The sequence below is a fragment of the Anaerococcus ihuae genome, assembly GCF_928368155.1.
Taxonomy (GTDB): domain Bacteria; phylum Bacillota; class Clostridia; order Tissierellales; family Peptoniphilaceae; genus Anaerococcus; species Anaerococcus ihuae.
Window position 1 is genome coordinate 173,015 of record NZ_CAKMRU010000003.1, and the last position, 57,671, is coordinate 230,685.

Below are 57,671 nucleotides of genomic sequence, written 5' to 3' on the forward strand. Positions count from 1 at the left end.
CTTTTAAAGGTAGGACTCCCAAGCCCGGACAAACATGACTTTCTGACACACCATCACTGTCAACTATGTGCATATGTACCATCTTGTTGCCTAACTTATCCAAATAATTCATTATATTTTCACCTTGAATATAAGGAACTATTATATCATTCATCCCAAACAAATTAGGATCATCAATTTCATTTATTAATTCAGCCATTTCATTGGCAGTATTTGTTACATTTGATTCGAAAGTTGTGAGAGCTTCATAAATTATTTTATGGTCTATTTTTTTCGCATACGCTAATATTTTTTCAAGACTATCTTTTAATCTTTCTTTAATTTCTTTATCTGTTGCATTATATCCAGAATGTCCAGCTGATATCAGAGTATATTCAGCTCCAATAGCTTTGGCAAAATCCATAGCTTTATATAATAACTCAATCGAATCTTGCCTCATTTTTTCGTTTTCCCACATTATGTTGTAAGGATAAGCATTAATTTCTGGAGTATAAACTTTTACTGGCATATCATATTTTTTTATTAATCTATTAATCTCATCAACACAAATATCAAAATCTAATGGGTAAGCATGTGGTCTTGCTCCCCATAGCTCTATATAATCATAAGAAAATTTTTTCGCGTCAATAAACGCCTTCTCTAAATCAAATCTTTGATATCCTGATGTAAACAAACCAAATTTCATATTACTCTCCTTTTAATAGATAATTTTAAAAACTTCTTCATTCAAAATTGGTCCAAATTGTCTTACAATTTTACTGGCTAATTTTGAGCCTTCGTCTAGACACTCTTTTATATCTTTATCTAAAAGATATGATGATAAAAATCCAGCTATAAATGAATCTCCTGCTCCTACAGTATTATTTAAATCTTCAACCTTATAAGCTTTTTGTTCATAAAATTCTTTTCCATCATATGCCAAAGAACCCTTTTCGCCAAAAGTCGTAACTCCTATCTTCATTCCTTTTGAGATGCGATTTTTCAAAAATTTTTTTGCCTCATTCAATGAATCTGACCAAGAGAAAAATCCAATATCTACTATTCCATCAAGTCTATCAACTTTCGAATCATTCACCCTATCTGCATAATCAAAAGAAATAATTTTTTTATCATTAATTTTTTTTATTTCAATCAGAATTTCTTCTGCTTTACCCCAAAATGCGCTAAAAATTAAATCGTAATTTAGTGCATATTCTATATCACTTTTGGAAAATTTCATATTTTCAAGGACTCCTTCAAAATAATCTCCATGTATTCTCTCTCCATCTTCCAAAGTCATAATAGTATAAGCAGTTTTCCCATCAATCACTTTAATTCTTTCACAATCGACACCATATTTTTTATACATTTTTAGCATTTCATCGCCATAAGTATCTTTAGCTATATTTGTAATTATTCCTACTTGACTGCCTAATATAGCCATATTTATTCCAGTATCAACTACATTACCTGTAAGATATCCACACCCTAAATTTTTGTAGATATCTATACAATTATCTCCAATCATTAAAGCTTTCTTTTTCATGATTTATTCCTTTATTAATAATCCAAAGCCCTATAATATCTTCTAATATCCATTGGATGGCAATTAAGTTTTTCAATATAAACATCTATTCTAGAGCAAATTTGCCTCATAACTAGGTGTGAAATATATTTTCTATACTCATCTTTAATACCAGTTAGTTTGTAATCTTTAGTGTCAATAATAGTATAATTTGCACAAACTTTAGGAATAAATTTTGCAACTCTTTCACTTAAAGGTCTTTGGCTATCTTCTCCCACAAATACTGTTATATTAGTATCTCTATCAACTATTTCAAACATGCCATGGAAAAACTCTTCCGATCTAATTGATTTTGTTCTAATCCAATGTTGTTCTTCCCAATAACACATAGCATAAGAATAAGTTGCGCCGTATTGGTTTCCAGATCCAACAAAATAATGAAGGTAATCATAATGATGTTTTTGAGCAAATTCTTTTCCAAATTCATCCGCTTCAAATGTTGCTTCGATTAGTGCATTAGAAAGATTTTTGTCAAAATTATCATACATGTCATCATATTCATCAAATTCGCCCTTATTAAACATAAACCTATCAGCTACCATGAAAAATTTTAACTGTTCATTAAGTGGATAAGAAATTGACCAGTCAACCATCTCGGACAGTGGAGATTCTTTTTTATCGATAAAGCCTAATACTCTTGCTCCATGTTTTTTCGCTATTTTTAATGCTTCAATCATTTCTGAAGTTGTTCCTGAAACTGAAGATATAATAATTATAGTTCCTTCACAAATTTTTTTATTTCCAGTAACAATATACTCAGCAGCATTTTCAACAAAAAAATCAATTTCAGATTTTTCTTTCATATGGACTTCAACCTGTAAAGCTGACGCCCAGGTTCCACCTATACCCAACCAACAAATATCCTTGTAACCTTCATCGCAAATTTTATCAACAATTTTATTAATTTGCCCTCTTAACTTCAAAGCTCCATTTAAATTATCTGAAAATTTTTTTTCATCAAAGTTGTACATGCGTTTCTCCTTTTAATTTTCTATGACTAATCTAAAATTATAATTTATTTTCAAAAATTTTATGAAAAGGTATTGCAAATTTTTTTTGATTAGTCTATAATCAATTTAACAGTGGTATGAAATTTTCTTATCTTGTTATTAATATAATACAGCTATTTATTAAAAATGTCTAATTAATTTTTTTAGGAGGTGAATATGATTGAAAATTACATAGTTGTATCTAAAAATATTTTTTCTGAAGGAAAATTTTTTGATGGTTATTTTATGGTAAAAGATGGAGTGATTCAAAAAGTTTATAAAAAACCTTATGTAAAATCTGATGATTCCTACAAAATTTTTGACTTCGGAGAAAACATTATCATGCCTGCCATGATAGATTGTCACTCTTTTTTTACAGGTTACTATGTTAGAAAATTTGGTGAAGATATTAGTTCTTGTAATTCTAGAGAAGATTTAATCAAAAAAATTAAAGGTAAAGATATTGATGGAGTCATAATCGCGAAAGGTCTACAGAAAAATTTAAAACTTGATGAAAGTGCATTTTCAAAAGATTTTCCAGACCATATATCTATACTTTTATTCAACTGGGATGAAGAATTTGCTTTTGTAAATAAAAAAGCAAAAGAAAAATTTCTTTTTGATGGTAAAGATTTTTCATCTGAAGGAATGTGGAAAGTTTTAAAATTTGTTTTAGAGCAAAAAAATATCTGTAAAGAAATCTTCATTGATTATCAAAAATTATTATTAAGTAAGGGCGTTAGTTTTTGTAAAGATATGGTTTTTGATGATTCTTATGGACTTGTTAAAATTTTAAAAGAAATCGAAAATAATAATGAATTAATTTTAAAAATGTATTTTATGTCTCAACCTGTAGGATATGATTTTTCTATTAAAAACTCTAAAAAAATAGAAAATATCTTATCTAATTCAAAAAAATTAAAATTTGATGGTTATAATCAAATGGTCGATGGATCAGTAAGTGTTAAAGAGGCCGATATAGTAGATGGATATGAAGATGGAGATTTCTGCAAAATAGAAATCGATTATAAAAAATTAGAAAATGATACAATCATAGCGGATTCTAACGGTTACAGATTTTCTTTACATGGTCAAGGAGATCGTGCTGTAAGCAAAATAATAGATATTTTTAATAAATGCAAGAAAAAAGAAGATGGAAAATTAATTAATCGTCATGCAATAACGGATTTAGAATTTGCTAATCCAAATTCTTATAAAAAAATGTCTGATTTAGGAATATTCGCTGAAATATACCCTCAAATTCTTTCAATTTACGATGATTCAAATGAAAAAATTAATTTAACTTATGAAAGGGTTGGTGATCGTTACAAAAATTATTGGAACAGAAGAAAAATGATAGATGAAGGCGTTATTGTTTCCAACGCTACTGATTTACCACTTGTTATTGATGATTTGGGTGAATCCATTTATAGTGGTTGTTATCATAAATTTAATGATGGAGTTAGTTTTGTAAGTGAAAATGCAATAAGTTTGGAAGAGATGTTAACTTGTTGGACAATAAACGGTGCTAAAAATTTAGGTATTGATAAATATTATGGAAAAATTGAAGATAATTATTTTGCAGATTTTTTAGTTTTAAATATGAGCCCTAGTTCTATCAAAGAAAATACAGCGAAAAATTTAAAGGTTGATAAAACCTTTATCGATGGTAATCTTATAAATTAATAAGGAGAAATTCATGGAAAATAAAGAACTTAAAAGAAAATTAGGTTTATGGGCGGCAGTTGCTATATCAATGGGTACCACCATTGGTTCTGGTATTTTTTCATCTATTGGTGACGTTGCTGGTGCTTCTGGATCAGCCATTATAGTTATTTTGGCTTTCTTCATAGGTGGTTTAATTAATATTCCAGCAAACTTAGTTTACGCAGAATTGGCCACAGCTTATCCAGAAAATGGAGGTCAATATGTTTACTTTAGAGAAGCCGGCTCAAAACCATTAGCATTTTGGTGTGGTTGGATTAGTTTTTGGGCTACTGATCCTCCTTCTATTTCAATAATGGCCCTTGCAATAGTAAATTATATGGCTTATTTCGTTCCAATGGGCGATTTAGCACTAAGAATCTTAGCAGTAGTTCTAGTAATTATATTCATGTTTATACACATGAGAAGTGTTGAAGGTGGAGGAAAATTCCAAACATTTATAACAATTTTCAAGGTTTTACCTTTTGTTTTATTAATTGGTTTAGGTATTTTTTACTTAAAACCTGAGCTTTATTCTGCACCTCCATTAGCTGAATCAAAAACTGGATTAGTTGCATTATTTGCTGGTATTTCTGCTACCACATGGTCATTTGACGGTATGGGAGCTGTTTGTTACATGACAGGAGAAATAAAAGATCCTAAAAAAACAATGCCAAAAGCTTTACTAATATCTGTACTTGGTGTTACAGCACTTTACGTACTACTTTCTACAGTAGTAACTGGATTATTGCCAATGGATGATATAATTAATCACTCAGCTCCTATAGCTGAAGCAGCTTCTCGTATTCCATTTATAGGAAAAATGGGTGGAAATATTGTTTCTATAATGGCAATAATAGTAATAATTGGATCCTTGTCAAGTTGTATAATGTTCCAACCTAGAATTGAATACGCTATGGCAAAAGATGGTTTATGGTTCCCTAAATTTGCAGAAGTTCATAAAGAATGGGAAACTCCAGCATTTTCAATTTTAGTTCAATGTATCGTTGCTATAATATTAATATTCGCAACAAATCTTACAGAATTATTAGGATATTTTACTCTAGTTGCTCTTATGAAAAACCTATTAACTTTTGGTACAATATTTGTATTAAGAAAAAAACCAGGCTACAATCCTCTTTGGAAAATGCCTGCAGGTTATTTTATGACAAGTGTAGCTATGTTAGTTACTTGTATTCTAATTTGGTCAACATTTACTTGGGCTCCAACTCAAGGTCTAGTAGCTGGTGTTTTATCAGTTGTAACAGCAATTCCTGCTTATATATTCTTTAAAAAGAAATATATGGATAAAATGGTTAAATAGAAAACACAAAAAGGAGCATTATTCGCTCCTTTTTTATAGGAGTTTATATGTCAGAAATTATATGGAATTTTTATTCCAAGTCTTTAGGAAGAGAAACTACTCTTAGAATTTATCCTCCAGATTCTGTTGAGGAATCTACGCCTTTAGATTGTTTAGATGATTACGAGATAGTCATAGCGCTTCACGGGCTAGGAGGTAGCAGCAGGCAAATCTCTTCTTATACCAATATAGAATATCTAGCAAGTAAATTTAAATGTCGGGTAATTCTACCAGAAGCTAATAGATCTTTTTTTCTCAATGCAAAAGAAAATTTTAAGGATTATATTATTAATGAAATCCCTAAAAAAATAAATTCTTATTTTAATTTAAAAAGCATCTCTGATAAAAAATGGAATATTATTGGCATAAGTATGGGTGGATTTGGAGCATTAAATTTAGCAAATCAAAGTAATATTTTTTCCAAATCATGTGGTATCTCCTCAGCTTTAGATTACACTTTATTAAGAAATGGTATTGATGGTGAAAATTTTATTCTTGAAAATGAACAATCTATTATATGGCCTTGGGATGAAAATCATGAAATCTTTACAAGGAAAATAAATAAAGATGTTGAATTTTGTTTACTTTGTGGAAATCAAGATCCCTTCTTAAGTAGTAATAAATATTTTTTAGATATTTTAAAAGAAAACAAAGTCACCTACAAATATTTTTTTGAAGATGGGGATCATTCTTGGATTTATTGGAACAAAGCTGTTATTAGAGCTTTTAAATTCATTAGAGGATTAGATATAGAAAATATTAGTATTGATTAAATAAAAAAACTAGACTAAATCAAATTTTCGGATTAGTCTAGATTTTTTATTTTTTTACCATACAGATTTTTCTTTTAAGAAAAATTTGTAGATAAAGTATCCTATTGCTGCCAATATTGCTAGAGGAATCATTAAAAATAGGATTGGTATTATAATTAGGCTTCCTCCTATAAATATTGGAACAAGTAGGGCAAATATTAATGATATTGTAAATTTTAAAATTTTAAATCCTAATATTACGCCAAAAATAGCTAGGATTATTTTTAGTATTTTATTTTTATCTCTCATTTTCTCACATTATCTAAATATATCTTCTTTTTTTATCAAAACTTTGTATAGGAAATATATAACAAATAATGGTATTACAATTGCCCAAATTATTTTTATTGCTAGACCCAAAAGTTTTAAAACTATGGTTGCTATAAGTGCTAGTAAAAAAACTCTCAGAACTTTTTTTGCTTCTTCGTTCATAATTTCCTCCTATCTTAATTTTATTATACCTCATTTTAAGATAGTTCAAGTTTTGTTTTAATATATTTAATATTATAGGTTTTTATTTTTCTTTTATTGATATTTTGATTTTCCCTCTGAAATTTTTTCCTTTTTCTAGGATATAGGGATTATTTATTTTTTTTGTAAAACTTGGCCCATTTAAACATGGTTCTAGGCACAAATATTCTCCCTTGTAATCTGTCCATATGGCAAATTCTTCAAAATTTTCATTTTCAATAATAATATTAAAATATTTGCTTTCAAGATAGGCTTTTTTCTCTTTTAGAAAATATGTGTTTTCTAAATCGATTTTTTCAAGGTCTAAGCCTTTTATCTTGAAATCTTTGTCTACATAAAAATATGGGTGAAAGCCTGGTCCTATTGGCAAATCTTTGTCGGATTTATTTTCAATTTTAAAATCGATTTTTAAGGATGAATCTTCGATCTTATATTTTATATAATATAGGGTATTTTCGTATTCGTCCTTGCCTTCTAATTTGAGTTTTATAGAATTTTCATTTTTTTGTTCTATATCCCAAAAGGAAATCCTCCCAAATCCGTGTTGGGCAAGATCTTTTATTTCGCTTTTGCCAAAATTTGGAAGACATGGATGCATACCTCCTCTTGTCTTGAGTTCGTCTTTTATTTTTATTAGAAGTTTTGGGAAAAATATTGGTTTTTTATCTTTAGTAAATTTTTCTATGTAGGCTCCATAGGAATTTACTGTCATTTCTAGATTTTTTTCTTTTAATTTTATTTTCATAAGATTATTTTTAGGTAAGAAAAAAGACCAAGCAAAACTTGGCCTTTAATTTTTATCCTCTGTGTGCAAGTTGGCCATCAAGAATGTAAAGGCCACCGTAATTTCCGTTAATTCTTTCAAGTCTTGTGATAAGTTTGCCAAAAGTATCTTCTTCTTCAACTTGTTCATCTACAAACCATTGGATAAATGAAATTACTCTTTCGTCTCCCTCTTCTCTTGCAGCTTTTGCTATTTCATGGATTCTTCTTGTAACTTCTTTTTCATGGTCTAAAGCTTTTTTTGTTACGTCTAAAAGATCTGTAAATTCTGTATTTGGAGCTTCCATTGCTTTATATACTGGTTTAAATCCTACTTCTTGTAAGAATTTAGTCATTTTTTCAGCATGTTCAATTTCTTCCATAACTTGGTGTCCAAACCAATGTGCAAATCCTTCAAATTCTTCATCATCAGCATAAATTTGCATAGCCTTATATTCATATGCTGATTGTAATTCAAAGTTCATTTGTTCATTAATCATTTCTAGTAATTTTTCACTCATTATATTTTCCTCCTAAATATTCGTCATACAATATATATACCCCATATATCATAAAATCATTTTTTATTAATTCTTTTATCACTTCCGTAATATTTGAAGAGATAAGCTCTAGGGTAATAGAAGATTTTTTTATTCCCAATCTGTTATTTTCAACTAATTTCTTTTCTTTTAACAAATCAAAAATCTCTACAAACTTTTCTTTATCGCTTACATTCGTGTCAAAAGTAACAGGTACAAGACATTTACTATTTAATTGGTCTTTATTTAAATTTTTTATTAGTAATACGTCATCCATGATTATCTCTCCCTATATAAAATTACCCAAAGAAAGATAAAAATAACATTTATTTTAAAGACTCTTGACAAAATATTCAAACCCTCACGCTAAGAATATCATACGGAAAAAATTGATTTGATTTCAAATTTAAAAATTCGTTAAAAATCGCACTGTTCGAGCGAACGCGAGTTTGCGATTTTAGAATTTTGAAATTTAGAAATCAACAATTTTTGGAGTCAGATATTCGTGCTTGAGGGTTTGGACACATTTCGAAAAATAACATTTATTTTAATTTTTTCTTCTCTTCCATCTCCCTAAATGAAAAAATACAACCACAATAATCTTGCCTGTATAAATCATATTTTTTTGACAAATCAATTGAATCTTTGTATCCGTTTTTCTTTTTAAAATCTGAGTACAAATATTTTATTCCAAATTCATCTTCCAAGTTTTTTCCAATTTCATTTAGCCAAGTTGAATTTTTGTAGGGAGAAATTGAAAGAGTTGTTGTAAAATAATCATAAGAATTTTCTTTTGCGTATTGGCAGGCTTTTTTAAGTCTTAATTCATAACACTTATAACAAGATTCTCCCCCTTCATGGTCCTCACTTCTTTTATCCACATAAGAATAAAAATCTTTTGGATCATTTTCAGGAAAAATAACTTTAGAATCAAGATTCATATCATTAACCAAACTTTTTACAGTCTCAACCCTTTTATTAAGCTCGCTTATTGGATAAATATTTGGATTGTAATAGTAAATATCTATATCAAAATATTCTCTCAATCGTGTCAAAACGCTCGAAGAACAAGGAGCGCAACAAACTTGAAGCAAAAGCCTAGGTCTTTTTTTCTCCTTTTGAATATTTTTTATTATCTCTTCCATTTTCAAATTATAATTAATTTTTTCCATAACACCTCACAAAATCAAATGCACAAACATATAAATAAAACCTGATATTATCATCAAAAAAATCGGGTCAATTTTTGTTTTCCTAATTGCTACAAGAATAAAAATAAATAAAAGAACCATGCTTATATCAAGATTTTCAAAAGACATTTTTTTCACATCAAAAAAAGCAGTTTTCAAAATATCAATTCCTGCAGCCAAAATCATAGAAACAACAGCAGGTCTCAAAAATCCCAAAATACTTTGCATGGTATCAAGCTTTTTGTATTTGTTATAAAAATAAGAAATTGTTCCAACAATAATAAAAGAAGGCATTACGCAACCAAGGCTTGCTACAATTGCCCCGCTTAATCCATAAACCCTAGTACCAACAAAGGATGCAGAATTTATAGCTATTGGACCTGGAGTCATTTGGCTAATTGTAATAAGATTATTAAATTCAGAAATTCCAAGCCAGGCGTTTTTATTTACAACTTCTTCTTGGATAAGAGGAAGAGCAGCATAGCCTCCACCAAAGGAAAATAAACCCACCTTAAAAAAACTTATAAATAAATTAAGAAGCATGATTTCCTCCAAAAAAAGAATAAACAATTCCAAAAATAATTAGACCAAGGATTATATAAATAATATTTACATGGAAAAAAACATTAAGGATAAAAGATATGAAAAAAATTCCATAAATCAAAAATCCCTTGCCAAGAATAACTTCATGTGTCATATCTATTACAACATTTATAATCAAAGCACCAACTCCAGCCTGCATTCCCTTTAAAACTAAAGCAATATATTTATTAGATATAAAAGCATCATAAAAATAAGAAATTACAGAAATAATTACAAGAGGAGGAATTACAGTTCCCAAAGTTGCAACCAAGGCACCGACAAATCCAAATAATTTATAGCCAACAGAAATAGAAGCATTAATTGCAACAGCCCCTGGAGAAGATTGAGCAATCGCCGTCATATCAAGCATCTCTTCCTTATTAATCCATCCCAATTTTTTTACAAAAGTAGATTCCATCAAAGATAAAATCACATAACCCCCACCAAAAGTAAAGGCTGAAAGGGTTAGGGTATTTATAAAAAGTTTAAATAATTTTTGTGATTTTGACATAGCGCATCCTTTCTTCTTACATTTTACTATAGATTTTTTTGAGTGAAAATTTTAAAAATAAATCTATAATTTCTTTTCCAATAAAAAATAATTTTTCCCACAAAAAAACAAGGAATAAAAATTCCTTGTTTGTAAAATACTTCTTATCTTTTTGAGAATTGTGAAGATTTTCTTGCTTTCTTTTGACCGTATTTGTATCTTTCTTTTTTTCTTGGGTCTCTTGTAAGAAAACCTGCTCTTTTTAGAGCTTGTCTATAATCAGGATTTACTTCAAGTAAAGCTCTTGCTATAGCGTGTCTTATAGCTCCAGCTTGTCCGTTAAATCCTCCACCTTTTACATTAACTTTGATATCATAAGTTGATTCGTTTTCTGTTAATTTTAATGGTGATTTTGCTATAATTTTTAATGTATCATATGAAAAATAATCATCAAGATCTCTTCCATTAACTTTTATTTCTCCGCTACCTGGTCTCATTGTAACTCTTGCTACTGAAGTTTTTCTTCTACCTGTAGCTTGATATATAATATCTGCCATCTAAGTCCTCCTTACTTTAAGTCCAAAACTTCTGGGTTTTGAGCTTCATGATTGTGATTTTCACCTACATAAACCCTAAGTTTTTTGGCCATTTGTCTACCTAATTTGTTGTGTGGAAGCATACCTATTACAGCGTGTTCTACAATTCTTTCTGGATGTTTGTCCATCATATCTTTGTAAGTTGTAGTTTTTAATCCACCTGCATATCCAGAATATCTTTTGTATTCTTTTTGGTATTCTTTGTTTCCAGTAAGAACGACTTTTTCAGCATTTACTACTATTACATAGTCACCTGTATCCATGTTTGGAGTAAATGTTGGTTTGTGTTTTCCTCTAATAATTGCTGCAACTTGGCTTGCTAGTCTACCTAAAACCATGTCTGTTGCATCAACTACATACCATTTTGGTTCAATTGTTGACTTTGTTGGTACATATGTTTTTTGATTTTTCATCAAGTTCCTCCTTAAATATTTTGCCTATCTATTTTGAAACCGCTCGGATAGGTGGCGGCTTTACTCGTCCTGACACTTTTTAATCGCCCTCAGGATTTGCGATTATGTCAAAAGTATTGGGAACTTTTTTCATACTAATTAATGATACACTGAAAATGTGCTTTTGTCAACTATTTTTCAAGTTTTTCTACAAAAATTTCAGCAATTTCATCATACAAAATCAATGATTTTTTTAATATATTCATTTCTATCTTGTTTTTTTCAAAAACTTTCCTATAAGAATTTTCTTTTTCTCCTTCAATATCTTTAGAAACATGGTTTCCTGCTATGATTAAAAAAGGAATCACTTTTATTTTTCCTATATTTTTTTCTTTAAGTTCATCAATTAAATCATCAAAATTCCTATCTTCAAAACTTGAAAAATATAAGTTTTTGTCAGAGTTTTTTATTTTTTCTTCAAATTTTTCAAATTCTTCTAGGTTTTTTTTAGGACTTCCATGAAAAATTACAAGGCTTGGGTCATTTTCTCCAAGCTCTTCTAGAAAATTTAAAATTTCATCATTATTTTTTTCTTCAAGAAGGGCCTTGGTAAAGGTAAAATTAAAAAATCCATCTTCGTTTAATTGACCCGCTTTTTTCATCACTTTTTCATATTCTATCCCCCTTAGGACATAGGCCATCAAAAATCTAACGTCTTTTATATTTTTCTTCCTAAACTCACTTAAAATTTCTTCCAAATCTTGGCAAAGGTCTTTATTTTCTACTTTTTTTCTAATCTTATCGCTTGCCATGTAAGATTTTACAAGTGAGCCCTTATATCTTTCCTCTACTTTTTTTCTTAAAAATCCAATAGCTTCCTTCTGATTTTCTACCCTACTTGTTCCGTGATTTACTATTATTGTTGCAAATGTCATTTCAATCTCCTAATTTTTTATATTTATCTTTTATATCAAAGGCATGATTCATTGGACCTGATCCCTTTCCTAAATCTAGCATATCCAAAAGGGCCTTTGATAGAAAATCTTTTGCCATTTTTATTGATTTTTCCATATCATATCCTTTGGCAAGATTTGCTGCTATGGCTGATGAAAGGGTACAACCTGTGCCGTGAGTGTTTGGGTTTTCTATTCTTTCTCCCTTAAACCAAATCCCTTTTCCATTTTCAAATAAATAATCATTTGCATCGTTTAGGGCACGAGTCTGTCAAAGATTAATATATTATTTCTGGGTTATTTCAATTTATTTATGGAAGACAAGATATTATAGCAAAACCATAATTCATTAATGCATTCAGAGCTGTAAGATTTTTCAAAATATTTCTTGTAGCTACTCCTAGATTAGCTATACATTTTATCTCACTATTTTTCAATTTTCTTTTGTATTTATCTCTATTTTCAGGGAAATATTGCTTGAAACCTGCAGCACAAAGATCTCTAAGAGTTCCTCTGTCTCCTACAGCCGTTGGTGGTACTGCATCAGATATTTCCAAACCTGAATTATCGTTATAATTTTCATCTACATCTATTGCATAAGCTCTAGAAAAGTTAGCCATAATAAATATTATTGCACATATAAAAGCAAAAGTTTTTCTCATTTTTATTTCTCCTTGTTTTCTTTGTTTTTGATTAACCAATCTTTAAATAATTCGCCTTTATCAATATTTTTTTTGTCAAAAGTTTCAAAACTACCATCTTTTTTTACAAATACCATATAAGGCACTTGATCTATTTGGTATTTTTCTAATATTTCATCATAATATTTTGAATTCCTATATTTATCTGTATCAAAATATTTTATCTTTATTTCTTTTTCATAAGTAATTTCATTGATGACTTTCACAAACAATCGACATGATGATGAGGCTTTTCTTCCTATAAATACAAAACCTTCTAAAGTTTTATCATTATTTAGGAATTGTAAGTCTGTTATCTCTTCATATTTTGAAACACTAGACTCATAATTTTTTATTTCTTTTTCTTTTTCAGCTTTCTCTTTGGCCTTTTGACTAAAAATCCCTATAAGTATAAATACTATTAAAGATAAAATTATAAGCAAATTCCTTTTTTTCATTTTTTTCTCCTTTGGATTTGATTAACTTAATTATATTATCTATAATAAAATCAAAACAACGGCATATATGGTACATTTGGAGGAAATTTTGGAAAAGGATAAGTTAATACTATTGGCTAAAAAAATAAAAGAAGTTAGAAAAAACAGAAAAATTAGTCAATTAGATTTATCTGTTGAAGCTGGTATAGATAGGAAAACTATAAGTCGTATAGAAAATGGCGTTAATGAGCCTTCTTTTTCTACCCTTTATAAAATATCATATATCTTAAATCACGATTTTATAAAAGATTATTTGCACTCTAGCCTAAAAGATTACTTGATTTTTAATGAAACTTTTGAAAAAATAATTGACAAAGTAGAAAATAAATTGCCTATTGATGATGAAGAAAAAATAATTGTTTATATTAAAGACTTTACTGATATTGAGTATATCAAAACTTCATGCAATCAAGTTATTTTATTTCTTAAATCTTTAAATGATGATTTGAATGAAACAGAGGAAAGAGAATTTCTTATAAAAGCATTAAATTCTTTTACTAATAAATATGATAATTTCAAAATACAATCTTTTTCTATATTTGAATTAAGAATTTTAATGGATATAGGCATGACTTATGCAAATATTGATAACAAAAAATATCTTGATTTACTTAATTTTGTATATGATAATACCAACAAAGACTCATCATTATATCCTATTATCAGTATAAATTTAGCCAACGCTTATATTATTGTAGAAGATTATGAAAAATGTCCAGAAATAATAAATGATGCTATTTCTTATTTTTTAATTAGAAATAAAATTCCTAATCCTATTTTATATTTCACTAGAGCTTTGTACAAAAGACTTAAAAATATGGATTATAAAGAAGACTATGATAAGGCAATCTTAATAGCAAGCCTTGCTGAAAATTATAATTTAATAAATAAATTTGAACAAGCCAAGAGTTATTATGAAAAATATAATACTTGATAAAAAATAAGTTTTACCTTTTTTATTCTTTAATTTTAATTTGCCAATAAAAAAGGTAAAACTTTTTAACAAAAATACAAAATCAAATCCACTTTCACTTTTCACATAATTTTTTGTAAGAATCTTTTATATCAAAGGCATGATTCATTGGACCTGATCCCTTTCCTAAATCTAGCATATCCAAAAGGGCCTTTGATAGAAAATCTTTTGCCATTTTTATTGATTTTTCCATATCATATCCTTTGGCAAGATTTGCTGCTATGGCTGATGAAAGGGTACAACCTGTGCCGTGGGTGTTTGGATTTTCTATTCTTTCTCCCTTAAACCAAATCCCGTTTCCATTTTCAAATAAATAATCATTGGCATCATTTAGAGCATGACCTCCTTTTAAAAGAGTTGCACATTTAAATTTATTTGAAATTATTTCTGCTGCTTTTTTCATGTCATCAACTGATTTTATTTTCATTTCTGCTAAAATTTCAGCTTCTGGAATATTTGGAGTAAGGAGGTCTGCTAGGGGCAAAAGTTCTTTTTTTAAAGTTTCTATTGCATCATCTTTTAAAAGTTTTGCTCCGCTTGTTGCAACCATAACCGGATCTACTACTATATTTTTTGCCTTTCTTTCTTTTAGTTCATTTGCAATCACCAAAATTAAATCGGAATTTGAAACCATTCCAATTTTTACTGCGTCTGGATAAATATCATCAAAAATCATGTCAAGTTGGTCTTTTAAAAATTCCTTACTTGACTCCATTACTGATTTTACTCCTCTTGTATTTTGTGCTGTAAGAGCTGTAATAGCACTCTCTGCATATACTCCGTTTAAAGTCATTGTTTTTATATCTGCTTGAATTCCTGCGCCCCCTGATGAGTCGCTTCCTGCAATTGTTAATCCTACTCTCATAATTTTTCCTTTCTTTAAAATATTTTAAAAATTTTTTTGCTATAAAACTTTATAAAATAAATTTAATACTTTTCCTATTTTCTATCTTTTTATAATAACTTTTAGATAATTTTTCTTATATTTCTATTTTTTATAATAGGATAAAGGGATTATATTGTCAATATTCTTTATCCCTTTTATGGCATTTTTGCAAAACTTTAAGTGCTTTGATATAATTTAACAAAATAATGTTAAAGAAGGTTTTTATGGTTGGTGTTTTTGTAAATGCTATTTCAGTTTTAATTTTAGGTTTTTTGGGATCAAAAGTTGGAAAATGTTTTTCTGATAGGCTTAAAAATGACGTGATGAAATTTCTTGCCCTATTAATATTAGTTGCTGGCGTAAAATCTGCTAGCAAGGGCCAAAGTTTGGTTGTAATTGTTTCTATTGTTTTGGGAGTTATTGTTGGATATCATTTGGATTTGGATGGAAAATTTAATAGCTTTGCTTATTTTTTGGGTGATATTTTCACCAAAAACAAAAGATCTAATTTCCCAAAAGCTTTTATCAATGCTACTTTGATTATTTGTGTTGGAAGCATGGGGATTATAGGTTCTATTGAAGCAGGTATTAATTCAAACAATGAAATTTTACTTTTAAAATCCATGATTGATGGTTTAACTGTTTTTTTTATGGCACAAAGTTTGGGAATTGGGGTTGCCTTTGCAGCAATTCCTATAATTGTTTACCAAGGCTTGATTGTAATTATCTCAGGCCTTATCTCTCCGGTTCTTACCAAGGAAGTTTTGGATAATATTTCTGGAGTAGGTGGGCTAAGTATAATGGCAATTGGTTTTTCTATGCTTGATTTGACGGATATAAAAATAGTAAATTCAGTACCTTCTATTTTATTTCCAATTATTTATGGACTTATTTTAAGTTTCTTATAGGAGGATTTATGTTAGCAGTTCTTGTTAATTTTATTTTGGTTGGTGTTTTGGGTTCTCTTGGATCAAAAATTGGAGATAAATTTTCCAAAAATCTTAGAGATTCGATTATGAATTTTTTGGCAGCCGCCATTATAGTAATTGGTATTAGATCTTCAATGAAGGGTGATATTTTAGTTATAATAATATCTGTTGTTATTGGCTTGATAATAGGTGAATTTTTGGGACTTGATAAAAAATTAGACAAATTATCATCAAATATTGAAAAAAAATACATAAAAGATAAAAATTCAAACTTTTCAGAAAGTTTTTTAAATGCCAGTATTCTCTTTTGCTTTGGAGCTATGGGAATAATTGGCTGCATTGAAGCAGGAGTTACAGGTGATGACCAAGTTTTGATGGGTAAGGCTCTAATTGATGGAGTTGTAGCATTTTTTATGGCACAAAGCATGGGAATTGGTGTTTCTTTCTCATCATTTTCAATATTAATTTTCCAAGCAATTTTGGTCTTACTTGCAGGATTTTTAAGCCCACTTTTGGGAGAAGAAGTAATAAATAATATATCAGGAACGGGAGGACTTACAATTATAGTAATTGGACTTTCCCAACTAAAATTAGTAGACTCAAAAATCGCAAACATCCTACCAGCCCTTGCAATCCCAGTAATATATGGCTTAATTTCAGGATTATTTTAAAATAAAAAATGACCTTTTGCAAAAGATAAATAATCATTTTGCAAAAGGTTTATTTTTTACTCATAGTATTTCCCAATTCCATACAAGGGTAAAAACAAACTTGAAAAAAATAAAATCGTTGACCAAATAAGCCTTGTAGAATTTTCGAAATTAAAAATAATTGGAAAAATAACCATACTTCCTATAATCCAAAATCTTAAAAACTTTAGTATGGGCTTCCAATTTTTGTTTGAAAAATTTATCCCAACTACATTAATCCTAAAAAATCCCTTGCTAACAAAAGAAATCTTGTTTTCATCGTAATAATTTGGCAGTCTTTCATCTATAAGCAAAAACAAATATATAGAAAAAATCACTCCCAATATTCCTACCGTAAGAAAGCTATTAATATCATAGTTAAATTTCCTATAAAGAAAATAATATTCTATCCCAATAAAGATAAATGCAAGAGCCAAAAACACCGCCCTTTTAAATTTTTCTTTTCCCTTATTTATTTCATCTTCTTTATTAATTTCTACAATTTTTTCCAATAAATTTTCAACCTTTTCGCTATCTTCCGCCTTTTCATCCCTTGCTTCAAGCAAATTAACAAGATTTACATCCAATAATTTTGCCAAGGGCATCAAAAGAGAAATATCTGGCAAAGATTGCCCCCTTTCCCACTTACTTACAGCTTGAATACTTACATATAATTTTTCAGCTATATCCTTTTGGGTCATGTTTTTTTCTTTTCTTTTTCTACTAACAAATTCACCAAAATCTTTTTTATTAATTTGTTTCATAGCTTCCTCCTTTAGAGAAATTTTAGCCTAGATAAATTTATAGTCAAGAAACTATTAGTTTAAAATGGTTCAACTATTGGTTTAATTGCTCATATCTCAATATCCTTACAAAAAAAGACTGTTACAAAAATATAAATAATCATCGTTTTGCAACAGTCCTAATAAATTTATTTGTTTCTCAAATTTCTATAAGTAGAAGGATATAAAAGTAAAAGCATAGGAAATATTTCTAGTCTTCCCAAAAGCATGGCAATGGTTAGGACAAATTTTGAAATCTTTGACATTTCAGCAAAAGTTGTAATTGGACCAAAAGCACCAAGACCAGGTCCTACATTGTTAAAAGTTGTAGTAACTGCCGCAAAAGCCGTTTCAAAATCATTCATATCAATTGATACAATCATAAATAGAATAATAAAAATCATTATATAAATTACCAAATATTTTAAAACTGATCTTTCTGTTTCACTATCAACTTTTTTTCTATCAAGTCTATTTATGGTGATTTTTTTTGGATTCATTGACTCTTTTATTTGATTAATTCCACCTTTTACCAAAATTACAAACCTTGAAACCTTGAGTCCTCCTGCAGTTGATCCTGCACATCCACCTATAAACATAAGCATAATGATCACAGATTTAGAAAATAAGGGCCAAGTTCCAAAATCTGCTGATACATATCCAGTAGTTGTAATTATTGAAGATACTGTAAAAATAGAATTTACCAATGAATAAAATACATCCTTATAAATTGTCACAATATTTGCAAAAATAAGTCCCGCTGCAATAATAATTACAGCCAAATACCATTTTAGTTCTTCACTTTTTACAGCTTCCCTGACATTTTTAGTAACTGCATAAAAATAAATATTAAAATTCACACCAAAAACAGCCATCATTATTGCAAGAACAATTTCAATGTACCTAGAATCATAAGCACCAATTGAAATCCCCTTATTAGAAAATCCACCAGTTCCCGCAGCACCAAAGGCGTGAATTACAGATTCAAATAAATTCATTCCCCCAAAAAGAAGAAGAATTACAGTAATAATAGTCAAAACAATATACATTCCATATAAATTCCTTGCTGTATCAGATAATTTTGGGGTGATTTTTCCAAAAGTAGGGCCAGGGACCTCGCTTTGCATCAAAAGAGAAGATTCCTTGTTAGAATTTGGCAATATAGCAAGAGTAAAAACCAAAATTCCCATTCCACCGACAAAGTGGGACAAGGACCTCCAAAAAATTATAGAATGAGGCAAAAGCTCAACATCAAGTGCAACAGATGCACCCGATGTAGTAAAACCAGACACCATTTCAAAAAACGCATCAATATAGCCGTTATAATTTGATTTAGTCAAAAACAAAGGAATAGCCCCAATCAAGGAAAATAAAACCCAAGTAAAGGCAGTAATAAACATGGCCTCTTTTGTATAAAGATGAGATGAATTATCCCCCCTTTTAACCAGAATAAATCCCAAAACAAAAGCAATAATAATTGGAATTATAAAATTAATTTTATCAGAAGAACTTTCCCCATAAACAAAAGAAATAGCCAAAGGCAAGGTCAAAAGACCAGCTAGAACTATTAAAAGTTTTCCAAGAGAAAATTTTACAATTTTTAAATTCATGTCTACTCCAATATATCGTCGATTTCTTTAAAATCTTTATGTTTAGTAATAACCATAACCCTATCGCCAAGCTCAATGGTACTATCACCATTTGCAACCTCAATTTTACCTCCTAAGCTTTCTCTTGAAATACCAACAATCAAAGTATTACTTTTAAGCTTTAAATCTTTAAGTTTTTTTCCAGTAAGCTTGGAATTTTCAATTACAGTAAAATCAATCGCCTCAACCCTATCATCAGATAATCTATATAAGTTTGAAATAGATTCACCCCTAGAATTTTCCTTAGACCTCAAAAGTCTAGAAACAAAAAAAGAAGCGGATTTTTTTGGAGTTATAGTAGTATCGACATCCAAAATTCCAGTAATTTTTAAAAGTTGAGTCCTATTAACCTTGGCAATTATCTTATCAATTCCCCTCTTTTTAGCAAGAAGAGAAATTAAAATATTTTCCTCATCAATTCCAGTAAGAGCTACAACAGCATCATAATTTTCAATCCTAACCTCATCGAGAATTTCAGGATCAGTACCATCAGCGTTGATAACATCACATTCAGGCAGACTTTCAGAAAAATCAACAGCTCTTTGTTTATTATTCTCAACAACAGTAACATTGAAATTTCTTTTAATCAAAAGCTCAGAAAGATAAAGAGCAATAGACCCACCACCAATAATCAAAACATCTTTGATATTTTTTTTATCATCAACCTGTCTTTTATAAAACTTATCAATATCCTCCTTAGGACCTGCAACATAAATTTTCTCACCAGGCTCAAGAATGTGGTTACCATTAGGAATAACAACCTGACCGTCCTTTTCACCAATAACGATAATAGTATTACCCAAAAATCCCTCAGCATTTAATTCCATCAAGGACTTATGTGCAAGCTTAGAATTTTCATCAATTTCAAGCTCAATCAAAATAACCTTAGAATCCAAAAAATTTTCAACATTAACCGCATAAGTATATTTTAAAGTTCTTTGAATTTCCTTTGCCGCAAAATATTCAGGATTAACAAGTCTATCGACTCCCATAGTCTTTCTCATAAACTCATCATCTTTTATGTATCTAGGATCACGAAGCCTTACAATAGTAGATTTCGCCCCCATTTTCTTGGCAATCATAGATGAAATCAAATTAACATCATCGTTAAAAGTCATGGCAATAAAAGCGTCACATTCATTAACATTCGCCTCATCCAAAACCTCGATATCACGACCATCACCCAAAATACCCATAACATCATTAGAAGCCAGTAATCTTTCCAAAACTTCCTTGTTTTTCTCTATAACTAAAATATTGTAGCCTTCATCAGAAAGCTTACTAGTAAGATAAGAACCAACCTTACCAGCACCTACAATAATAATATTCATAAATCCTCCTAAAGGTAGAAATATCTAATAACATTGTATAATAAACACAAGAAAAAAACAAAATACATTTGTACAATTAGACATGCATAATTGAGTAGGGAAGCGTCATTATTAGCACACTTGTGTGAATCTTAAAAAATTATATCAATTACATAGTAATATTATGAAAAATTTATTTTAAATTAAAATAAGAAATTAAAAATCTAGAAAATTTAAGTAAAAATTTATTAAAATAAGCTTTATAGCTTACGAAAAAAAATACATTTAAAATAGAATCTAATTTTTTGTAAAAGAAAAACACCAATAAAAATTGGTGTTAAATCTGGTGGGCCTCCAGGGACTCGAACCCTGGACCTACCGGTTATGAGCCGGGCGCTCTAACCGACTGAGCTAGAGGCCCAAACAAAACCCTATAATTTTTAATAAAAAAATTTTATGAAATAAATTCATAATTAGGTTTGTTTTTGGTGGACCTGAGTAGACTCGAACTACCGACCTCACGCTTATCAGGCGTGCGCTCTAACCTGCTGAGCTACAGGTCCATATATAAAATTTAAATGGCAGGGGTTACAGGACTTGAACCCGTGACATCCGGTTTTGGAGACCGACGTTCTACCAACTGAACTAAACCCCTACTCAAATCTCAAACAAATTAAGAAAGAGATTTATTGGTGCCCAGAGGCGGAATCGAACCACCGACACGGGGATTTTCAGTCCCCTGCTCTACCGACTGAGCTATCTGGGCATATGGCGGAGAAGGAGGGATTTGAACCCTCGCATCCCTTTTGAAAGGATCTACTCCCTTAGCAGGGGAGCCTCTTCAGCCACTTGAGTACTTCTCCAAAAAGTCAATAGATATTGACTCTTTTTTATTTGGCGGAGAGGAAGGGATTCGAACCCTTGTGAGCCGTAAGACTCTAACGGTTTTCAAGACCGCCCCGTTATGACCGCTTCGGTACCTCTCCATATTGTGGTGACCCATCGGAGATTCGAACTCCGGACACCTTGATTAAAAGTCAAGTGCTCTACCGACTGAGCTAATGGATCAATCTAGAAATACAGTGGCTAAAAATGCCTTTCTTGCCTATTTAGCTTGCCAGTATAACCACTAAATAAATTGTTGAAATATTAATGGTGACCCATCGGAGATTCGAACTCCGGACACCTTGATTAAAAGTCAAGTGCTCTACCGACTGAGCTAATGGATCAAATTTGGCTGGGATAGCAGGACTCGAACCTACGCATACCAGAGTCAAAGTCTGGTGCCTTACCGACTTGGCTATATCCCAATATGGCGCGCCTGAGAGGAGTCGAACCTCTGACACACGGATTAGAAGTCCGTTGCTCTATCCAGCTGAGCTACAGGCGCTTAATGGAGCGGGTGAAGGGAATCGGACCCTCGCAACCAGCTTGGAAGGCTGGGGCTCTACCACTGAGCTACACCCGCAAATTGGTGGGGAAGAGCGGATTCGAACCACTGAAAGCTAAGCTAACGGATTTACAGTCCGTCCCATTTGGCCAACTCTGGAACTTCCCCAAATTTGTATTTCACAAGTATATATTATAGCATAAACTATAATTTTATTCAATTTTATTTCACAATAAAATTGGAGCTGATGATAGGACTTGAACCTACAACCTATTGATTACAAATCAATTGCTCTACCAATTGAGCTACATCAGCACATTGGATCTCTACTGAAATCCAAATGGCGACTTAGATGGGATTCGAACCCACGACCTCCGCCGTGACAGGGCGGCATTCTAACCAGCTGAACTACTAAGCCATAAAAGGTTAAAATAACAAAAATGTATTGGTGGAAGTAACAGGGCTCGAACCTGTGACCCCCTGCTTGTAAGGCAGATGCTCTCCCGACTGAGCTATACTTCCATATGGTGACCCTACCGGGATTTGAACCCTGTCCCCTGTGGGGTTTAAAATCTGAAAGATTTTAAATCTTCGAGATGAGTCCTTGGGCGAATCCGAAGAACAATACCGCCGTGACACGGTGGTTTCCCTCTAAAACGAAGGATAAAACTTTTTTTGTATAAAGTTTAAAAATGGTGACCCTACCGGGATTTGAACCCGGGATACCGCCGTGAAAGGGCGATGTCTTAACCGCTTGACCATAGGGCCTTATATGATTTTATTAATTAAAAAGTATGGTTGCGGGAGTAGGATTTGAACCTACGACCTCCGGGTTATGAGCCCGACGAGCCACCAAACTGCTCCATCCCGCGATAATGGTGCCGAGAATCGGAATCGAACCGATACGGTGTTTGACCACCGCAGGATTTTAAGTCCTGTGCGTCTGCCAGTTCCGCCACCCCGGCATATGGCGCTCAGGGTGGGGCTCGAACCCACAACCTACCGGTTAACAGCCGGGTGCTCCACCATTGAGCTACCTAAGCACATGCAATATGTATAATTATAAAATATAAAATTTATATTGTCAAAATTTCTTACAAATTTTTGTGAAGAAATAATCTTCACAAAAAAGTAAGTTTGGCAACTTCCTAGTCTCCCGGGAGGTCTCCCTCCGAGTACCATCGGCGTTAGAAGGCTTAACTTCTGTGTTCGGTATGGAAACAGGTGTATCCCTTCTGCCATCGTCACCATATTTTAAATATACTGTTTTAACCTAATTATTCTATTCTCGCTTCGCTGCGAGTGCTCCGCACGGGTCCTCTCTGAGCCGGACGGGCTGTCCTCTAAGAGCCGGACGGGCTAATTAATAGCTATAAATATTTCCAGTCAAGATTTAAAGTTTAGTATCCATTAGCTTAATACATTACTGCACTTACACCTTGGACCTATCTAAGGTATTTTCTTTACCTACTCTAAGAAATCTTATCTTGAGGCCTGCTTCGTACTTAGATGCTTTCAGTACTTATCAATTCCGCACTTAGCTACCGAGCCATGCTAGTGGCCTAACAACTCGTACACCATTGGTGCGTCCATCCCGGTCCTCTCGTACTAAGGACAGCTCCTCTCAAATTTCTTACGCCCACGCTGGATAGGGACCGAACTGTCTCACGACGTTCTGAACCCAGCTCGCGTGCCTCTTTAATGGGCGAACAGCCCAACCCTTGGGACCTACTCCAGCCCCAGGATGAGACGAGCCGACATCGAGGTGCCAAACCTCCCCGTCGATGTGGACTCTTGGGGGAGATAAGCCTGTTATCCCCGGGGTAGCTTTTATCCGTTGAGCGATGGCCCTTCCATGCGGTACCACCGGATCACTAAGTCCGTCTTTCGACTCTGCTTGAGTTGTAGCTCTCGCAGTTAAGCTCGCTTGTGCCTTTATACTCTACGAATGGTTTCCGTCCATTCTGAGCGAACCTTTGAACGCCTCCGTTACTTTTTAGGAGGCGACCGCCCCAGTCAAACTGCCCAACTGACAATGTCCCATGCCCTGATTCAAGGGCTATGGTTAGAACTTTGATATTAAAAGGTTGGTATCCCACCAGTGACTCCTCCTAGATTGGCATCCAGATATCTCAGTCTCCCAACTATCCTGTACATTTAATCTCAAAATCCAATATCAGCCTACAGTAAAGCTCCACGGGGTCTTTCCGTCCTAGCGTGGGTAAGTCGCATCTTCACGACTACTACAATTTCACCGGATCCTTTGTTGAGACAGTGCCCAAATCGTTACACCTTTCGTGCGGGTCGGAACTTACCCGACAAGGAATTTCGCTACCTTAGGACCGTTATAGTTACGGCCGCCGTTTACTGGGGCTTAAGTTCTAGCCTTCGATTGCTCTAAGCCTTCCCCTTAACCTTCCAGCACCGGGCAGGTGTCAGCTCCTATACTTCATCTTGCGATTTTGCAGAAACTTGTGTTTTTGGTAAACAGTCGCTTGGGCCTGGTTTCTGTGGCCAAATCTCTTTGGCTCCCCTTCTCCCGAAGTTACGGGGACATTTTGCCGAGTTCCTTAACAAAGGTTCTTCCGCGCGTCTTGGTATTCTCTACCTCCCTACCTGTGTCGGTTTTGGTACGGGCGCTTTGGTCTGGATAGTGACTTTTCTTGGCAACATGGAGTCATCAACTTCTCTACTTATGTTTTCGATACCTATCGGCTTTCAGAATTTGTGAAAAGCGGATTTGCCTACTTTTCTTCCTACGGCTTTAGACCATCATCCATCGGATGGCTTTGATTATCCTTTTGCGTCATCACGTCTCTCTTAACGACTTCAAGCGGTACAGGAATATAAACCTGTTATCCATCGCCTACGCCTTTCGGCCTTGGCTTAGGTCCCGACTTTCCCTGAGGGGACGAGCCTTGCTCAGGAGTCCTTAGGGTTTCGACGGGAGTGATTCTCACACTCCTTCTCGCTACTCATGCCAGCATTCTCTCTTGTATTAGATCCACTTTTGCTTTCGCCTTGGCTTCGTCTCTAATACAATGCTCCTCTACCACTAATAGAGGTATTAAGTTTAGCTATGAGTCCTAGTTTTTAACTCTTAACCAGTGATTGTTAGTTCATAATTTCTTATGTTACTCACTTTGACTTTAGACTTGTGTTTTTTTGAATATTTTTCTTTAATATCCTATCTTTATGTCTGCGTCTGAAATTTGTATTTTCTTAATCTCTTCTGTTTTTGTTAAATATTTCCTAGTCTCATTTGTAAACTTAATCCCTCTATTAATCCGAAGCTTCGGTATTGAATTTAGCCCCGTTCATTTTCGGCGCAAACCCACTTGACCAGTGAGCTATTACGCATTCTTTAAATGCATGGCTGCTTCTAAGCCAACGTCCTGGTTGTCTTAGTAGATTCACATCCTTTTCCACTTAATTCAAATTTTGGGACCTTAGCTGTCGGTCTGGGCTGTTTCCCTTTCGACTTAGAAGCTTATCCCCCTAAGTCTGACTCCCTGACTTGATTTTTTGGCATTCGGAGTTTGATAGGTTTTGGTACGGATCTCCGCCCTAGACCATTCAGTGCTCTACCTCCTAAAATCTTAGGTCAGAGGCTAGCCCTAAAGCTATTTCGAGGAGAACCAGCTATCTCCGGGTTCGTTTGGTTTTTCGCCCCTATCCACAGTTCATCCGATGCGTTTTAAACCGCACCCGGTTCGAGCCTCCATTGAATTTTACTTCAACTTCACTCTGACCATGGATAGATCACCCGGTTTCGGGTCTATTCTAACTTACTTTGGCCCTATTAAGACTCGCTTTCGCTACGGCTTCTGATCTTAAATCATTAACCTTGCAATTTAGAATAACTCGCTGGCCCATTCTACAAAAGGTACGACATCACGTTCTCTCACGCTCTGTCTGCTTGTAGGCACTAGGTTTCAGGTTCTATTTCACTCCCCTTGCGGGGTTCTTTTCACCTTTCCCTCACGGTACTTGTTCACTATCGGTCACATGTTAGTATTTAGCCTTAGGGGATGGGCCCCCTATCTTCACACCGGGTTACTCGTGCCCGGTGATACTTTCCCTCTTACTTTCTTAAATCTTTCGTTTACAAGACTTTCACTTTCTTTGGTTTAGCTTTTCAGATAATTCTACTAGATTTAAAATCGTTTAATGAGTTAGGCTCTTTTCCGTTCGCTCGCCGCTACTTAGAAAATCGATGTTTCTTTCTTTTCCTCCTGCTACTTAGATGTTTCAGTTCGCAGGGTATCGCCTTACTAAGCTATGTATTCACTTAGTAATGATTGTGTCTTCCACAACCGGGTTGCCCCATTCGGAGACCTAGGGGTCAATGCTTTTTGTGAGCTTACCCTAGTTTTCGTTCACTTACGTCCTTTTTCGCCTTCATGTGCCAAGGCATCCACCTTGTGCCCTTGCTTTCTTGACTGGAAATATTTATAGCTATTTAATTTTATTAGGTTCTAATGGAATTGTCACAGCAAATTTATGAGTTGATGAAATTCCTTATGCAGGGATTTTTGGTTTTCCAAAAATCATCGCATTATTGCCCTGTTCGAGTTTTGTCTGGTTATTTACTGTAATCTAACGTTATTTTTCTTATTTGCTTCGCAAATGTCGAAAAATAATGAAAGATTTCTTTGAAATCTTTCACCCCTCGATTATGGGCTTGGTGGAGATGAAGAGATTCGAACTCTTGACCCCCTGCGTGCAAGGCAGGTGCTCTCCCAACTGAGCTACACCCCCATGTAACCTTTAATTTTACTACAAAGTTTACTTCGTTCCAAACAAAGTTTTTTTTAAATTTTCTTTGGTAAAAGTCAGCGTACCGACTTTTTACTCTTAGAAAGGAGGTGATCCAGCCGCACCTTCCGATACGGCTACCTTGTTACGACTTCACCCCAGTTACTGACCCTACCTTCGACTGCTGCGTCCAAAAGGTTCGCTCACAGGCTTCGGGTATTGCCAACTCCCATGGTGTGACGGGCGGTGTGTACAAGACCCGGGAACGCATTCACCGCGACATTCTGATTCGCGATTACTAGCAACTCCAACTTCATGTACTCGAGTTGCAGAGTACAATCCGAACTGGGACAGGTTTTGTGAGTTTCGCTTCAGATCGCTCTTTCGCTGCCCTGTGTACCTGCCATTGTAGCACGTGTGTAGCCCAAGTCATAAAGGGCATGATGATTTGACGTCGTCCCCACCTTCCTCCGGTTTATCACCGGCAGTATCGCTAGAGTCCCCAACTTAATGATGGTAACTAACGATAGGGGTTGCGCTCGTTATGGGACTTAACCCAACATCTCACGACACGAGCTGACGACAACCATGCACCACCTGTATTACAGTTGACCGAAGTCATAGAAAATTATCTCTAATTTTCGCCGTAATATGTCAAGACTTGGTAAGGTTCTTCGCGTTGCGTCGAATTAAACCACATGCTCCGCTGCTTGTGCGGGTCCCCGTCAATTCCTTTGAGTTTCACACTTGCGTGCGTACTCCCCAGGCGGAGTGTTTAATGCGTTAGCTGCGGCTCCCAGATTATTCCAAGAACCTAACACTCATCGTTTACAGCGTGGACTACCAGGGTATCTAATCCTGTTTGCTACCCACGCTTTCGTACCTCAGCGTCAGATGATGACCAGAAAGTCGCCTTCGCCACCGGTATTCTTCCTAATATCTGCGCATTTCACCGCTACACTAGGAATTCCACTTTCCCTTCCATCTCTCAAGCCTTGCAGTTTTAAAAGCTTTATATAGTTGAGCTATATTATTTCACTTCTAACTTACTAGGCCGCCTACGTACCCTTTACGCCCAATGATTCCGGACAACGCTCGGTCCATACGTATTACCGCGGCTGCTGGCACGTATTTAGCCGGACCTTATTCTTATGGTACTGTCATTTTCATCCCATAAAAAAGATTTTTACAACCCGAAGGCCTTCTAAATCACGCGGCGTCGCTGCATCAGGGTTTCCCCCATTGTGCAAAATTCCCCACTGCTGCCTCCCGTAGGAGTTTGGGCCGTGTCTCAGTCCCAATGTGGCCGTACACTCTCTCAAGCCGGCTACTGATCGTCGCCTTGGTGGGCTTTTATCTCACCAACTAGCTAATCAGACGCAAGTCCATCTTACACCGATAAATCTTTGGTCACTATATCATGCGATATTTTGACGTTATAGGGTATTATTCTTCGTTTCCAAAGGCTATCCCCTTGTGTAAGGCAGGTTACTCACGTGTTACTCACCCGTTCGCCACTAATTCACTTAAAATCATTCCGAAGAAATCAACTAAGCTTCATCGTTCGACTTGCATGTGTTATGCACGCCGCCAGCGTTTATCCTGAGCCAGGATCAAACTCTCAATTATAGTTTGATCTTGACTTTTGTCATTTTTCGTTTGGTCTCAAAGTAATTAACTTTGTAGTAGTATTTATTTGTTTAAAGGTTCATCGTCAGTTGTTACTGACTATTTAAGTCTACCACCTTTTTTATTACTTGTCAAGTTTTTTTGTAAATATTTTTCTTTTTATTTACTTTTCTCGACTGCTTTTCTGGTGTCGACTTTTTTATTATATCTCGTTTATTTTTATTGTCAAGCTTTTTTTGAAAGTTTTTTAAATCTTTTTCTCAATCTTCTTTAAACTTTGACTTAAACGAGTTAAAAAAAATATAGCTGTATCAAACAGCTATATTAGTATAGTATTATTTTTTTGTTTTGTCAAATATTTTTTTATTTTTTATTTTTCTTTTATTTTTAGGGAACTTACTACGTAATATTCTCTTGCTGAGCTTATTAGGGCTTTGTTTCCTATCCTCATATATGGGGCTATAAATTTTTTATTGTAGGCAAATAGTCCTGTAACGTATGAGAAATTTTCTAATTTCGCTTCTTTTTCTTCCATTTTTATAAATTTTAATGGTTTTACTGTGTAGTATTCTTGATATATATAGTCTTTGTTTTTTATTTCTTCTAGTATTTTTGTAAATTCTTCTTTTGTATGCTCTTTTCCTACGTATATTCCGTGTGAAGCATAACCTTGAATTGGTTTTAGGATATATTTGTCCTTGTTTTCTATTAATTTTTCTTTATCTTTTTGGTAATTTAATTTTTCTGTGTATGGTATGTGATCTTTTATAAATTCATTTTCTTTTTCTGATAGAATTTTTTGGCTTTCTTCGAGTCTTAGGATTCTAAATATGTCTTTTGTGTAAAAAAGTGTTGACCTAAATGAGCCTATGCTTATTATTTCATCGTTTAGATAGGCATCTATCAGATTTTTGCCTATATCTTTATTTTCTATTAGATCACTTGTAACTAGTCTTCTATATACAAGGTCGACTTTCATGTCTTCTATATATAGGCCATTATTTTTTCTTTCTAAATCTTTTAGGTTTGCAATTTTGCAATTGTGACCTCTTTTTTGGAATAGTTTTTTTATGGTTTGAAATTCTATATTGTCAAATTCTATTATGTCGACTATGGCTATGTTTATTTTTTCTTTTTTGCCCTTTATTGAAAAATATAATTCTTCTATTGAATCTACCAATGTTTCTAGTAAGTTAATGTGGTCTATTTGGTATTTTTCTTCTAGTTTTTTTATTGCTTTTGAATCTCTCATCAAATCTGCCAAGGACTTATCTTCTAGCATTGCAGATGATCCGTCTGTGTTTAGTTCGCAAAATTTGTAGTCTTTTTTACCGTCATACATTACGTCAAATCTTGCTATTGGTGTTGAAATGTCATAGCCTGGATCTTTTAGGATTAATTTTTCTGTCAAGGGATCTAGGGCAAATAATTTTCTGTAATTTTCGTTTTTTACATATTCTTTTGTGACTTTTTCTACTATAGACATAAAGATATTTATCATTTCATCGTAGAGTTTGAAATCTTTTTTGTCATAAAAATATGCATCATATAATGTAGGAAGTTCTTCTTCTTTGTAAGTCGCCCCGTATTCTTTTCTTTTTTCGAGTAAATTTTTAAAATCTTTTCTATATTCTTGGTAATTTTCATTTATTATTTTTTCATAATCGTTTTTTATTTTGTCGTTTATCATTAATTCCTTTTTTCTCCTCTAGTCTTCTGGGTTATAGTTTATTATCGATACAAATTTCCCGTTTTTATCTTGTATTTTTCTAACCCTCTTATCAAAGTCCGTTCTTTTTAACCAAACTAATTTGTCACACCCTAAGCATCTTAGCTTCATATCTGCTCCCATTCTTTCAATCTTCCATTTGTTTTCTCCGCATGGATGGGGCTTTTTTAGACTTACTATGTCGTTTAATTTATATTTTTTCATAAATTTCCTCTTCTAATAAACTGCTTTTTATATTTCTTTTTTCCATTTCAATTTTTATTAGCTCTCTTACTTTTCTTGAAATCTCCCACTGAGTTCCTATTTTTACCAAGGATGTTACCCTTACCTTGTAGGAGAAGTCTTTGAATTCTGTTATTTCAAAAAAACTTAAGTCTTCTATGAAGGCTTTTTTATATTTTGGCATACTTTTTATTTTTTGGGATACTGCCTCAATCATTTCTTTTACATCTTCTAGTTTTGTATCGTTTGATACGCAAAAATATGCCTCGCTTTTTTGGGCTCCCCTGTTATAGTTTTGAACATTTGTTATGTTTGAGTTTGGAATTATGTGAAGAGATCCGTTGTAATCTCTAATTTTTGTAATTCTAAGATTTACTTCTTCTACAGTTCCTTCAACTCCCGAACAGGCAACCCATTCTCCAACTCTTAGTTTATCGTCAAAAATTATCAAAACTCCTTTTACAAAATCTGCTATCACGGTTTGGGCTCCAAGAGCAATGGCGATACCACCTATTCCAGCTGTTGCAATTAGGCTTGATGTGTTTATTCCAAATATATCCAAAATCATAGTTATAGCAATAAAGATTATTATTATCCTTATTACAGAATAAAAAATTCTTGATAGGGTTTCTAATTTCGCTGGATTTCTCTTTAATTTGTTTTTGTTGGTGTTAAAGAATTTCCTTATTATTTTGTGAACTAATTTAAGGGCAACAAAACATATGACCAAGACAATAAAAACAGAAATTATATTTATAGTAAGTTTATTTCGCATAAAATCAGGTAAAAATGAGCTTTTCGCGACCATTTTATCAATTTTTTCTATATCTTCTAACTCGTTCATCTAATCATCCTTTATAATTTTTATAATTTCATCGGCAAGCTTTTTGTGAAAAATTTTACCCATATGAAGACCATCAAGATAGTAGGGTTTTATCTTTCTAGCATCCACTATCAAATAATCTAGTTTTAAAATTTTTTGGGCAAAATCATTTATTTTTTCATTTACATATCCATAGATAGGATAGGCTTCTTCCTCCTCGATTAGGGGCGGAATAATTATGATATTTTTTCTGGCAGCCGATAAATCTAGTATACTTTTGACATTGGAATATGCAAGATTCACACTTACTCCATTTAGAAAGTCATTTGATCCACCAAAAATTATTAAATAATCAATATCTTCATATTTATTTTTATTTTTTTCATACCTTTTAACCATGTCATCTGTTGTAGAGCCATTTATTCCAAAATTTATAACTTCAAAACCCGCCTTAGTTAAAAAGCGGGTGTAGTTATTGCATTCTACAAGATAACCTTGGGTAAAGGAATCTCCAAGAGCAAGTATTCTCATTATTCTACCTTCTTTAAAGCAAGGGCTGTTCTTGATGGGATATAAATTTCAATTCCATCGTAGTCAGTATTTTCTAAATTTTTAGATTCGTAAATAAATTCTTTTGAAATCCTACCAAGCCCACCAAATTCTTCATCATCTGTATCAAGAATCACCTTAAATTTTCCCTTATCATGGATTGGCACTTGGAAAGAGTCGTAGGAATTTTGTGGGTGGAAGTTGAAAATATAAACTATATCCTTGTTTCTGTAGGCTATAACTTTTCTGTCATTATCAAGCCAGAGCCTAAAAATATCATTTCCTAATTGCTTGTTTTTAATGATTTGATCAAGCATTTTTCCATCCCATTTTAACAGCCAATCATATTTTAATAAGTCATTATCTGCCAAAGACCACAAGCGTCTTGCATAATGGAAGGAATAATTATTTCCTTCACGAGGAAAATCTATCCATTCAGGATGGCCAAATTCATTGCCCATAAAATTCAAATATCCTTCGGCTCCCATAGAAATTGTAACCCATCTAATCATTTTGTGAAGGGCAATGGCCCTATCAATTACAATATTATGGGTTTTCTTTTCCATATCCCAATACATAGCAGAATCTGCTAGCCTAAAAATTGTAGTTTTTGATCCAACAAGGGCTTGGTCGTGACTTTCAACGTATGAAATTCTTTTTTCTTCTGGTCTGTAGGTTGAAAGTTCATACCACATTCTTCCCATATCCCAATCTTCATCACGTTTTTCCAAGGATTTTTCCCAAAAATCTGGCATGCCCATAGAAAGTCTATAATCAAAACCAATTCCGCCATATTTTATTGGAAGGCACATTCCAGGCATGGCTGACATATCTTCAGCTATGGTTATGGCATTTTTCTTAACTTCTCTTATAAGTTCATTGGCAAGTTGAAGATAGTTTATAGCTTCGATGTCAGTATTCATAGAAAAATATTTTGAATAGTTGTCAAAACTTTCCCCTCTTCCGTGATTTTTGTAAATCATTGAAGTTACCCCATCAAATCTAAAACCATCAAAGTGGTATTCTTCTAGCCAATATTTTATATTTGAAAGAAGAAAATGGCATACACCAGGCTTGTTATAATCAAATAATTTTGAATCCCAATCAGGATGATTTCCTTCATCGCCTTCATGGAAAAATTGGTATTCTGTTCCATCAAAAAGATTTATTCCCTCGATTGTATTTTTCACTGCATGAGAATGAACCAAATCCATTATTACATTTAGACCCATTTCGTGAGCCTTATTTATTAAGGATTTTAAGTCATCATTTTCTCCATACCATGAAGATGGAGCGAAGAAATTTGAAACTTGATAACCGAAAGATCCATAATATGGATGTTCAGCTATGGCCATAAGTTGAATTGTGTTGTATCCTTCTTTTTTGATTCTTGGAAGGATGTTTTTTTCAAAATCTTTGTAAGTTCCAACTTCTTCTTTTTCACAAGCCATACCAATATGGGCTTCATAGATTAGAAGATCATGGTTTTTAATTTTAAATTTTTCATCAGTCCACTTAAATTTTTTTCTAGGATTTTCTAAAATTGCAGAAAAATCAAGATTTTCATCTCTTTCTACCCTTCTTGCAAAAAGAGGAATCCTATCTTGGAAACTATCGCCATAGTCAACCATTACTTTTATTCTTGACTTGTGGGGAATGGTCCTAATACCCTTTATAAAAATTTCCCAATCTTCATCGTTGATTTTTTTAAGAGGATGAGAATGTCTATCCCAATCATTAAAATCTCCAATTAGGTAAAGTCCTTTAGCATTTGGGGCCCATTCCCTATAAATCCAACCAGTTTTCACCTTGTGAAAGCCATAATATTCGTGGGCGTTGGCAAAATCTTTTAACTTTTCGCCTTTTTTCAAAAGTCTAGCCTTTTGTTTTTTATATTCATCCATCCTAAGATTTATATCATTTTTATAATCCTTAATCCAAGGATCAATTTCCAAAATCTTCCAATCTTTCATTATTTGCCCCTTTTCTATATATTTTTTACTACTTATTTTATTCTTTTTTATTAGCCTCAATTATTTTTTCAGTTAAATCCTTTGGAACTTCTTCATATTTTTCAAATTCCATTGAGAAAGATCCACGAGCCTGTGTCATTGATCTTAAATCTATTGAATATGTTAAAACTTCACTTTCTGGAGCGAGTGCTGAAATAATTTGAGATCCATCTTCTTGTGGCTCCATGCCCAAAATTTTTCCACGTCTTTTGTTCATATCTCCCATAACATCGCCCATGTACTTGTCATCAACCCTAATTTCAAGTTTCATTATAGGTTCAAGAAGGATTGGTTTTGCTTCAACAATTCCTTTTTTGAAAGCAAGTCTTGCAGCAGATTTGAAGGCTTGTTCGTTTGAATCTACTGGGTGGTAAGATCCATCATATAAAGTAGCCTTTATTCCAACAACCTTGTATCCTGCAAGAGGACCTTCGTCCATTGAATCTTTTAGACCTTTTTCTACAGCTGGGAAGTAGTTTTTAGGAACTGCCCCACCAAATACTTCTTCATCAAAAACAAATTCTTCATCACAAGGTTCAAATCTAATAAATACATCACCATATTGGCCGGCACCACCAGATTGTTTTTTGTGTTTACCTTGAACATCAGATTTACCCTTAATTGTTTCCCTATAAGGAATCTTTAAGTCAACAATTTTTGTATTAACAGAATAATTTTCTTTTAATTTATCCATCAAAACTTCAAGTTGAACATTGCCAAGTCCTGCCAATACTTCTTGGTGGGTTTCAGCATCTCTTCTATCCTCAAAAGTAGGATCTTCTTCAGATAATTTCTTCAAAGCAGCTGAGATTTTATCCTCATCATTTTTACTTTCAGCTTCAATTGCATAATATAAAACAGGTTTTGGATATTTGATTTTCTTGTATTCAATAGGATTATCTTTTGTGCATAAAGAATCTCCAGTTTGAAGGCTTTCTTGTTTAGAAAATGCTCCAATATCTCCAGCCACAACCTTGTCAGTCTTAAATTGTTCCTTTCCTCTTAAATAGAAAATATTTGAAGCCTTAAATTCTTTATCCTTACTTATATCATAGAAATTTTGGTCTTTCTTAATAGATCCAGATAAAACTTTAAATATTGAAATTTTACCCAAAAATGGATCGGCAATTGTTTTAAAAACAACAGCAGAAAAAGGTGCGTCATCTTTTATTTCAAAAGCTTCGTACTCATCTTTAACCCTAAATCCAATATTAGCTTCAGCGTGGTCAGGAGATGGCATATATTTTGTGATAATATCCATCAATAAATCAAGACCAATATTTTTCTCCAAACTACCTGCAACAAGAGGAACAGCACTACCATTGATAATGGCCTTTCTAAATCCTTCTTTAAATTCCTCGTCAGTAAAGCTTTCTCCTGAGAAATATTTATCCATAAGCTCATCATCACTTTCAGCAACTACTTCTTGGATTTCCTCATAAACCGCATTTACTTCTTCAAGTCTAATTTCAGGTATTTCTACCTCTTCTACCTTGCCGTCAACATATTTAAAAGCTTTTTTATCTATAACATCGATCAAACCTTCAAAGTTTTCCCCTTCACCAAGGGTTAAGGTTAGTGGGATTATTTTTTTGGAGAAATCTATGTGTAGGTCACTAACTACTTGGTTGAATTTAGCATTTTCTTTGTCTAACTTATTTACAAAAATAATTCTTGGCAAAGAAATATTTTCAGTATATTTCCAATATTTTTCAGTTCCTACTTCTATTCCATTTTCTCCATCAATTACAAACAAAGCTGACTCGCTTGCTCTAAGGGCATTTAATACCTCTCCTTCAAAGTCAAAAAATCCAGGAGCATCGATAAAGTTTACCTTGTAATCTTTATATTCCACAGGAACTATTGAAGTTTGAATTGAAATTTTTCTTTTGATTTCTTGTTTTTCATAGTCAGATACAGTATTTCCGTCAGAAACTTTTCCAACCCTATCAATAGCCTTTGTAAAATATAGTAAAGATTCAGTCAAAGAAGTTTTTCCTGCTCCTGAATGCCCTACTAAAGCTAAGTTCCTCAATTTGTTTGTTTTATAATCTTTCATAATAAAATAACCTCCGTTTTGTCGATGAAAACATTTTTTCATTCTATGTATATTTATATACCCAATTTATTAAATTTAACTTATATATTTTTATAAAGAAGTCAGATTTTTTTGGCGAAAAAGTTTTTATTGTTAAAATTTATTCTAAAAATCATAGCAAATTAAAATTTTCCACACAAAAAAGACCCAGAAAATCTGAGCCTATTTTTTAATTAAATTTTTAAATCCTCTTTTAATTACTTCAAAAAATGATAAAGACCTTCTTAATTTATTTGAATCTATATAATTATTTAAAGCTCTCAAGGTTTTTTTATTGTCCTTGGTCGTAAAAATAAAATTTCCGTTTTCTTTAGTATGAATTGCAAATCTAGATATTTTTTTGCCAAATATAACCGATGCACTCACAAAAGAAATTTCCTTGTAGGGAATTTGTACGTAGTCATCAATATTTTTTTCATTATAAAATTCAAAGGCCTCATCGCCTATCATTATATTTCCATCTGAGGTAAATCCATTAAGGCATCTCGCCTTAATGGATAAGTCTACTTTTTTGTTTTGGCTTTGAACCATTACATAATTCCAAGTACAGATGCAATTATTCCTATTATAAATAGGGCTACGATTATAGCGATTGGTGATACATTTTTCTTTAGTAATTTACAAATTCCAAGTGTAAGTAACATTGGAACAAGTCCTGGTATTAATTGGTTTAAGTTATCTTGTAAGGTTGTAACTTTTACTTGGTCAAGTCCTGCAGATCCTAATTGGTCGTAAAGTTTAAAGGCTTCTTGAAGTCCCTTGCTTCCGCTTGATAGAGAATTCCAATCAATAAATGAACCTGCTTGTTGGGTTACTTCTGATACATTTACTGTAAATGTTACATTTACCCATCTTTGTACCAAAGCTCCAACTATAAACATACCTACAATTGATGCAACCAAGGTAACTTTTCCTAAAAGTCCACCAGATAAGTCTTTAGTTATTTCGTTTCCTACTTTGTAACCAAACTCTTGAGTTTTCCACTCAAATAACATTCTTATAATATTCCAAAATACAAAAAATAAAATTGGTCCGATTATATTTCCTGTTAAAGCCATTGATGCACCAAGAGCTCCAAGTATTGGTCTTGCTGTAAACCAGAAAACTGGATCTCCAACACCTGCCAAAGGTCCCATCATTCCTACTTTCACTGAGTTTATTGTTTTATCATCAATTGGAGCACCATTTGCTCTTTCTTCTTCCATAGCAAGGGTAACTCCCATTACTGGGCTTGAAAGATATGGGTGGGTATTATAAAACTCTAAATGTCTTTTTAAAGCAGATTTTCTATCTTCATCAGATTTGTATAATTTTTTGATAGCAGGAATTATTGAATAACACCAACCACCGTTTTGCATACGTTCGTAATTCCAAGAACCTTGTAGGAGTTGATGACGATTAAATACTTTTATTCTGTCGGATCTTGATAATTCTATTCTTTTTTCATTTACTTCAGTCATATTTCCTCCTAATAATCATTTATAATATCGCCAAGTGGGTCTCCGGTATTTGAGGATCCATTTGATGAAGATGATTCTTTAAGTTTCAAATAAATAAGGGCAAGAGCGAATCCAACAACACCAAGTCCTATTAGGGTTAGTTGTGGGATTGCTGCAACTGCAAAACCTATTGCAAAAAATGGCCAGGTTTCTTTTGTACTCATCATATTAATTACCATGGCATAACCTACTGCTGCAACCATTCCACCACCTACTTCCATACCGTGGGTTAACCAATCAGGCATAGAATTTAAAACGCTGGTTACAACTTTTGGTGAAACAAAGCAAAGTGCTGCTGCAGGAATTGCTATCCTAAGTCCTTGCATTAAAACTGCAAGCATATGAAGAACTTCAATTTTTCTGAAATTTCCTTCTTCTGCTGCTGCATCCATTCCGTGAACTATTGGAATTGATAAAGTTCTTGCTATCATTGTCAAAAATAGACCTGCTACTGAAAGTGGGATTGCAACTGCAATTGATGTGTTGATTGCATTATTTACATTTCCAGTTCCATCTTGAAGAGCTAAAACCATAATAATTGCACTTGCTACTGATGCAAGGGCTGCATCTGGTGCTACCGCTGCTCCTACATTTGCCCAACCAAGCGCAATCATTTGAAGAGCACCACCAAGCATAATTCCTTCTTTTAAATGTCCACTTACAAGTCCAATCAAAGTACAAGCTACGATTGGTTGGTGGAATTGGAATTGGTCTAGGATTCCTTCCATACCTGCAAGTAGAGCAACTATAACAATTAAAATAATACTAATTGCTGACATAATTCCTCCTTAAGCCAAACCAAGTTCTGATTTTGCTTTTTTCATAATATTTGTAAAATTTTCAGGCTGATTTGCTGGAACTTTTCTTACATCGATTTTAATTCCCTTATCGAGTAATTTTTCAAAAGTTTCAACATCTTCCTTGCCCATAGAAACTGTAGAAGTTACATAGGCCTTTCCTTGTGAGTGAGCCATAGATCCAAGATTTATTTCTTTTAAATCTGCACCTTTTTCGATTAATTCTAGGGCATCTTGTGGTGTTTCAAATAATAACATTGCCCTTGTATCTCCAAAACGTGGATCTTTGAAAATCTCTGCCATTTTCCATATTGGCACAACGTGAGCCTTTACTCCTGGAGGAGCAGCCTCCATTATCATTGACTTACGCAAAGCATCCTCACTTACATTGTCACTTACAACAATAATTCTTGACGGATTTGTTGCTTTTGTCCAACTTGTTGCAACTTGTCCATGAAGTAATCTTGTATCAATCCTTGCAAGAACAACATCAATTTTTCCATCCCCAATTACAGTTCCTTCTGGAATTGATCCTGTGTGTTTTGGAAGATTTTCTGTTATTTCATCTTTTGCACTAGACTTATTGTAGTCATCCATCAAGGATTCTGGTTTAGTTTTTACTCCTTCTTTGGCAGGCTCTAATAATATTTTTGCAAGATCGTGTGATTTTTCTTCCATTAATCTTGAGCCAAGTGCCTCAATTAACATGGGTAAATTTAGTCCGGTAAGAACTGCCCACTTTTCTTCGTTTCCATCCATTAGAGCTGAAACTTGATTAAAAGGTGTTCCGCCCCAAAGGTCTACCAAGAAAAGAATTTCTTCACAATCAAGTTTTTTGATTTTTTCTTCAAGATCTTTTCTTAAATCATCAGGACCCATTGAAGGTAAGAGAACAGCTGTTTCGAGTTTTTCTTGTTCTCCAAAAATCATTTCACCAGATTGTCTTATACCTTGGGCAAATTCGCCGTGACTTGCCAGTATAATACCTATCATTTACTTCCCTCCTTAAATTAAATTGATTTATTTTATAAACCTATTCTAATTCTACACTATATTTCTAAATTTATTAAATATTTTTTTAAATCATTTTTTCTATTAATGAGATAAAATTTTTTTAAGAGTATAGTTGTATTAATAATTACAAAGAAAGGATTTATTGATGGAAAAATATATTTTAATAAAAAATAAAAAATATGAAAAGCTTGGTCTTGATGTTTTTTTGTATGAACACAAAAAATCTGGAGCAAGAATTAATTATATAAAAACTGATGACAAAAACAAAACTTTTGCAATTGCTTTTAAAACTCCCCCAGAATCTTCCAAGGGAATTTCCCATATTTTGGAACATTCTGTTTTAAATGGTTCAAAAAAATATAGGACAAAAGAACCTTTTATGGATATGATTGGATCAAGTCTTCAAACTTTTTTAAATGCCATGACCTATCCTGATAAAACTGTTTATCCTGTTGCAAGCGAAAATGAAAAAGACTTTTTTAATCTCCAAGACGTTTACTTGGATGCAGTTTTTAATCCAAAAGTTTTAAATAAAGAAGAAATTTTCTTGCAAGAGGGAAAATCCATAAAAATTGATGAGAATGGAAAATTTTCTGTATCCGGTGTCGTTTACAATGAAATGAAAGGGGCCACTACAAATCCTGATACTATTATTTTAAATGAAATAAATAAATATCTTTATAAAGACTCCTGCTACCAATATGTTTCAGGTGGAAATCCTTATGATATTTCAAAATTAACCTACGAAGAATTTTTGGATTTTTATAAAAGATTTTACCACCCATCAAATTCTGAAATTTTTTATTATGGAGATATGGATATTGAGAAATATTTAGAAAATCTTGATGAGGAATATTTGTCCCACTACGAGAAAAAAGAAATTATTGCAGATTGTAAAGTTTTAGAAAATTATTACCAAAAACCAATTTTTACATCTTTTCAATCAAACAATGAGGATAAAAACAAATCCTATCTCACCTACTCATTTTTAACCAATGAAAGAGCAAATATAAAAGACCAACTTGCAAATGCAATCTTATCAATTGCCCTTTTCAATTCAGATTCTTCTGAAATTTCCCAAAGAATTTATAAGGAAATTTCCCCTGAAAGTTTTAATGCAAGAACGGGCTATGGGGAAATATCTTCAATTCAAATTACAGCCCAAGGAACATCAGATGAAAATTTGGATAAATTTATTGAAATAATTGAAGAAGAACTTGAAAAATATGCTAACCACATCCCAAAAGATTCACTAAGAGCTGCCCACGCCCTTTTTGATTTTTCCCAAAGAGATCAAATAAATTCAGCCTCAAAAGGAATAGAATATATACTCATGCACAATTTGGATAATGAAATTTTTGATAGCCTAAATTTGATTGACTATATAAACGAATTGGGAGATTTGATTGAAACTGATTATTTTGAAAAACAAGTTAGGAAATATTTTATCAATAACAAGACTAAATTAGTTCTTGTGGCAAAACCAGATAAGAATTATTTTAAAAATATTGAAGAAAAAATCGACCAAGATTTGGAAAATTTGAAAAAGTCTTTGTCAAATGATCAAATCGAAGAATTAAAGAAAAAGGAAGAAAAATTAAAAGCCTTCCAAGAAAAAGAAGATTCAAAAGAAGCTAAGGCTACAATCCCAACTCTTGAAATTAGCGATGTAGACCTTGATATCGAAAAGGTTCCAAGAAAAATCGAGGATGATGATTTCAAATTTATCTACCACGACCTTGATAGTGCTGGGATGATTTACAATGAATTTTTCTTTGACATAAATCATCTAGACCTTGAAAATCTCAAATATCTTTGTCTAATTTCAGATCTTTTGGGCTCAATTGATACAAAAGATCATTCCTACCAAAAATTGGATGATTTAATTCCAATAAATATGGCAGGACTTAATTTTACTGTTCAAAATATAAAAAATAAGGATGGGGAAATAAATAATTATTTAAAAATTTCCTTTAAAACTACTATTGATAGGTACGAAAAATCCTTACTTCTTGTAAAAGAGATTATGAATGAATCTGTTTTTGATGATGAAAAAAGAATTAAGGATATTTTAAAACAAATCAAGGCCTTGTTTGAAATGACCATGTATGATTCAGGTCACAGCCTTGCCCTAACTCGTTCTTTTTCACATTTTGATAAACTTTCATACATCAAAGATGAGCTAAATTGCTTTGGATATTATGAATTTATAAAGAAAATTTCCAAAGATGTAGAAGATGATTTTTTCACATTCAAAGAAAAATTAGAAGAATTATATAAAGAAATTTTTTCAAAAAATCTTTTAATAAATATTACAGGATCAAATGAGGATTATAAAATTCTTAAGGCTTATATAAAGAAAGAATTTTCATATCTTGAAAAAAACAAAAAAGAAAAAGCCCAAATAGATTTTCATAAGTCTTATTATAAAGAAGGAATTTTATCCGATGCAAATGTAAATTATGTGTCTGTGGGTGGAGATTTAAAAGAATTTTCTGATAAAAAGTTAAATCTTTTGGCCCTTTCTTCATCAATTATTTCTAATCCCTACCTTCACGATTTAATTCGTGCAAAAGGCGGAGCCTATGGGGCAGGTCTTATGGTTGATAAATATGGAAATATTGGGACATATTCTTACAGGGACCCTCACATAAAAGAAACTGTAGAAAATTATAAAAAAATCCCTGAGATTTTAGAAAATTTGAAACTTGATTTAAATGATTTTAAAAACCAAAAAATTTCAAAGATGGGTTCATATTTAAAACCTCAATCTCTTCAAGCCAAAACTTCTTTGGATTTTTTAAGATATTTGCAAGGATTTTCTTATAAGGAGCTTGAAGAAAAACTTCTTGATATAAAAAATGCCAGCTTAGATGATATAATTGATTTGAAAGATGATTATAAAAATATTTTGGACAAAAACAATTTTACAGTTTTTGGAAATAGAGAAAAAATAAGAGAAAATGAAAATTATTTTGATAAAATAATAGACCTTGATTCTTAAATATATGAATATTTTTATTAATATATTTAAATCTAACAATCAAATATTAAACAAAGATTAATTTTAATTTAAGATTTAAATCTTTCGGGTATAATTTTACCAAGGAGTGATTATGACAAATTTTGATAAAGAAAATGAAAAATCTTTGGAAAATAGTCTTAATAAAGCTATTTCCGACATGGATTTTTCTGATATAAGTAATAAGGTTAGAGAAAGCCTTGATGTATTTATTGATAAAACCATGGATTTTATAAATGGAAATCCAGTAAGAAAACCTGCCATTCAAACCAAAAACCCTCAGGTTTGTGCCCAAAAACTTCCTGAAAAATCTAAGTTAGGCTTATTGAAAACAGGTGGAGTTTTTTCTTTTATAATCTCTTTTGCAACTGGAATGTCATTTATAGATATGGAACCAGATATGTTTAGTAATTTAATTACAGCAATAGTTTTTGGAGTTTTGGGAGTTTTTTCTTGGAAAAAAGCAAAAGAGATTGATATGATTTCTAAAGATTATACAAGATTTTTAAGAGAGCTCGGTCATAATACTGTAATTCCAATAAGAGATTTGGCATCATCAGTACAAAAAACTGAACAATCTACCATAAAAGAGCTTATGTATATGATGAAGAAAGGATATTTCAAACAAGCAAGAATAGTAGAAAATGATTCATTATTTTTACTTGATATTCCAACTTTCAAATTATACAAAAATCAAAAAAATCAAATGGCAAACTTATCTTATGAAGAGAAAAAACAAATAGAAAAAGATGCTCACAAGGATGTAAATATTGAAAAGGCAGAAAATATAATAAAGATTTCAAGCAAGGAAATAAATTCTATCAATCTTGATATTTCAAGGATTAAAAACAGATCTTTTCTTGAAAAAGTAATAGAGATTAAAAAAACAATTGAAAATATTGTAAATATCATAAAAAGATATCCAGAAAAAGCCTATGCTTTGGACAAATTTATGGATTATTATTTGCCAACAACTGTAAAATTAATAGACGCCTACACAGAATATGAAATTATGGAATCAAATGACCCAAAAATTAAAAATTCTCTTTTAGAAATTGAATCTTCCATAGAAACAATCAACGAGGCCTTTGGAAAAATCCAATTGGAACTTATGGAAGATAGGACAATGGACATAAAAACTGATATAGAAACAATGAAAATTCTCTTAAACCAAGAAGGCTATCTAGAAAAAGATTGGAGCAAAGATGAGTGACATTAAATTAAGATTAGACGGAGAAAATGAAGAAGTAGAATTAAAACCAGCCCAATACAAGGAAAAAATTCAAATTGATCAGTCAATAAAGTTTTCTCCAGAAGAAGAAAAACAAATAGACGATTTCTCGCAAAAAATTGACCTAGAAGATTCAAATATAATTCTCCAATATGGAGTCGGAGCTCAAAAAAAGATTTCAAATTTCTCAGAAAAAACCTTAAACACTGTAAAAAACAAAGATCTTGGAGAAGTTGGGGGACTTTTGGATAAGGTTGTTTCAGAAATAAAAACAATGGACCAAGACGATGGTGGTATGTTTGGATTTTTTAAAAAGCAAAAATCAAAGATTGAAAATATGAAATTAAAATACCAATCAACCGAAAAAAATATAGACGAAATCGCCAAAGCCTTGGACAACCACCAAATAACCCTATTAAAAGATATATCTCTTCTTGATCAAATGTACGAATTAAACGAGGATTATTATAAGGAACTTTCTATGTATATAGAAGCTGGAAATAGAAAACTAAAAAGAACTTTTGAAGAAGACATACCAGCTCTTGAAAATACAGCAAGAATTTCAAACCTCCCAATGGATGCCCAAAAAGCAAATGATATGAAAGCCCAAGCCAACAGATTTGAGAAGAAATTGCACGATTTAGATTTAACCAGGATGGTTTCAATGCAAATGGCGCCACAAATTAGGATGGTTCAATCATCAAACTCAATTATGGCAGAAAAAATCCAAACAACAATTGTAAATACAATTCCACTTTGGAAAAATCAAATGGTCCTAGCCCTTGGCATGAGCCACACAGAACAAGCAATTCGTGCCCAAGAAGCCGTAACAAATCTTACCAATGATTTATTAAAATCAAACGCTGACAAATTAAAACAAAATACAATCGACACAGCAAGAGCAACCGAACGCGGTATAATAGACCTTGATACAATAAAATACACAAACGACAGACTAATCGAGGCGATTGATGAAGTAAGGACAATCCAAATCGAAGGAAAGAAAAACAGAGAAGACGCCAAAAACGAACTTGGCCGTCTTGAAGAAGAATTAAAAAGAAATTTATTGAAAAATAGTTAGGAGAAAAAAATGGCAGAAAAAATAGAATTCAAATTTGATACCCAGCTTTTAATAGCAGGAGAAGATTTAGACGAAGACGAAATTTTCGATCATATTACAGAAAATTTCGAAGGAGATAGCCTACTTGCAGTAGGAGATGAAGATTTAATAAAAATCCACTTCCACACAAATAAACCATGGGAAATATTAGAATACGCTCAATCAATCGGAGATATTTTTGACGTAGTAGTAGAAAATATGCAAAGACAAGCAGATGGGCTAAAGGGATAAAAATACAAAAAAAGGCAGGAATTTTCCTGTCTTTTTGTTTTGTCTGGAATAAAAAAATTATACTCCGAGATCTCTCGACTCGTTCCACTCGCTCGAGATGGGTGAGTATTTGATAACTTTTATTGCTAAAGTTTAGATATTAATAATTCTTGGTTCATAATTTCGCTTAAATTATTTTTATATAATCGTGTTTTCTTAGTGATTTTTTTTAAAAAATTATATTTTTTATTTTAATATTACAAGCGATAACTAAAAAACACAAACTTTCTATTCTAAAAATATAAGTTTATAATAATAAAAAAAATTTATTCTTTAGATATCACAGTAAATAAAGACAAAATCCATCTCGAGCGCAGTCGAGAGATTTCTTTTTTTTACTTTTACTTTAAATATAATTTTACTCTGAGATCTCTCGACTCATTTCATTCGCTCGAGATGGGTGAGTATTTGATTTTATTTATTGCTAAAGTTTAGACATTAATAATTCTTGGTTCATAATTTCGTTTAAATTATTTTTATATATAATCATGTTTTCTTTGTAATTTTGTTTGAAAAATTATATTTTTTATTTTGATATTACAAGCGATAAGTAAAAAATACAAACTTTCTATTCCAAAAATATAAAATTATAATAATAAAAAAATTTATCCTTTAGAAATCAAGACAAATAGATGGAAACCCCATCTCGAGCGCAGTCGAGAGATCTCTTTTTTAATTTTATACCTAAATTTAATCTATACATTGAGATCTCTAGACTCATTCCATTCGCTCGAGATGGATGAGTATTTGATAAATTTTATTGCTAAAGTTTAGATATTAATAATACACTGGTCTTACTTTTCTTTTCACCTGTCAAATCTTCTAAATAATATATATACTAAAATTACACTAATCAAAGAAATTCCAATAACATACATGTAGCCAAAATTCCATTTTAATTCTGGCATATTTTCAAAATTCATCCCATACCAACCAGTTATTATCGTTATTGGTGTAAAAATTGTCGTTACAACCGTCAAAACTTTCATGGTGTTATTCATGGAAAGATCCATTTTTGATGTATAGGAATCTTTTACATTTGTAATATATCCGCTTAGGTAGGAAATATTTGAAGAATATCTTTCAACTCTAAACAAAACTGATTTTAGGTGTTTTATATCATCATCATCGAAAATTTCATTTTCATTTTCCATTAAAACTTCCAAGGTATCGAGAAGCCTTTCGTATGAAGCATATAAATTTAAAGCCTTGTGCCTATTGTCAGAAATTATTTCTATACTATCTCTGGTTTTTTTATTTTTTATTATCGCATCTTCCACAGCTGCTGTTGAATTTTTAATTTGGTCAAAAATCCTTGTATGGTTATTTACTAAGGCTGTAATGAAATATTTCAAAAGCCTTCCTGGAGATCTTGCTGAAAATTTCTTTGTTAGCATCTTCCTAAAAGCTTCAGTTGTCGATTGGTCTCTGTCGTACAAATCAACAATTATAAGCCTATTATTTTCTATATAAAATCCTATAAGATCTGAAGTTTCAAGATTTCCCATTATATCTAAAAGTTCTAAAATTGCAAAGGTATAATTATCTTCAACCGCCATATAAGATTTTTTTGCAGTTTCTGACAAAAGCAAGTCAATTATTGCATCGTCTAAATCATATGTTTTTGCAAATTCAATAAAACTCGCCTTGCCCAAATACATCAAATAAAAATCATCATCTTCTATAACATCATAAAAACTAGAAATATCGGTTTGTTCAAAACCTTTATCAGTGTCAAATTTATAAATATAATCCATTTTTTCTCCTTAAAATTAGGGAAATTTCTTCTACATTATGACTATATGAATTATTGACGGAATTTCAATGCTTTTAATTCTATCTTTTGATAAGCTGATATAAAATTTAAAAGTAAAAAAATAAGAATCCTCAGACAATTTTTAAAATAATCTAAAGGATTCTTATTTTTTATTTATTTAATAAAATTCTTAAAGTTCTTTATTTTCAAAAATTTTAATTGAAGAAAAAATTGAAAGTAAGTGAATTATTATTGTTGTAACAAAAATTAATAAAGTTAGAATAGTCTTATCCATACTTAGTCCCTTATTTATATATTCCAAAAGCCTTTCTTTGTTTGACGAAACAGTTGAGAAAAATGCAAATACTATAAAGTATAAAATTACAAAAATAAGCCTCGCCTTTTCTGCCCCAAATTTATACATTAAAGGAAGTTCAACTACCCCAACTATACTTGTTATAAAAAACAAAGATGATAATATTAAAAGCATGGGAATTTCTTTTGTAAGTGGATTTTTATCAAATCCAACTACAAAGGATAGACCTATTGCAAAAAGTGACATAAATAAAATTATCATATATCTTGAAACAACTATTTTTTTCCTAGAAATCCCACTTGAAATCAAATATTTATTTGTCGAATATTGATTATCTATTCCAAAGACCATTCCCAAAAGTATTACTGGAACTAGGATAAAAAATAAGGGAATCAAAACCAATTGATTTTCTTTATAAAAATAAACTCCCAAGCCTACTATAATTACAAATTGTAAAAGCAAAGCATTTTTTATCGAAATCAAATCTTTATATATCAAGGCTTTCATTGTATTTCTCCTTTATCATATAAACCATAATTTCCTCTATACTCACATTTTCCACTTCAAGATTTTGAGGAATTAGTTCTTTTTTGACCAAACATTCTTTTCCAAATTTATGATTTCTTACTGCAATTATGGAATTTTTATCAAGACTTTCAAATTCTTCTTTTGAAAGAGAAACTAGACCATAATCTTCCTTTAATTTATCCTTATTTTCAACAAAAATTAGCTTTCCCCTATGTAAAAAGGCAATTTCATCTGCAATTTTTTCCAAATCTGACAAAATATGGGATGAAATCATAATGCTTTTGTTTTCATCTTGGATAAATTCTAAAAGTATATCCAAAATATCATCCCTTGCAACAGGATCAAGTCCGCTTGTCGCCTCATCCAAAATCAAAAGCTCTGCCTTGTGACTTAAAGCCAAAATCAAAGACAATTTCATCTTCATTCCTCTAGAAAAAGTAGAAATTTTCTTTTTTTCTGGAAGCTCAAATCTTTTTAAAAGCTTATTAAAAGTTTCTTTTTCCCAAAAATTTCCATAATACATAGAGTGAAATTTTTCAACTTCTTTAATATTAAGCTCTTGGGGAAAGAAAAAATCTTCAAAAACAAAGGCAATTTTTTTCTTCTCATCTTCTGACAAATCTTCAATTTTTTTGCCAAAAATATAAATTTCACCAGAATCTTTTTTCATATCGCCCAAAATCAATTTGATTGTAGTAGATTTTCCAGCTCCATTTTCTCCAATATATCCAACAATAGATCCTCTTTTGATATTTAAATCCAAAGGTCCAAGATAAAAATCATTCAAAGACTTGCTGAGGTTTTTTATTTCTAATATATCATTCATCTTCTTCCTCCAATATATCCATAAGAGAAATAATTTCTTTTTTTGAAATTCCTGCAAGTTTAGACAATTTGATAATTTCTTTTAGATGATCTTCGATTTTTATAGAAAATTTTTCTCTTATTAATTCTGGATTTTGATCTTTTACAAAATTTCCTTTTCCAGGAACAGAATTAATAAGTCCATCTTTTTCAAGTTCATCATAAGCCCTTTTCGTTGTAGCTACACTAACTCTTAGCTCTTTTGCCAAAAGTCTAATAGAAGGAAGGGCTTTGTCTTTTTCTATCTCATCATTTAAAATTGCATCTCTTATTTGATTTTTAATTTGTAAATATATGGGATCTTTACTCGAGTATTTGATCTTAATATCCATTTATTCCTCCTACTGTTCATAGTGTACCTTAACAGTTGAAAAGTGTCAAGATATACTTTATAAAAAAATAAAAGAGCAAAATGCTCTTTTATTAAAACTCATTTACCTTTATTAAAAAATTAATTTTTTTAGATTTTTAAAATATAAAATCTAGAAAAACTTTACTTTTGATAATTATTTTATAAAATCATTGTACCATTGGTGAATTAATTTGATGTGGCCTCTTTCTTCTGCCTCTACTCTATCAATTAATTCTGGTTCAAAATCTGGAACTATTGTTCTTACTTCTTTAATAAAAAGAATTGTATCTTTTTCAATTCCTATAGAAAATCTATAGATATCTATTGGATCATCTCCAACATTTGATGAGTCAAAATTAAATATTTGATCTATCATTGATTGAATATAAGCCTTGTACTCATCATCATATTCCTTATCAATTTCTTGGTTTTTGTCTATTTTTTCAGACAAACTTTTGTAAAGTGCCTCATGGTGAGTTTCTTGCTCAGCTAAAAATTCAAAAAATTCTTTGTTTTTTTTATCATCTGAGAATTTTCTTGCCATTTCTTCATAAAATTTTTGACCATTTTGTTCTAATTTTACTAGGGTTTCTAGTAAATCTTTTGGTTGAAATTGTGATCTCATATAAGCTCCTTATTTTACAGTTTTATGATCTTCTACTTTCATTACATTTATTGAAGATCTATATTCTTTTTCTGTCCAATTTATTCTGTCTGCTATTAGGCATTCTGGATTTAAGTCGACATCTTTTAACATCATTTTTTTGAAAGTTGGAAAACCTACTCTGTCTATTAAATGTCCACCGTGCATGTAAACTGGTTTGTTATCTAAAACATAGGCTGAGAAATCTTTCCAATTTTTCATCATTTGGATTACTGTATCTTCATCCATCCATCTTGCGAACATTTGACCCATTCTTGGATATTGCTTTCCAGTTCTTCCACCAATTATTACATTCCACATTTGTCTATCTGGTCTTCTCCATGCAGAATTTGGGCATCTTGTTACACATTCTCCACAACCAACACAACAACATGGATCTTTATCAACTTTTCCTTGATCGTTTAGTGATAAAACTCTTGTTGCAACAGCCTTACACCTATCAACGCAAGCTCCACATCCTATACAACGATCTATATCATAGATTGGTTTTGTTACTCCAATAAATCCAAAGTCTGTAAAATGTGCTTTTACACAGTCATTCGGACACCCTGTTACTGCGACTTTTATCTGATAAGGTGATTCATAAATTATCTTTTCTAATTTATCTGCAAGTCTTTGAGTATTTTGAGCAGCCTTTATACAATGTCTTCCACCAATGCACGCCATAATATTTCTTGGTCCTATGTATGGGTATCCTTCATCATTGTATACAATTTCTACATCACGACTACCTTCAATTTCTTCTATATATGGTCTTATAATTTCATTTACTTTTGGTATATCTTCATATTTTATTCCTGTTATGTTGAAAGTTTGTCTTGTACCAAAATGGAAGTTTCCATCTCCATATTTTTGGCAAATCATTTGTACCATTTCTAACCATTTTGCATCTACCAAAGCTCCAGGAGATCTTAATTGTAGTAAAAATTCTCCAGGGATTTTGGATTGACGATAACAATTATTTCTAACTTTTGCTACATCTATATCTAATGTCATATTATCTCCTTAATCTAGTAAGTCTTTTGCAACTGTATATGGGAAAACTGGTCCATCAAGACATACATAAGTTTCATTTATCCTACAATGCCCACATTTTCCAACTGCACAAGACATTTTTCTTTCGAAACTTGTCCAAATCTTATCTTCTGTAACGCCTTCTTTTATCAAGGCAAGTGATGTAAATTTCATCATAATTGGAGGACCTACCATTACAACCGCATAATTATCTTCAAAAGATTTTATAGGTAAATCTGGTATAAAGGCTGTAACCATTCCTTTTTTAAATCCTTCTTTTTCTTCATTGTCCAATGAATAAACAGCACTAATTTTTTCTTGATTTTTCCAATCATCCAAATTTTCTTTAAATAAAACAGAATCATGATTTTTAAATCCTAAAATCAAATGTAGGTTTTCAAATTCACTTGGATTTTCCTTTATGTATTCTATCAATCCTTTTACAGGGCTTACTCCTGTTCCCCCTGCAACTACTACTACATTTTTTCCTTTTAATTTTTCAATTGGCCATCCATTTCCATAAGGTCCTCTTAGAAAAATATTATCTCCAGGAGTTGATTCAAAAAGTTTTGATGTCACTTCCCCAACATTTCTTATGGTCATTTCAACAAATCCTTCTCCCATTCCTGAAACAGAAATTGGAGCTTCTCCTATTTTTGCAAGTGAAACTTGCAAGAATTGTCCAGGCTTAACTTCTTTGTCAAAGGCAACTTTGAAAGTCCATTCAGTTTTTGTGTGTTTTTTGATATCCAAAATTTCATAAGATTTTGGTAAAACATAATTTAAATAATCATTATTAGATCTTTTTATTTCATTTTTTTCCATTATTTTACCTCACTTCTAATTTTCTCAAGTTCTTTATTAACCTTATTTATTGTTTCTGGATAAGAAATTAATTGTGGACAATGAGCTGAACATCTTCCGCAACCTACACACATTGGACCGTCTTCAAATCTTTTGTTGTGAGCATAAATTTTGTGCATAATTTTATATCTATATCTTTCTTTGATTTGATTTCTAAAATGTCCACCGCCAGCTACTAAATCAAAATCTTTTGTCATACAAGACGCGTTTGTTCTTCTTCTTTCACCGACACGTCTGTTAAGAGTGTATGTGATATCTTTTGTTGTAAAGCAAGTACAAGTTGAACAAGAAGTTGTACAAGATCCACATCCTATACATCTTGAATTGTATTCTTTCCAAATATCTGAATTTGCAATTTTATTTGCTTGTTCGTTGTCTTTTATCTCTGGAAAATTTACCTTTAATTTATTTTCTTGTGGGAATTTCAAATCAAATTCTTCGTTTGAAAATTTTGATAGATCCAAATCATCTTCTGTTTTTACTTTTATAGATCCGTCATCATTAAATCTAAACGCATATGTAAAATTATCTGTTTTATTTGCATCACATGATACACAAAAACAATTTCTATCAAGGTCTTCTTGGCATTCCAAAAGAGCATAGTGAACCTTATTTTTTCTTCTTAAATAAAACATATCTTCAAAAGGTCCATTTTTTATAAACATATCATCTAAATATTTTAAAGCATTTATATCACAAGCCCTTGCAAAAACCAAAACATCTTTTTTGTATGGATTTTTGGTTTCTGTATAATCGTCCTCAGTAAAATAAAATAAATTTTCTGTCATTGGAAGTAGAGCTTCCTTGGCTGAATATGTGGATTTTTCTTTGTATTCAAGTTCATCAAAACTTTTTATATTTTCATACATAATTGTATCCATATCACAATATCTTCCGCCTCTTGTGATTCTTTTTGGGGCAAAAATTGTGTATTTGGATTTTAGGATTTCAAATAAATCCCCGGCCTCATCCTTTTTTATCAGATAATCTTTATAAGCCATATATCCTCCTAATTTTTTGAATAATTGATAAGTTTTATCAAATTTATTCATAATTTAAAAAAACTTGCAGCTTGGCTACAAATTTTTTTACTATAATATAAATTTCTTCATTTTTAATATATCATTAAATTTTAAAAATTTAAAGTGTTTTCCTAATAAAATTTAATTTATAATTATTTATTTTTTTATATTTTTCAAATAAAAAAAGCCTGGTTAAAACCAAGCTAATTTTTATTGAACATCTTCTAAAAGTTCTGTCAAAATATATCCTTCATATTCACCGTAGCTTACTTTTGACCATTCGCCTACAATTTCTGATCTTTCGATTTGGGTGCCTGGTTGGATTGTTGCTACTATTTCTGAATCCGTATTCATTTCTCTTCTTATATTTGAAATATCTCCTACTGTAAATATTCCGTAGGCTTCTTGTGGATTTTCTTGTGTATTTTTATTTTCTGTTGTACTATTATTTTCTTTTGTGTCTTTTTTGTTATCTTCTTTTTTTTCAACAGTTTTTAGACTTGCATTTGACGCGTTATCATTTGATTTTTTTTCTTTGATATCTATTTTTGTTGATACTGGGTTTGATTGTTTGTTTTCTTCAGGATGCCTTTGGGAGATGTATTCTTCCTTTGAACAAGCTGAAAGTCCAAGAGATAGAGCCAATATTAATAAAATTTTCTTTTTCATTTTTTCTCCTTAATTATCTGTTGTTATAATTCCAGAAATTTGTGCGTTTACATTTTCAAGCTTTCTTAATGATCCATTTAGTTTCTTCTTCCTAAAATCTTTTTTTCCTGCAAAAACTATAACTGAATCGCAAAGGCTTGGATAAAAATTTGCATCATCGTATTTTTCATTACAAGCTGTATCCAAAAGTATAAAATCATATTTTTCTTTTAATGAATCAAAAATCGCATTTATCCTGTCATAGGATAATACGTTTTGCCCATCTTCTTTTTTACTTGGGGCAAGAATTAAATCAAGATTTTTTTGAAAATGGTCTTTTACTATAAAATTTTCATAGGGTTTTTCTTTTTCTAAAATATCATAAAATCCCCTATCAAAATCTATATCACACAATTCTCCCATCCTAGGATTTCTAAAATCAGCTTCGACAATTATTACCTTATAATTATCTTTTGCCAAAGTTCTAGCCAAATTTAGTATCAATGAAGCCTTATTTACCTTCTCATTTGATGATACAAATTGAACTAGAGAATTTTTATGGCTAATTTTTAAAAAATTATTTTTTAAGGATATAAAAGATTTTTCAATCTCTTCTTTTTTGTTTTTATTAAACATTCAAATCACCATCATCATATTTTGGCATATCTGCAATTATTGTATAGTCCTTATCATTTTCCTTATTTTGATAAGTTCTAAAATCATCATCTATATCTTCATCTTCTTCAATGCTGTCAACATATTTAAAAGATTGGTCGTAATCTATTTCTTCTGCTGATTCTTCATCAATAACATTTTCATCTTCATTTACAAATTCTTGATTTTCTATTTTGTGATCTTCATCCTCGTAAAAACTTTGATCAAAAGAATCATATTCATAATTTTCTTCTTCGTCTTCGTCTTTAAAAACTACTTTTCTTATCTCTTTTTCTTCAACTATTTCCTCTTCATTAATTTTTGAATTTCTAATAGTTAAAGCCAAAGATCCAAAAATCATATAAGTTAAAAATCCTGCAAGTCCCACTTTAAAAGAGTCTTTTTCATTATTTTTCAAAAGACTTCCATTTGGATAAGCGTGGTCGATTACAACGGCATCAGCCTTGTAAAGTTCATTTATAACTGAAACTGTAATTTCTGCATATTCATCTGCTATATCTTCAGCCCTAAGTTTTATAGAATCTTCTACATTAATATTTAAAATATGGGTGTTTGGAATTGCTTGAATTTGCATTTTTTTATCAAGCTCGCTTGCTTCCATATCAAGTTTCAAATTTTCTATAACTCTTTTTTTGATTGCATTTGAATTTACAGTTTCTGCATAGGTGTAGGCGGTTTTATCATCTTCTTTTATTTTTTCATTTGAAGTTGTAAGAATTTTCGCCTGTGCTGTATATTTTTTAAAACCTAATTTACCAGACAAAAAATAAAACCCTATTCCTAAAATTAATCCAAAAACCAAAGCTTTTGGGATTATACTAAAAATTGTTTGTCTTTTTTTCATTATCTCCTCCGAAATTTTTATATCTTTTATTTATAAATTCTTAAAATCTCTTATTCTAATTTTACACTATAAGGATAATTTTTTAAAGTTTTGGGCATTTAAAAAGACGGAATAATCCGCCTTATAATACTAAAAATATTATTTAATTATTAGAAAATATAAAAATACAATAACTGAAAGAACAATTCTATATTTTCCAAAAATTATAAAGTCGTTTTTTTGTACGTAGGAAATAAATTTCTTTATTACTATATAAGCAACGATAAAGCTTAAAATCATTCCTATAATAATTAAAATCCATTCATATCCTGAAAATCCTGATACATTTTTTACAACTTTTAAAAGTGTGGCTCCAAGCATGGTTGGAATTGCCAAAAAGAATGAAAATTCTGCACTAGCTGATCTTGAAAGTCCCAAAATCATTGCACCAATTATTGTTGCAGCTGATCTAGAAGTTCCTGGAATCATTGCAAGAACTTGGAAACAGCCTATAAAAAATGCAGTTTTATAAGAAATTAAGGAAAGATTATCGATTCTTTTTTTATTTTCATTTTTATTTTTCTTTTCAATTAAAATTATTCCAATACCCCAAACAAAAAGCATGAGGGCAACAACCATTGGATTAAATAAGTAAGCATCAATAATATCATCAAGCAAAAATCCTAAAATTCCTGCAGGAATTACCCCAATAATTACTCTTTTCCAAAGCTCGATTGTTTCTTTGTGTGGGTGGGTTAACCTGTAATAAACTTTTGATTGGCCATTTAATTTATCGTAATTTTTTGGGAAATATTTTTGAGTTTTTTCTAAATTCCAAGGATTTAGTTTAGAAAAATACAAAACTACTACTGAAAGTATTGCACCAAGTTGAATTATTACATTAAAGGCATTGGCAAATTTTTCTGGCTCAAGTTTTACAAACTCATTTACCAAAATAAGGTGGCCTGTTGATGAAACAGGCAAAAATTCTGTTACTCCTTCAACAATTGAAAGAATAAATACTTTTAACAAATCTAAAATCATTTTTCAAATTCCTCCATGAACGAATGTTCTTTACCATTTATTTTGTATCCCAAAACCATATCGCAATTTACATTTTCTGCTGATCTTAGGATTGATTTTTCTACATTTGGTATATCTTCTTTTAATTCTTCTATAAGATTTTTTATCTTTTTTCTTGTGTAAGACTCGCTTTTTTTTGTAACAGTACAAGCACAATTTAAGGCATCAAGTCCTACATAATCACGCCAAGCTATTACATCTTTTTCTTCTATAAAATACATGGGCCTAATTAGCTCCATTTCTTCAAAATTTTGTGCCATAAGTTTTGGCTTCATTGTTTTATAATTTCCAGCATACAAAACATTCATCAAAGTTGTTTCGATTGCATCGTTCATGTGATGACCCAAGGCAACTTTATTACAACCAAGCTCTTTTGCCTTGGCATACAAAAATCCCCTTCTCATTCTTGCACACATATAACAAGGATATTCTCCAGAAATTTTCTCGCTAATTTCAAAAACATCTGAATCGAAGATTTTGGCTGGAATATTTAAATATTTTAAATTTTTTTCCAATAATTCTCTGTTTTCCTTATCGTATCCCGGATCCATGCAAATATATTCAACATCAAAATTTACATTTGAATGTTTGTGTAATTCTTCTACAAGTTTTGCAGTCAAAAGCGAATCTTTTCCACCTGAAATCGCACAAGCAACCTTGTCGCCCTCATTTATCAATTCATATTTTTTTACAGCTTTTACAAATTTTGACCAAAGCTCTTTCCTATATTTTTTTATAATTGATCTTTCAATTTCTACTAATTCCATTATAACTCCACTAAGCTTGAAGGTGCATGTCTTTTTGCAACTTCCAATTTTATATCTCTATTTGTATCTAGGCCACAGGATTTTAAGTAATTATCTACGGTTATTCTACAAAGTTCTTCTGAATTATTTGTTTCAGACAAATGGGCAAGAAAAATTTTTTCATTTTTCCCTTGGAGGGCATCTGCCAAAGATTTTGCCGATTGTTCATTTGATAAGTGTCCCATTTTCCCCATAATCCTAACTTTCATAGGATAAGTGTAGGGTCCACGTTTTAAAGCATCAAGGTCGTGGTTGGCCTCAAAATAATAAATATCTGATCCCTTTATTTCATTTAAAATTCTCTCATCAATTATTCCAGTATCAGTCAAAACCGTAATTTTTTTATTATCCAAATACAAAATAAAACCAACCGGCTCTTTTGCATCGTGGTGAATTGATATTGGAAAAATATCAAAAGAATTAAAGTTTAAAAAAGAATTTGATCTGAAAATTTTTATATTTTCTTCTTTCAATTTCCCAGCATTTTTTATAAAAGAAAGCCAGGTTCCCTTGTTGGCATAAATTGGAATATCATATCTTCTGCTCATAACAGAGGCTCCCTTTACATGGTCAGCGTGTTCGTGAGTTAGAAAAATCGCATCCAAATCTTTTGGATTTTCGCCAATTTGAGATAAAAGATTTTCTATTTTTCTTCCAGAAAAACCACAATCAATCAAAATTCTTGATCCCTTGTGCTCAACAAAAACAGAATTTCCTGAAGATCCTGAAGCTAGAGAACAAAATTTACTCATAATACTTCCTATCTTTTTTCAAATTTTATTTTAACATAAAAATATGTAAGATTTTAGAAAAATCTTACATAAGAACTAATCATATAATACTTTTTTTTCGAAAGCTTTCAATCACTTGTCAAAAAATACTTTTTCCAAAATATCAAAAACTCCATCTTGGTCGTTTGAATAAGCTGAAACGATGTCAACCATTTCTTTTACACTATCTCTTCCATTTGAACAAGTTGCAGAAATTCCTGCAATTTCAAGCATTGACTTATCATTATTAGAATCTCCAATAGCAAGGGTTGAATTAATATCAATATTTAAAATTTTACAAAGTCTTTTAAGAGACTGACCCTTGTCAGCTTCTTTATTTAAAACCTCAAAAACTTCTGGCACATTTCTTACAGTTTGATAAGTTTTCAAAAGATTTTTGTTGTGGTTTTTTTCAAATTCATCAACAATTTCCCTATCTCCCATAATTGTAATTCTATCAACACTTTGATTTTTATTTTTCTCATCAAATTTTTCAATAGGCATTTTTAAAAGTTTTGATT

At 31.6% G+C, this 57,671-nt stretch carries 55 protein-coding genes, 20 tRNA genes, 3 rRNA genes and 1 pseudogene (2 of these 79 running past the window's edge); 10 read left to right on the top strand and 69 right to left on the bottom strand.

Annotated elements, in window-relative coordinates:
- The 3 genes in view from frlC to L6653_RS08070 are tightly spaced (at most 14 nt apart) and all read right to left on the bottom strand, a layout consistent with a single transcriptional unit that may run on beyond the window.
- On the bottom strand, positions 1-685 hold the 5' portion of the coding sequence (gene frlC, locus L6653_RS08060) for a fructoselysine 3-epimerase (RefSeq protein WP_236786628.1). Its footprint begins 128 nt before the window's first position; the window shows 685 of its 813 coding nt (coding positions 1-685); it begins with the start codon at positions 683-685; its stop codon lies beyond the left edge, outside the window.
- Between the two features lie 12 nt (positions 686-697).
- The gene (frlD, locus tag L6653_RS08065; RefSeq protein WP_236786630.1) at positions 698-1,525 is read right to left on the bottom strand and encodes a fructoselysine 6-kinase; all 828 of its coding nucleotides are present in this window, start codon (positions 1,523-1,525) and stop codon (positions 698-700) included.
- Between the two features lie 14 nt (positions 1,526-1,539).
- On the bottom strand, positions 1,540-2,535 hold the full coding sequence (locus L6653_RS08070) for an SIS domain-containing protein (protein WP_236786633.1): 996 nt from the start codon (positions 2,533-2,535) through the stop codon (positions 1,540-1,542).
- Positions 2,536-2,730: 195 nt separating this feature from the next.
- Between L6653_RS08070 and L6653_RS08075 the strand changes: the two genes are divergently transcribed.
- From L6653_RS08075 to L6653_RS08085, 3 genes are read left to right on the top strand one after another with little or no spacing between them, the layout of a single operon-like run.
- Entirely contained in the window at positions 2,731-4,239 is a 1,509-nt protein-coding gene (locus tag L6653_RS08075; RefSeq protein ID WP_236786636.1) for an amidohydrolase family protein, read from the top strand.
- Between the two features lie 13 nt (positions 4,240-4,252).
- Positions 4,253-5,581, top strand: coding sequence for an amino acid permease (locus tag L6653_RS08080; protein WP_236786639.1), 1,329 nt, complete (start codon positions 4,253-4,255; stop codon positions 5,579-5,581).
- A gap of 47 nt (positions 5,582-5,628) precedes the next feature.
- Positions 5,629-6,393: an alpha/beta hydrolase gene (locus L6653_RS08085; RefSeq protein WP_236786643.1), complete on the top strand. Its 765-nt coding sequence runs from the start codon at positions 5,629-5,631 to the stop codon at positions 6,391-6,393.
- Between the two features lie 54 nt (positions 6,394-6,447).
- On the opposite strand, the gene L6653_RS08090 is transcribed toward L6653_RS08085, so the two are convergent.
- The 14 genes and pseudogenes from L6653_RS08090 to L6653_RS08155 form a co-directional block, all read right to left on the bottom strand.
- Positions 6,448-6,681, bottom strand: coding sequence for a hypothetical protein (locus L6653_RS08090; protein ID WP_236786646.1), 234 nt, complete (start codon positions 6,679-6,681; stop codon positions 6,448-6,450).
- Positions 6,682-6,690: 9 nt separating this feature from the next.
- A complete protein-coding gene (locus L6653_RS08095) occupies positions 6,691-6,864 on the bottom strand; it encodes a hypothetical protein (protein ID WP_236786649.1) in 174 nt (57 codons plus the stop codon).
- A gap of 82 nt (positions 6,865-6,946) precedes the next feature.
- The gene (locus L6653_RS08100) at positions 6,947-7,648 is read right to left on the bottom strand and encodes an aldose epimerase family protein (protein ID WP_236786651.1); all 702 of its coding nucleotides are present in this window, start codon (positions 7,646-7,648) and stop codon (positions 6,947-6,949) included.
- A gap of 52 nt (positions 7,649-7,700) precedes the next feature.
- A complete protein-coding gene (locus L6653_RS08105) occupies positions 7,701-8,186 on the bottom strand; it encodes a ferritin (protein ID WP_236786654.1) in 486 nt (161 codons plus the stop codon).
- Positions 8,179-8,481, bottom strand: coding sequence for a UDP-N-acetylmuramoyl-tripeptide--D-alanyl-D-alanine ligase (locus tag L6653_RS08110; protein WP_236786657.1), 303 nt, complete (start codon positions 8,479-8,481; stop codon positions 8,179-8,181). The genes L6653_RS08105 and L6653_RS08110 overlap by 8 nt, the downstream gene beginning before the upstream one ends.
- A gap of 265 nt (positions 8,482-8,746) precedes the next feature.
- Positions 8,747-9,376 (bottom strand): epoxyqueuosine reductase QueH, encoded by a 630-nt coding sequence (locus tag L6653_RS08115; protein WP_236786660.1) that lies wholly within the window; start codon positions 9,374-9,376, stop codon positions 8,747-8,749.
- Between the two features lie 6 nt (positions 9,377-9,382).
- Positions 9,383-9,937 (bottom strand): chromate transporter, encoded by a 555-nt coding sequence (locus L6653_RS08120; protein WP_236786662.1) that lies wholly within the window; start codon positions 9,935-9,937, stop codon positions 9,383-9,385.
- Positions 9,927-10,487, bottom strand: a complete 561-nt coding sequence (locus L6653_RS08125) for a chromate transporter (RefSeq protein WP_236786665.1) — start codon at positions 10,485-10,487, stop codon at positions 9,927-9,929. The genes L6653_RS08120 and L6653_RS08125 overlap by 11 nt, the downstream gene beginning before the upstream one ends.
- 143 nt (positions 10,488-10,630) lie before the next feature.
- Positions 10,631-11,023, bottom strand: a complete 393-nt coding sequence (gene rpsI / locus L6653_RS08130) for a 30S ribosomal protein S9 (RefSeq protein WP_236786668.1) — start codon at positions 11,021-11,023, stop codon at positions 10,631-10,633.
- Between the two features lie 11 nt (positions 11,024-11,034).
- Positions 11,035-11,475, bottom strand: a complete 441-nt coding sequence (gene rplM / locus L6653_RS08135; RefSeq protein ID WP_236786670.1) for a 50S ribosomal protein L13 — start codon at positions 11,473-11,475, stop codon at positions 11,035-11,037.
- A 170-nt stretch (positions 11,476-11,645) separates the two neighbouring features.
- Positions 11,646-12,389 carry a sirohydrochlorin cobaltochelatase gene (locus L6653_RS08140; protein ID WP_236786672.1) on the bottom strand — a complete coding sequence of 248 codons (744 nt, stop codon included), beginning with the start codon at positions 12,387-12,389 and terminating at the stop codon, positions 11,646-11,648.
- Between the two features lies 1 nt (position 12,390).
- A pseudogene (locus L6653_RS08145) lies at positions 12,391-12,669 on the bottom strand (bifunctional hydroxymethylpyrimidine kinase/phosphomethylpyrimidine kinase); the annotation flags it as partial.
- A 49-nt stretch (positions 12,670-12,718) separates the two neighbouring features.
- Complete coding sequence (locus tag L6653_RS08150; protein WP_236786674.1) at positions 12,719-13,069, bottom strand: hypothetical protein; 351 nt, start codon at positions 13,067-13,069, stop codon at positions 12,719-12,721.
- A gap of 2 nt (positions 13,070-13,071) precedes the next feature.
- Positions 13,072-13,545 carry a DUF6568 family protein gene (locus tag L6653_RS08155; protein WP_236786675.1) on the bottom strand — a complete coding sequence of 158 codons (474 nt, stop codon included), beginning with the start codon at positions 13,543-13,545 and terminating at the stop codon, positions 13,072-13,074.
- Between the two features lie 88 nt (positions 13,546-13,633).
- Here L6653_RS08155 and L6653_RS08160 point away from each other — a divergent pair, with 88 nt between their 5' ends.
- Entirely contained in the window at positions 13,634-14,518 is an 885-nt protein-coding gene (locus L6653_RS08160; protein ID WP_236786678.1) for a helix-turn-helix domain-containing protein, read from the top strand.
- A gap of 94 nt (positions 14,519-14,612) precedes the next feature.
- Here L6653_RS08160 and thiD read toward each other — a convergent pair whose 3' ends face one another.
- Positions 14,613-15,422 (bottom strand): bifunctional hydroxymethylpyrimidine kinase/phosphomethylpyrimidine kinase, encoded by an 810-nt coding sequence (thiD, locus tag L6653_RS08165; protein ID WP_236786680.1) that lies wholly within the window; start codon positions 15,420-15,422, stop codon positions 14,613-14,615.
- 245 nt (positions 15,423-15,667) lie between these two features.
- Between thiD and L6653_RS08170 the strand changes: the two genes are divergently transcribed.
- Together L6653_RS08170 and L6653_RS08175 are read left to right on the top strand one after the other, a co-directional pair.
- Positions 15,668-16,351, top strand: a complete 684-nt coding sequence (locus L6653_RS08170) for a DUF554 domain-containing protein (RefSeq protein ID WP_236786682.1) — start codon at positions 15,668-15,670, stop codon at positions 16,349-16,351.
- A gap of 8 nt (positions 16,352-16,359) precedes the next feature.
- Entirely contained in the window at positions 16,360-17,043 is a 684-nt protein-coding gene (locus tag L6653_RS08175; RefSeq protein WP_236786684.1) for a DUF554 domain-containing protein, read from the top strand.
- A gap of 56 nt (positions 17,044-17,099) precedes the next feature.
- Here L6653_RS08175 and L6653_RS08180 read toward each other — a convergent pair whose 3' ends face one another.
- From L6653_RS08180 to L6653_RS08355, 36 genes are all read right to left on the bottom strand, one after another.
- Positions 17,100-17,825 (bottom strand): helix-turn-helix domain-containing protein, encoded by a 726-nt coding sequence (locus L6653_RS08180; RefSeq protein WP_236786687.1) that lies wholly within the window; start codon positions 17,823-17,825, stop codon positions 17,100-17,102.
- Between the two features lie 167 nt (positions 17,826-17,992).
- Positions 17,993-19,453, bottom strand: coding sequence for a TrkH family potassium uptake protein (locus L6653_RS08185; protein ID WP_236786691.1), 1,461 nt, complete (start codon positions 19,451-19,453; stop codon positions 17,993-17,995).
- A gap of 2 nt (positions 19,454-19,455) precedes the next feature.
- Positions 19,456-20,823: a Trk system potassium transporter TrkA gene (gene trkA / locus L6653_RS08190; RefSeq protein WP_236786694.1), complete on the bottom strand. Its 1,368-nt coding sequence runs from the start codon at positions 20,821-20,823 to the stop codon at positions 19,456-19,458.
- 323 nt (positions 20,824-21,146) lie between these two features.
- Positions 21,147-21,223: transfer RNA gene (locus tag L6653_RS08195), tRNA-Ile, on the bottom strand.
- 65 nt (positions 21,224-21,288) lie between these two features.
- Positions 21,289-21,365, bottom strand: a tRNA-Ile gene (locus L6653_RS08200).
- A 16-nt stretch (positions 21,366-21,381) separates the two neighbouring features.
- Positions 21,382-21,457, bottom strand: a tRNA-Trp gene (locus L6653_RS08205).
- 35 nt (positions 21,458-21,492) lie between these two features.
- Positions 21,493-21,568: transfer RNA gene (locus L6653_RS08210), tRNA-Phe, on the bottom strand.
- A 3-nt stretch (positions 21,569-21,571) separates the two neighbouring features.
- A tRNA-Ser gene (locus tag L6653_RS08215) sits at positions 21,572-21,665 on the bottom strand.
- 32 nt (positions 21,666-21,697) lie between these two features.
- Positions 21,698-21,788, bottom strand: a tRNA-Ser gene (locus tag L6653_RS08220).
- Between the two features lie 6 nt (positions 21,789-21,794).
- Positions 21,795-21,870, bottom strand: a tRNA-Lys gene (locus L6653_RS08225).
- Between the two features lie 85 nt (positions 21,871-21,955).
- Positions 21,956-22,031 (bottom strand) — tRNA-Lys (locus L6653_RS08230).
- Positions 22,032-22,036: 5 nt separating this feature from the next.
- A tRNA-Gln gene (locus L6653_RS08235) sits at positions 22,037-22,112 on the bottom strand.
- Positions 22,113-22,115: 3 nt separating this feature from the next.
- Positions 22,116-22,192, bottom strand: a tRNA-Arg gene (locus tag L6653_RS08240).
- Between the two features lie 4 nt (positions 22,193-22,196).
- Positions 22,197-22,270 (bottom strand) — tRNA-Gly (locus L6653_RS08245).
- A gap of 4 nt (positions 22,271-22,274) precedes the next feature.
- Positions 22,275-22,360: transfer RNA gene (locus tag L6653_RS08250), tRNA-Tyr, on the bottom strand.
- A 71-nt stretch (positions 22,361-22,431) separates the two neighbouring features.
- Positions 22,432-22,507: transfer RNA gene (locus tag L6653_RS08255), tRNA-Thr, on the bottom strand.
- A 26-nt stretch (positions 22,508-22,533) separates the two neighbouring features.
- A tRNA-Asp gene (locus L6653_RS08260) sits at positions 22,534-22,610 on the bottom strand.
- A 28-nt stretch (positions 22,611-22,638) separates the two neighbouring features.
- Positions 22,639-22,714, bottom strand: a tRNA-Val gene (locus L6653_RS08265).
- 171 nt (positions 22,715-22,885) lie between these two features.
- Positions 22,886-22,960 (bottom strand) — tRNA-Glu (locus L6653_RS08270).
- 27 nt (positions 22,961-22,987) lie between these two features.
- Positions 22,988-23,064, bottom strand: a tRNA-Met gene (locus L6653_RS08275).
- A 4-nt stretch (positions 23,065-23,068) separates the two neighbouring features.
- Positions 23,069-23,157 (bottom strand) — tRNA-Leu (locus tag L6653_RS08280).
- A 3-nt stretch (positions 23,158-23,160) separates the two neighbouring features.
- Positions 23,161-23,235: transfer RNA gene (locus tag L6653_RS08285), tRNA-Asn, on the bottom strand.
- 92 nt (positions 23,236-23,327) lie between these two features.
- A 5S ribosomal RNA gene (gene rrf / locus L6653_RS08290) occupies positions 23,328-23,444 on the bottom strand.
- A 130-nt stretch (positions 23,445-23,574) separates the two neighbouring features.
- Positions 23,575-26,636: ribosomal RNA gene (locus L6653_RS08295) — 23S ribosomal RNA — on the bottom strand.
- 241 nt (positions 26,637-26,877) lie between these two features.
- Positions 26,878-26,953, bottom strand: a tRNA-Ala gene (locus L6653_RS08300).
- Between the two features lie 100 nt (positions 26,954-27,053).
- Positions 27,054-28,579 (bottom strand): 16S ribosomal RNA (locus tag L6653_RS08305).
- Together the 16S, 23S and 5S rRNA genes with 20 tRNA genes alongside form the textbook arrangement of a ribosomal RNA operon.
- A gap of 370 nt (positions 28,580-28,949) precedes the next feature.
- Positions 28,950-30,269: a glutathionylspermidine synthase family protein gene (locus L6653_RS08310; protein WP_236786697.1), complete on the bottom strand. Its 1,320-nt coding sequence runs from the start codon at positions 30,267-30,269 to the stop codon at positions 28,950-28,952.
- 18 nt (positions 30,270-30,287) lie between these two features.
- On the bottom strand, positions 30,288-30,512 hold the full coding sequence (locus L6653_RS08315) for a DUF951 domain-containing protein (protein WP_236786700.1): 225 nt from the start codon (positions 30,510-30,512) through the stop codon (positions 30,288-30,290).
- Positions 30,499-31,374 carry a mechanosensitive ion channel family protein gene (locus L6653_RS08320; protein ID WP_236786702.1) on the bottom strand — a complete coding sequence of 292 codons (876 nt, stop codon included), beginning with the start codon at positions 31,372-31,374 and terminating at the stop codon, positions 30,499-30,501. The genes L6653_RS08315 and L6653_RS08320 overlap by 14 nt, the downstream gene beginning before the upstream one ends.
- On the bottom strand, positions 31,375-31,884 hold the full coding sequence (locus L6653_RS08325; protein ID WP_236786705.1) for an SGNH/GDSL hydrolase family protein: 510 nt from the start codon (positions 31,882-31,884) through the stop codon (positions 31,375-31,377).
- A complete protein-coding gene (locus L6653_RS08330; RefSeq protein ID WP_236786708.1) occupies positions 31,884-33,875 on the bottom strand; it encodes an alpha-amylase family glycosyl hydrolase in 1,992 nt (663 codons plus the stop codon). Before L6653_RS08330 ends, L6653_RS08325 begins: the two co-directional genes overlap by 1 nt.
- 37 nt (positions 33,876-33,912) lie before the next feature.
- Positions 33,913-35,973, bottom strand: coding sequence for an elongation factor G (gene fusA, locus L6653_RS08335; protein ID WP_236786711.1), 2,061 nt, complete (start codon positions 35,971-35,973; stop codon positions 33,913-33,915).
- 201 nt (positions 35,974-36,174) lie between these two features.
- Positions 36,175-36,543, bottom strand: coding sequence for a DUF956 family protein (locus L6653_RS08340; RefSeq protein WP_049689947.1), 369 nt, complete (start codon positions 36,541-36,543; stop codon positions 36,175-36,177).
- The gene (locus L6653_RS08345) at positions 36,543-37,472 is read right to left on the bottom strand and encodes a PTS system mannose/fructose/sorbose family transporter subunit IID (RefSeq protein WP_236786713.1); all 930 of its coding nucleotides are present in this window, start codon (positions 37,470-37,472) and stop codon (positions 36,543-36,545) included. The genes L6653_RS08340 and L6653_RS08345 overlap by 1 nt, the downstream gene beginning before the upstream one ends.
- An 8-nt stretch (positions 37,473-37,480) precedes the next feature.
- Positions 37,481-38,290, bottom strand: coding sequence for a PTS mannose/fructose/sorbose transporter subunit IIC (locus L6653_RS08350; protein ID WP_236786716.1), 810 nt, complete (start codon positions 38,288-38,290; stop codon positions 37,481-37,483).
- 9 nt (positions 38,291-38,299) lie between these two features.
- Positions 38,300-39,301, bottom strand: coding sequence for a PTS sugar transporter subunit IIB (locus L6653_RS08355; protein WP_236786720.1), 1,002 nt, complete (start codon positions 39,299-39,301; stop codon positions 38,300-38,302).
- Between the two features lie 166 nt (positions 39,302-39,467).
- Here L6653_RS08355 and L6653_RS08360 point away from each other — a divergent pair, with 166 nt between their 5' ends.
- The 4 genes from L6653_RS08360 (at position 39,468) to L6653_RS08375 (ending at position 44,926) form a co-directional block, all read left to right on the top strand.
- Positions 39,468-42,326 (top strand): insulinase family protein, encoded by a 2,859-nt coding sequence (locus L6653_RS08360; RefSeq protein WP_236786723.1) that lies wholly within the window; start codon positions 39,468-39,470, stop codon positions 42,324-42,326.
- Positions 42,327-42,438: 112 nt separating this feature from the next.
- A complete protein-coding gene (locus L6653_RS08365) occupies positions 42,439-43,557 on the top strand; it encodes a 5-bromo-4-chloroindolyl phosphate hydrolysis family protein (RefSeq protein ID WP_236786726.1) in 1,119 nt (372 codons plus the stop codon).
- Positions 43,550-44,656: a toxic anion resistance protein gene (locus L6653_RS08370; protein WP_236786729.1), complete on the top strand. Its 1,107-nt coding sequence runs from the start codon at positions 43,550-43,552 to the stop codon at positions 44,654-44,656. The genes L6653_RS08365 and L6653_RS08370 overlap by 8 nt, the downstream gene beginning before the upstream one ends.
- Positions 44,657-44,665: 9 nt before the next feature.
- On the top strand, positions 44,666-44,926 hold the full coding sequence (locus L6653_RS08375; protein ID WP_004812605.1) for a fatty acid kinase subunit FakA-related protein: 261 nt from the start codon (positions 44,666-44,668) through the stop codon (positions 44,924-44,926).
- A gap of 845 nt (positions 44,927-45,771) precedes the next feature.
- Here L6653_RS08375 and L6653_RS08380 read toward each other — a convergent pair.
- From L6653_RS08380 to L6653_RS08450, 15 genes are all read right to left on the bottom strand, one after another.
- The gene (locus L6653_RS08380; RefSeq protein ID WP_236786732.1) at positions 45,772-46,722 is read right to left on the bottom strand and encodes a magnesium transporter CorA family protein; all 951 of its coding nucleotides are present in this window, start codon (positions 46,720-46,722) and stop codon (positions 45,772-45,774) included.
- 189 nt (positions 46,723-46,911) lie between these two features.
- Positions 46,912-47,544, bottom strand: coding sequence for an ABC-2 transporter permease (locus L6653_RS08385; protein WP_236786734.1), 633 nt, complete (start codon positions 47,542-47,544; stop codon positions 46,912-46,914).
- Positions 47,525-48,391 (bottom strand): ABC transporter ATP-binding protein, encoded by an 867-nt coding sequence (locus L6653_RS08390; RefSeq protein ID WP_236786737.1) that lies wholly within the window; start codon positions 48,389-48,391, stop codon positions 47,525-47,527. The genes L6653_RS08385 and L6653_RS08390 overlap by 20 nt, the downstream gene beginning before the upstream one ends.
- Complete coding sequence (locus tag L6653_RS08395) at positions 48,384-48,761, bottom strand: GntR family transcriptional regulator (RefSeq protein WP_236786739.1); 378 nt, start codon at positions 48,759-48,761, stop codon at positions 48,384-48,386. The genes L6653_RS08390 and L6653_RS08395 overlap by 8 nt, the downstream gene beginning before the upstream one ends.
- A 174-nt stretch (positions 48,762-48,935) precedes the next feature.
- A complete protein-coding gene (locus L6653_RS08400) occupies positions 48,936-49,406 on the bottom strand; it encodes a ferritin-like domain-containing protein (protein WP_236786741.1) in 471 nt (156 codons plus the stop codon).
- Positions 49,407-49,415: 9 nt separating this feature from the next.
- A complete protein-coding gene (gene asrC, locus L6653_RS08405; protein WP_236786743.1) occupies positions 49,416-50,441 on the bottom strand; it encodes a sulfite reductase subunit C in 1,026 nt (341 codons plus the stop codon).
- Between the two features lie 9 nt (positions 50,442-50,450).
- Positions 50,451-51,284 carry an anaerobic sulfite reductase subunit AsrB gene (gene asrB, locus L6653_RS08410; RefSeq protein WP_236786746.1) on the bottom strand — a complete coding sequence of 278 codons (834 nt, stop codon included), beginning with the start codon at positions 51,282-51,284 and terminating at the stop codon, positions 50,451-50,453.
- A complete protein-coding gene (gene asrA / locus L6653_RS08415; protein ID WP_236786748.1) occupies positions 51,284-52,324 on the bottom strand; it encodes an anaerobic sulfite reductase subunit AsrA in 1,041 nt (346 codons plus the stop codon). Before asrA ends, asrB begins: the two co-directional genes overlap by 1 nt.
- A 231-nt stretch (positions 52,325-52,555) precedes the next feature.
- Positions 52,556-53,014, bottom strand: coding sequence for an SH3 domain-containing protein (locus L6653_RS08420; protein WP_236786749.1), 459 nt, complete (start codon positions 53,012-53,014; stop codon positions 52,556-52,558).
- 9 nt (positions 53,015-53,023) lie between these two features.
- Positions 53,024-53,629, bottom strand: a complete 606-nt coding sequence (locus L6653_RS08425; protein WP_236786752.1) for an AAA family ATPase — start codon at positions 53,627-53,629, stop codon at positions 53,024-53,026.
- The gene (locus tag L6653_RS08430) at positions 53,622-54,512 is read right to left on the bottom strand and encodes a YveK family protein (protein WP_236786755.1); all 891 of its coding nucleotides are present in this window, start codon (positions 54,510-54,512) and stop codon (positions 53,622-53,624) included. Before L6653_RS08430 ends, L6653_RS08425 begins: the two co-directional genes overlap by 8 nt.
- 138 nt (positions 54,513-54,650) lie before the next feature.
- Positions 54,651-55,535, bottom strand: a complete 885-nt coding sequence (locus L6653_RS08435; RefSeq protein WP_236786757.1) for an undecaprenyl-diphosphate phosphatase — start codon at positions 55,533-55,535, stop codon at positions 54,651-54,653.
- Positions 55,532-56,341, bottom strand: a complete 810-nt coding sequence (locus L6653_RS08440) for a tRNA 2-thiocytidine biosynthesis TtcA family protein (protein WP_236786760.1) — start codon at positions 56,339-56,341, stop codon at positions 55,532-55,534. Before L6653_RS08440 ends, L6653_RS08435 begins: the two co-directional genes overlap by 4 nt.
- Positions 56,341-57,132 carry an MBL fold metallo-hydrolase gene (locus L6653_RS08445; RefSeq protein WP_236786763.1) on the bottom strand — a complete coding sequence of 264 codons (792 nt, stop codon included), beginning with the start codon at positions 57,130-57,132 and terminating at the stop codon, positions 56,341-56,343. Before L6653_RS08445 ends, L6653_RS08440 begins: the two co-directional genes overlap by 1 nt.
- 111 nt (positions 57,133-57,243) lie before the next feature.
- Positions 57,244-57,671: the 3' portion of a Cof-type HAD-IIB family hydrolase gene (locus L6653_RS08450; RefSeq protein ID WP_236786766.1), read on the bottom strand. It continues 388 nt past the right edge of the window; 428 of the gene's 816 nt are visible here — the last part of the coding sequence; its start codon lies off the right edge, out of view; it ends in the stop codon at positions 57,244-57,246.

Coding starts and splice junctions, on each gene's coding strand:
- L6653_RS08185 (WP_236786691.1), bottom strand. CDS start 19,453: ATGAATTTAAAAATTGTAAAATTTTCTCTTGGAAAACTTTTAATAGTT.
- asrC (WP_236786743.1), bottom strand. CDS start 50,441: ATGACATTAGATATAGATGTAGCAAAAGTTAGAAATAATTGTTATCGT.
- fusA (WP_236786711.1), bottom strand. CDS start 35,973: ATGAAAGATTATAAAACAAACAAATTGAGGAACTTAGCTTTAGTAGGG.
- L6653_RS08315 (WP_236786700.1), bottom strand. CDS start 30,512: ATGAAAAAATATAAATTAAACGACATAGTAAGTCTAAAAAAGCCCCAT.
- L6653_RS08345 (WP_236786713.1), bottom strand. CDS start 37,472: ATGACTGAAGTAAATGAAAAAAGAATAGAATTATCAAGATCCGACAGA.
- L6653_RS08095 (WP_236786649.1), bottom strand. CDS start 6,864: ATGAACGAAGAAGCAAAAAAAGTTCTGAGAGTTTTTTTACTAGCACTT.
- L6653_RS08075 (WP_236786636.1), top strand. CDS start 2,731: ATGATTGAAAATTACATAGTTGTATCTAAAAATATTTTTTCTGAAGGA.
- L6653_RS08365 (WP_236786726.1), top strand. CDS start 42,439: ATGACAAATTTTGATAAAGAAAATGAAAAATCTTTGGAAAATAGTCTT.
- L6653_RS08070 (WP_236786633.1), bottom strand. CDS start 2,535: ATGTACAACTTTGATGAAAAAAAATTTTCAGATAATTTAAATGGAGCT.
- frlD (WP_236786630.1), bottom strand. CDS start 1,525: ATGAAAAAGAAAGCTTTAATGATTGGAGATAATTGTATAGATATCTAC.
- L6653_RS08340 (WP_049689947.1), bottom strand. CDS start 36,543: ATGGTTCAAAGCCAAAACAAAAAAGTAGACTTATCCATTAAGGCGAGA.
- trkA (WP_236786694.1), bottom strand. CDS start 20,823: ATGAATATTATTATTGTAGGTGCTGGTAAGGTTGGTTCTTATCTTACT.
- L6653_RS08420 (WP_236786749.1), bottom strand. CDS start 53,014: ATGAAAAAGAAAATTTTATTAATATTGGCTCTATCTCTTGGACTTTCA.
- L6653_RS08360 (WP_236786723.1), top strand. CDS start 39,468: ATGGAAAAATATATTTTAATAAAAAATAAAAAATATGAAAAGCTTGGT.
- L6653_RS08180 (WP_236786687.1), bottom strand. CDS start 17,825: ATGAAACAAATTAATAAAAAAGATTTTGGTGAATTTGTTAGTAGAAAA.
- L6653_RS08375 (WP_004812605.1), top strand. CDS start 44,666: ATGGCAGAAAAAATAGAATTCAAATTTGATACCCAGCTTTTAATAGCA.
- L6653_RS08390 (WP_236786737.1), bottom strand. CDS start 48,391: ATGAATGATATATTAGAAATAAAAAACCTCAGCAAGTCTTTGAATGAT.
- L6653_RS08170 (WP_236786682.1), top strand. CDS start 15,668: ATGGTTGGTGTTTTTGTAAATGCTATTTCAGTTTTAATTTTAGGTTTT.
- L6653_RS08385 (WP_236786734.1), bottom strand. CDS start 47,544: ATGAAAGCCTTGATATATAAAGATTTGATTTCGATAAAAAATGCTTTG.
- asrA (WP_236786748.1), bottom strand. CDS start 52,324: ATGGCTTATAAAGATTATCTGATAAAAAAGGATGAGGCCGGGGATTTA.
- L6653_RS08155 (WP_236786675.1), bottom strand. CDS start 13,545: ATGAAAAAAAGGAATTTGCTTATAATTTTATCTTTAATAGTATTTATA.
- L6653_RS08080 (WP_236786639.1), top strand. CDS start 4,253: ATGGAAAATAAAGAACTTAAAAGAAAATTAGGTTTATGGGCGGCAGTT.
- L6653_RS08355 (WP_236786720.1), bottom strand. CDS start 39,301: ATGATAGGTATTATACTGGCAAGTCACGGCGAATTTGCCCAAGGTATA.
- L6653_RS08350 (WP_236786716.1), bottom strand. CDS start 38,290: ATGTCAGCAATTAGTATTATTTTAATTGTTATAGTTGCTCTACTTGCA.
- L6653_RS08105 (WP_236786654.1), bottom strand. CDS start 8,186: ATGAGTGAAAAATTACTAGAAATGATTAATGAACAAATGAACTTTGAA.
- rpsI (WP_236786668.1), bottom strand. CDS start 11,023: ATGGCAGATATTATATATCAAGCTACAGGTAGAAGAAAAACTTCAGTA.
- L6653_RS08435 (WP_236786757.1), bottom strand. CDS start 55,535: ATGATTTTAGATTTGTTAAAAGTATTTATTCTTTCAATTGTTGAAGGA.
- L6653_RS08125 (WP_236786665.1), bottom strand. CDS start 10,487: ATGTCAAAATCACAAAAATTATTTAAACTTTTTATAAATACCCTAACC.
- L6653_RS08100 (WP_236786651.1), bottom strand. CDS start 7,648: ATGAAAATAAAATTAAAAGAAAAAAATCTAGAAATGACAGTAAATTCC.
- L6653_RS08110 (WP_236786657.1), bottom strand. CDS start 8,481: ATGGATGACGTATTACTAATAAAAAATTTAAATAAAGACCAATTAAAT.
- L6653_RS08425 (WP_236786752.1), bottom strand. CDS start 53,629: ATGTTTAATAAAAACAAAAAAGAAGAGATTGAAAAATCTTTTATATCC.
- L6653_RS08310 (WP_236786697.1), bottom strand. CDS start 30,269: ATGATAAACGACAAAATAAAAAACGATTATGAAAAAATAATAAATGAA.
- L6653_RS08330 (WP_236786708.1), bottom strand. CDS start 33,875: ATGAAAGATTGGAAGATTTTGGAAATTGATCCTTGGATTAAGGATTAT.
- L6653_RS08085 (WP_236786643.1), top strand. CDS start 5,629: ATGTCAGAAATTATATGGAATTTTTATTCCAAGTCTTTAGGAAGAGAA.
- L6653_RS08370 (WP_236786729.1), top strand. CDS start 43,550: ATGAGTGACATTAAATTAAGATTAGACGGAGAAAATGAAGAAGTAGAA.
- asrB (WP_236786746.1), bottom strand. CDS start 51,284: ATGGAAAAAAATGAAATAAAAAGATCTAATAATGATTATTTAAATTAT.
- L6653_RS08115 (WP_236786660.1), bottom strand. CDS start 9,376: ATGGAAAAAATTAATTATAATTTGAAAATGGAAGAGATAATAAAAAAT.
- L6653_RS08140 (WP_236786672.1), bottom strand. CDS start 12,389: ATGACATTTGCAACAATAATAGTAAATCACGGAACAAGTAGGGTAGAA.
- L6653_RS08380 (WP_236786732.1), bottom strand. CDS start 46,722: ATGGATTATATTTATAAATTTGACACTGATAAAGGTTTTGAACAAACC.
- L6653_RS08400 (WP_236786741.1), bottom strand. CDS start 49,406: ATGAGATCACAATTTCAACCAAAAGATTTACTAGAAACCCTAGTAAAA.
- L6653_RS08325 (WP_236786705.1), bottom strand. CDS start 31,884: ATGAGAATACTTGCTCTTGGAGATTCCTTTACCCAAGGTTATCTTGTA.
- L6653_RS08430 (WP_236786755.1), bottom strand. CDS start 54,512: ATGAAAAAAAGACAAACAATTTTTAGTATAATCCCAAAAGCTTTGGTT.
- L6653_RS08320 (WP_236786702.1), bottom strand. CDS start 31,374: ATGAACGAGTTAGAAGATATAGAAAAAATTGATAAAATGGTCGCGAAA.
- L6653_RS08440 (WP_236786760.1), bottom strand. CDS start 56,341: ATGGAATTAGTAGAAATTGAAAGATCAATTATAAAAAAATATAGGAAA.
- L6653_RS08090 (WP_236786646.1), bottom strand. CDS start 6,681: ATGAGAGATAAAAATAAAATACTAAAAATAATCCTAGCTATTTTTGGC.
- L6653_RS08150 (WP_236786674.1), bottom strand. CDS start 13,069: ATGAGAAAAACTTTTGCTTTTATATGTGCAATAATATTTATTATGGCT.
- thiD (WP_236786680.1), bottom strand. CDS start 15,422: ATGAGAGTAGGATTAACAATTGCAGGAAGCGACTCATCAGGGGGCGCA.
- rplM (WP_236786670.1), bottom strand. CDS start 11,475: ATGAAAAATCAAAAAACATATGTACCAACAAAGTCAACAATTGAACCA.
- L6653_RS08395 (WP_236786739.1), bottom strand. CDS start 48,761: ATGGATATTAAGATCAAATACTCGAGTAAAGATCCCATATATTTACAA.
- L6653_RS08120 (WP_236786662.1), bottom strand. CDS start 9,937: ATGCTTCTTAATTTATTTATAAGTTTTTTTAAGGTGGGTTTATTTTCC.
- L6653_RS08445 (WP_236786763.1), bottom strand. CDS start 57,132: ATGAGTAAATTTTGTTCTCTAGCTTCAGGATCTTCAGGAAATTCTGTT.
- L6653_RS08175 (WP_236786684.1), top strand. CDS start 16,360: ATGTTAGCAGTTCTTGTTAATTTTATTTTGGTTGGTGTTTTGGGTTCT.